Annotated in this window: 55 protein-coding genes, 2 pseudogenes and 1 riboswitch (2 of these 58 running past the window's edge); of the genes and pseudogenes, 20 read left to right on the forward strand and 37 right to left on the reverse strand. The window is 63.6% G+C overall.

The window, feature by feature from the left end:
• Positions 1-225, forward strand: a pseudogene (locus ACEWE8_RS12265) (methyl-accepting chemotaxis protein) (its annotated part extends 735 nt beyond the left edge of the window); the annotation flags it as partial.
• A gap of 141 nt (positions 226-366) precedes the next feature.
• Complete coding sequence (locus ACEWE8_RS12270; RefSeq protein ID WP_371316832.1) at positions 367-1,080, forward strand: methyl-accepting chemotaxis protein; 714 nt, start codon at positions 367-369, stop codon at positions 1,078-1,080.
• A gap of 65 nt (positions 1,081-1,145) precedes the next feature.
• Here ACEWE8_RS12270 and ACEWE8_RS12275 read toward each other — a convergent pair whose 3' ends face one another.
• Entirely contained in the window at positions 1,146-2,447 is a 1,302-nt protein-coding gene (locus tag ACEWE8_RS12275) for an SLC13 family permease (protein WP_046787427.1), read from the reverse strand.
• A 32-nt stretch (positions 2,448-2,479) separates the two neighbouring features.
• Positions 2,480-3,313 carry an amidohydrolase gene (locus ACEWE8_RS12280; protein WP_046787428.1) on the reverse strand — a complete coding sequence of 278 codons (834 nt, stop codon included), beginning with the start codon at positions 3,311-3,313 and terminating at the stop codon, positions 2,480-2,482.
• 166 nt (positions 3,314-3,479) lie between these two features.
• Between ACEWE8_RS12280 and ACEWE8_RS12285 the strand changes: the two genes are divergently transcribed.
• The gene (locus tag ACEWE8_RS12285) at positions 3,480-4,217 is read left to right on the forward strand and encodes a GntR family transcriptional regulator (protein ID WP_046787429.1); all 738 of its coding nucleotides are present in this window, start codon (positions 3,480-3,482) and stop codon (positions 4,215-4,217) included.
• 154 nt (positions 4,218-4,371) lie between these two features.
• On the forward strand, positions 4,372-7,848 hold the full coding sequence (locus tag ACEWE8_RS12290; protein WP_177010277.1) for a hybrid sensor histidine kinase/response regulator: 3,477 nt from the start codon (positions 4,372-4,374) through the stop codon (positions 7,846-7,848).
• On the opposite strand, the gene rmuC is transcribed toward ACEWE8_RS12290, so the two are convergent.
• Both rmuC and ACEWE8_RS12300 read right to left on the reverse strand, forming a co-directional pair.
• Complete coding sequence (rmuC, locus tag ACEWE8_RS12295) at positions 7,820-9,193, reverse strand: DNA recombination protein RmuC (protein WP_177010290.1); 1,374 nt, start codon at positions 9,191-9,193, stop codon at positions 7,820-7,822. The two genes, ACEWE8_RS12290 and rmuC, sit on opposite strands and share 29 nt — an antisense overlap.
• Positions 9,194-9,363: 170 nt before the next feature.
• Positions 9,364-9,708 (reverse strand): annotated as a pseudogene (locus tag ACEWE8_RS12300) (sel1 repeat family protein); the annotation flags it as partial.
• Positions 9,709-10,661: 953 nt separating this feature from the next.
• Here ACEWE8_RS12300 and ACEWE8_RS12305 point away from each other — a divergent pair.
• The 3 genes from ACEWE8_RS12305 (at position 10,662) to ACEWE8_RS12315 (ending at position 13,029) form a co-directional block, all read left to right on the forward strand.
• On the forward strand, positions 10,662-10,886 hold the full coding sequence (locus tag ACEWE8_RS12305; protein ID WP_012313162.1) for a hypothetical protein: 225 nt from the start codon (positions 10,662-10,664) through the stop codon (positions 10,884-10,886).
• Positions 10,887-11,134: 248 nt separating this feature from the next.
• A complete protein-coding gene (locus ACEWE8_RS12310) occupies positions 11,135-11,617 on the forward strand; it encodes a hypothetical protein (RefSeq protein ID WP_012313161.1) in 483 nt (160 codons plus the stop codon).
• A gap of 146 nt (positions 11,618-11,763) precedes the next feature.
• Positions 11,764-13,029, forward strand: a complete 1,266-nt coding sequence (locus ACEWE8_RS12315) for an OmpP1/FadL family transporter (RefSeq protein ID WP_046787433.1) — start codon at positions 11,764-11,766, stop codon at positions 13,027-13,029.
• Between the two features lie 197 nt (positions 13,030-13,226).
• Here the strand turns inward: ACEWE8_RS12315 and ACEWE8_RS12320 are convergent, their stop codons facing one another.
• The 19 genes from ACEWE8_RS12320 to ACEWE8_RS12410 form a co-directional block, all read right to left on the reverse strand.
• Positions 13,227-13,778 (reverse strand): glutathione peroxidase, encoded by a 552-nt coding sequence (locus ACEWE8_RS12320; RefSeq protein ID WP_046787434.1) that lies wholly within the window; start codon positions 13,776-13,778, stop codon positions 13,227-13,229.
• A 46-nt stretch (positions 13,779-13,824) separates the two neighbouring features.
• A complete protein-coding gene (locus ACEWE8_RS12325; RefSeq protein WP_256345742.1) occupies positions 13,825-13,947 on the reverse strand; it encodes a hypothetical protein in 123 nt (40 codons plus the stop codon).
• Complete coding sequence (locus ACEWE8_RS12330; RefSeq protein WP_046787435.1) at positions 13,944-15,146, reverse strand: MFS transporter; 1,203 nt, start codon at positions 15,144-15,146, stop codon at positions 13,944-13,946. Before ACEWE8_RS12330 ends, ACEWE8_RS12325 begins: the two co-directional genes overlap by 4 nt.
• Positions 15,147-15,214: 68 nt before the next feature.
• Positions 15,215-16,336, reverse strand: a complete 1,122-nt coding sequence (locus tag ACEWE8_RS12335; RefSeq protein WP_144415500.1) for a glycoside hydrolase family 5 protein — start codon at positions 16,334-16,336, stop codon at positions 15,215-15,217.
• Positions 16,337-16,499: 163 nt separating this feature from the next.
• A complete protein-coding gene (locus ACEWE8_RS12340) occupies positions 16,500-17,234 on the reverse strand; it encodes an adenosylcobinamide-GDP ribazoletransferase (RefSeq protein WP_046787437.1) in 735 nt (244 codons plus the stop codon).
• Position 17,235: 1 nt separating this feature from the next.
• Complete coding sequence (gene cobC / locus ACEWE8_RS12345) at positions 17,236-17,805, reverse strand: alpha-ribazole phosphatase family protein (protein WP_046787438.1); 570 nt, start codon at positions 17,803-17,805, stop codon at positions 17,236-17,238.
• A complete protein-coding gene (cobT, locus tag ACEWE8_RS12350; protein WP_115272972.1) occupies positions 17,802-18,857 on the reverse strand; it encodes a nicotinate-nucleotide--dimethylbenzimidazole phosphoribosyltransferase in 1,056 nt (351 codons plus the stop codon). Before cobT ends, cobC begins: the two co-directional genes overlap by 4 nt.
• Positions 18,854-19,375, reverse strand: a complete 522-nt coding sequence (gene cobU, locus ACEWE8_RS12355; RefSeq protein ID WP_046787440.1) for a bifunctional adenosylcobinamide kinase/adenosylcobinamide-phosphate guanylyltransferase — start codon at positions 19,373-19,375, stop codon at positions 18,854-18,856. Before cobU ends, cobT begins: the two co-directional genes overlap by 4 nt.
• Before the next feature lies 1 nt (position 19,376).
• Entirely contained in the window at positions 19,377-20,831 is a 1,455-nt protein-coding gene (locus tag ACEWE8_RS12360) for a cobyric acid synthase (RefSeq protein WP_046787441.1), read from the reverse strand.
• Positions 20,828-21,820 (reverse strand): threonine-phosphate decarboxylase CobD, encoded by a 993-nt coding sequence (gene cobD / locus ACEWE8_RS12365; RefSeq protein ID WP_046787442.1) that lies wholly within the window; start codon positions 21,818-21,820, stop codon positions 20,828-20,830. Before cobD ends, ACEWE8_RS12360 begins: the two co-directional genes overlap by 4 nt.
• The gene (gene cbiB / locus ACEWE8_RS12370) at positions 21,813-22,721 is read right to left on the reverse strand and encodes an adenosylcobinamide-phosphate synthase CbiB (protein ID WP_046787443.1); all 909 of its coding nucleotides are present in this window, start codon (positions 22,719-22,721) and stop codon (positions 21,813-21,815) included. The genes cobD and cbiB overlap by 8 nt, the downstream gene beginning before the upstream one ends.
• Positions 22,718-23,368 (reverse strand): 5,6-dimethylbenzimidazole synthase, encoded by a 651-nt coding sequence (gene bluB / locus ACEWE8_RS12375; protein ID WP_046787444.1) that lies wholly within the window; start codon positions 23,366-23,368, stop codon positions 22,718-22,720. Before bluB ends, cbiB begins: the two co-directional genes overlap by 4 nt.
• Complete coding sequence (locus ACEWE8_RS12380; RefSeq protein WP_046787445.1) at positions 23,365-24,660, reverse strand: cobyrinate a,c-diamide synthase; 1,296 nt, start codon at positions 24,658-24,660, stop codon at positions 23,365-23,367. Before ACEWE8_RS12380 ends, bluB begins: the two co-directional genes overlap by 4 nt.
• Positions 24,657-25,268: a cob(I)yrinic acid a,c-diamide adenosyltransferase gene (cobO, locus tag ACEWE8_RS12385; RefSeq protein ID WP_012313146.1), complete on the reverse strand. Its 612-nt coding sequence runs from the start codon at positions 25,266-25,268 to the stop codon at positions 24,657-24,659. The genes ACEWE8_RS12380 and cobO overlap by 4 nt, the downstream gene beginning before the upstream one ends.
• A gap of 118 nt (positions 25,269-25,386) precedes the next feature.
• Positions 25,387-25,607, reverse strand: a riboswitch (cobalamin riboswitch).
• A gap of 125 nt (positions 25,608-25,732) precedes the next feature.
• Positions 25,733-26,266 (reverse strand): C40 family peptidase, encoded by a 534-nt coding sequence (locus tag ACEWE8_RS12390; protein WP_046787446.1) that lies wholly within the window; start codon positions 26,264-26,266, stop codon positions 25,733-25,735.
• 136 nt (positions 26,267-26,402) lie between these two features.
• On the reverse strand, positions 26,403-27,047 hold the full coding sequence (locus ACEWE8_RS12395; protein WP_046787447.1) for a C40 family peptidase: 645 nt from the start codon (positions 27,045-27,047) through the stop codon (positions 26,403-26,405).
• Positions 27,048-27,173: 126 nt separating this feature from the next.
• Entirely contained in the window at positions 27,174-27,881 is a 708-nt protein-coding gene (gene hda, locus ACEWE8_RS12400) for a DnaA regulatory inactivator Hda (RefSeq protein ID WP_039601502.1), read from the reverse strand.
• A gap of 132 nt (positions 27,882-28,013) precedes the next feature.
• The gene (locus ACEWE8_RS12405) at positions 28,014-29,087 is read right to left on the reverse strand and encodes an AI-2E family transporter (RefSeq protein WP_046787448.1); all 1,074 of its coding nucleotides are present in this window, start codon (positions 29,085-29,087) and stop codon (positions 28,014-28,016) included.
• A gap of 12 nt (positions 29,088-29,099) precedes the next feature.
• Complete coding sequence (locus ACEWE8_RS12410) at positions 29,100-30,173, reverse strand: DUF2066 domain-containing protein (RefSeq protein ID WP_046787449.1); 1,074 nt, start codon at positions 30,171-30,173, stop codon at positions 29,100-29,102.
• A gap of 319 nt (positions 30,174-30,492) precedes the next feature.
• Between ACEWE8_RS12410 and purM the strand changes: the two genes are divergently transcribed.
• The 4 genes from purM to ACEWE8_RS12430 all read left to right on the forward strand — a co-directional run bounded on the left by purM (position 30,493) and on the right by ACEWE8_RS12430 (position 33,271).
• Positions 30,493-31,551: a phosphoribosylformylglycinamidine cyclo-ligase gene (gene purM, locus ACEWE8_RS12415; RefSeq protein ID WP_012313138.1), complete on the forward strand. Its 1,059-nt coding sequence runs from the start codon at positions 30,493-30,495 to the stop codon at positions 31,549-31,551.
• Positions 31,551-32,204, forward strand: a complete 654-nt coding sequence (purN, locus tag ACEWE8_RS12420; RefSeq protein ID WP_046787450.1) for a phosphoribosylglycinamide formyltransferase — start codon at positions 31,551-31,553, stop codon at positions 32,202-32,204. The genes purM and purN overlap by 1 nt, the downstream gene beginning before the upstream one ends.
• 8 nt (positions 32,205-32,212) lie before the next feature.
• Positions 32,213-32,923 carry a DUF3108 domain-containing protein gene (locus ACEWE8_RS12425; protein WP_012313136.1) on the forward strand — a complete coding sequence of 237 codons (711 nt, stop codon included), beginning with the start codon at positions 32,213-32,215 and terminating at the stop codon, positions 32,921-32,923.
• Between the two features lie 165 nt (positions 32,924-33,088).
• Positions 33,089-33,271, forward strand: a complete 183-nt coding sequence (locus ACEWE8_RS12430; protein WP_046787451.1) for a hypothetical protein — start codon at positions 33,089-33,091, stop codon at positions 33,269-33,271.
• 160 nt (positions 33,272-33,431) lie between these two features.
• Here ACEWE8_RS12430 and ACEWE8_RS12435 read toward each other — a convergent pair whose 3' ends face one another.
• From ACEWE8_RS12435 to ACEWE8_RS12465, 7 genes are all read right to left on the reverse strand, one after another.
• On the reverse strand, positions 33,432-33,971 hold the full coding sequence (locus tag ACEWE8_RS12435) for a DUF2058 domain-containing protein (RefSeq protein WP_012313134.1): 540 nt from the start codon (positions 33,969-33,971) through the stop codon (positions 33,432-33,434).
• Between the two features lie 26 nt (positions 33,972-33,997).
• A complete protein-coding gene (mazG, locus tag ACEWE8_RS12440) occupies positions 33,998-34,831 on the reverse strand; it encodes a nucleoside triphosphate pyrophosphohydrolase (protein WP_012313133.1) in 834 nt (277 codons plus the stop codon).
• 61 nt (positions 34,832-34,892) lie between these two features.
• The gene (gene relA / locus ACEWE8_RS12445) at positions 34,893-37,133 is read right to left on the reverse strand and encodes a GTP diphosphokinase (protein WP_046787452.1); all 2,241 of its coding nucleotides are present in this window, start codon (positions 37,131-37,133) and stop codon (positions 34,893-34,895) included.
• Positions 37,134-37,228: 95 nt separating this feature from the next.
• Positions 37,229-38,587 (reverse strand): 23S rRNA (uracil(1939)-C(5))-methyltransferase RlmD, encoded by a 1,359-nt coding sequence (rlmD, locus tag ACEWE8_RS12450; protein WP_046787453.1) that lies wholly within the window; start codon positions 38,585-38,587, stop codon positions 37,229-37,231.
• The gene (gene cysM / locus ACEWE8_RS12455) at positions 38,588-39,487 is read right to left on the reverse strand and encodes a cysteine synthase CysM (protein ID WP_039602020.1); all 900 of its coding nucleotides are present in this window, start codon (positions 39,485-39,487) and stop codon (positions 38,588-38,590) included.
• Between the two features lie 117 nt (positions 39,488-39,604).
• Positions 39,605-40,996 (reverse strand): sensor histidine kinase, encoded by a 1,392-nt coding sequence (locus ACEWE8_RS12460; protein ID WP_395589310.1) that lies wholly within the window; start codon positions 40,994-40,996, stop codon positions 39,605-39,607.
• 3 nt (positions 40,997-40,999) lie between these two features.
• Complete coding sequence (locus tag ACEWE8_RS12465) at positions 41,000-41,716, reverse strand: response regulator transcription factor (protein ID WP_046787498.1); 717 nt, start codon at positions 41,714-41,716, stop codon at positions 41,000-41,002.
• Between the two features lie 194 nt (positions 41,717-41,910).
• Here ACEWE8_RS12465 and ACEWE8_RS12470 point away from each other — a divergent pair, with 194 nt between their 5' ends.
• From ACEWE8_RS12470 to ACEWE8_RS12485, 4 genes are all read left to right on the forward strand, one after another.
• Entirely contained in the window at positions 41,911-44,670 is a 2,760-nt protein-coding gene (locus ACEWE8_RS12470) for a response regulator (protein ID WP_046787455.1), read from the forward strand.
• Between the two features lie 154 nt (positions 44,671-44,824).
• A complete protein-coding gene (locus tag ACEWE8_RS12475) occupies positions 44,825-45,814 on the forward strand; it encodes a 2-hydroxyacid dehydrogenase (protein WP_046787456.1) in 990 nt (329 codons plus the stop codon).
• Positions 45,815-45,845: 31 nt separating this feature from the next.
• A complete protein-coding gene (locus ACEWE8_RS12480) occupies positions 45,846-46,283 on the forward strand; it encodes a hypothetical protein (protein WP_039602107.1) in 438 nt (145 codons plus the stop codon).
• Positions 46,280-46,684, forward strand: a complete 405-nt coding sequence (locus tag ACEWE8_RS12485; protein ID WP_046787457.1) for an META domain-containing protein — start codon at positions 46,280-46,282, stop codon at positions 46,682-46,684. Before ACEWE8_RS12480 ends, ACEWE8_RS12485 begins: the two co-directional genes overlap by 4 nt.
• 76 nt (positions 46,685-46,760) lie before the next feature.
• On the opposite strand, the gene ACEWE8_RS12490 is transcribed toward ACEWE8_RS12485, so the two are convergent.
• The gene (locus tag ACEWE8_RS12490) at positions 46,761-47,225 is read right to left on the reverse strand and encodes a TlpA disulfide reductase family protein (RefSeq protein ID WP_046787458.1); all 465 of its coding nucleotides are present in this window, start codon (positions 47,223-47,225) and stop codon (positions 46,761-46,763) included.
• 85 nt (positions 47,226-47,310) lie between these two features.
• On the opposite strand from ACEWE8_RS12490, the gene arsC reads away from it, so the two are divergent.
• Genes arsC through ACEWE8_RS12505 form a run of 3 tightly spaced genes read left to right on the forward strand, consistent with a single transcriptional unit; the run spans position 47,311 to position 48,672 of the window.
• The gene (gene arsC / locus ACEWE8_RS12495) at positions 47,311-47,664 is read left to right on the forward strand and encodes an arsenate reductase (glutaredoxin) (RefSeq protein ID WP_046787459.1); all 354 of its coding nucleotides are present in this window, start codon (positions 47,311-47,313) and stop codon (positions 47,662-47,664) included.
• Positions 47,661-48,266 carry an NAD(P)H:quinone oxidoreductase gene (gene wrbA, locus ACEWE8_RS12500; protein WP_046787460.1) on the forward strand — a complete coding sequence of 202 codons (606 nt, stop codon included), beginning with the start codon at positions 47,661-47,663 and terminating at the stop codon, positions 48,264-48,266. Before arsC ends, wrbA begins: the two co-directional genes overlap by 4 nt.
• Entirely contained in the window at positions 48,259-48,672 is a 414-nt protein-coding gene (locus tag ACEWE8_RS12505; RefSeq protein ID WP_046787461.1) for a DUF2069 domain-containing protein, read from the forward strand. Before wrbA ends, ACEWE8_RS12505 begins: the two co-directional genes overlap by 8 nt.
• 32 nt (positions 48,673-48,704) lie before the next feature.
• Here ACEWE8_RS12505 and ACEWE8_RS12510 read toward each other — a convergent pair whose 3' ends face one another.
• Together ACEWE8_RS12510 and ttcA are read right to left on the reverse strand one after the other, a co-directional pair.
• Entirely contained in the window at positions 48,705-49,376 is a 672-nt protein-coding gene (locus ACEWE8_RS12510) for a DNA-3-methyladenine glycosylase I (protein ID WP_046787462.1), read from the reverse strand.
• Positions 49,377-49,380: 4 nt separating this feature from the next.
• On the reverse strand, positions 49,381-50,205 hold the full coding sequence (ttcA, locus tag ACEWE8_RS12515) for a tRNA 2-thiocytidine(32) synthetase TtcA (RefSeq protein WP_046787463.1): 825 nt from the start codon (positions 50,203-50,205) through the stop codon (positions 49,381-49,383).
• A gap of 262 nt (positions 50,206-50,467) precedes the next feature.
• Between ttcA and ACEWE8_RS12520 the strand changes: the two genes are divergently transcribed.
• Positions 50,468-51,067: a Yip1 family protein gene (locus tag ACEWE8_RS12520; protein ID WP_012313117.1), complete on the forward strand. Its 600-nt coding sequence runs from the start codon at positions 50,468-50,470 to the stop codon at positions 51,065-51,067.
• A gap of 140 nt (positions 51,068-51,207) precedes the next feature.
• Positions 51,208-51,702, forward strand: a complete 495-nt coding sequence (locus tag ACEWE8_RS12525) for a SprT family zinc-dependent metalloprotease (RefSeq protein ID WP_046787464.1) — start codon at positions 51,208-51,210, stop codon at positions 51,700-51,702.
• Positions 51,703-51,774: 72 nt separating this feature from the next.
• On the opposite strand, the gene ACEWE8_RS12530 is transcribed toward ACEWE8_RS12525, so the two are convergent.
• The 4 genes from ACEWE8_RS12530 to ACEWE8_RS12545 form a co-directional block, all read right to left on the reverse strand.
• Complete coding sequence (locus ACEWE8_RS12530; protein ID WP_046787465.1) at positions 51,775-53,097, reverse strand: dicarboxylate/amino acid:cation symporter; 1,323 nt, start codon at positions 53,095-53,097, stop codon at positions 51,775-51,777.
• Positions 53,098-53,420: 323 nt separating this feature from the next.
• Positions 53,421-54,767, reverse strand: coding sequence for an ATP-binding protein (locus ACEWE8_RS12535; RefSeq protein ID WP_046787466.1), 1,347 nt, complete (start codon positions 54,765-54,767; stop codon positions 53,421-53,423).
• Complete coding sequence (locus tag ACEWE8_RS12540) at positions 54,764-55,441, reverse strand: response regulator (protein WP_046787467.1); 678 nt, start codon at positions 55,439-55,441, stop codon at positions 54,764-54,766. The genes ACEWE8_RS12535 and ACEWE8_RS12540 overlap by 4 nt, the downstream gene beginning before the upstream one ends.
• A 149-nt stretch (positions 55,442-55,590) precedes the next feature.
• On the reverse strand, positions 55,591-55,921 hold the 3' portion of the coding sequence (locus tag ACEWE8_RS12545) for an outer membrane beta-barrel protein (RefSeq protein ID WP_046787468.1). 275 nt of this gene lie beyond the right edge of the window; only the last 331 of its 606 coding nucleotides appear in the window; its start codon lies off the right edge, out of view; its stop codon occupies positions 55,591-55,593.

Here is a 55,921-nt window from a genome sequence, read left to right on the forward strand (position 1 = left end):
AGCGACAGCCAGTTCGCCAAGAACCTGCAGATCTTCACCACGCTGCTGGCGCTGCTCATGGGCATCTTTGCCGCGCTCATCATCGCCCGCCAGATCAGCGCGCCGCTGCAGCAGGCCTTGCGTGCCATGCAGCAGGTAGCCGCCGGAGACCTCAGCGAGCAACCGGCCAGCCGCCGCCGCGACGAAGTCGGCCAGTTGCAGAATGCCTTGCAGGGCATGACCGGCAACCTGCGCGAGTTGATCGCGCAGGTGCGCGACGGTATTTCGCAGATTGCCAGTGCCACTGAAGAACTGTCGGCCATCACCGAGCAGACCAGCGCCGGCGCCAGCAGCCAGAAAGTGGAAACCGATCAGGTTGCCACGGCCATGCAGGAAATGGCCGCCACCGTGCATGAAGTGGCGCGCAACGCCGGTGAGGCCTCGCAGGCCGCCAGTGCCACGGACGAGGAAGCACGCGAAGGGGAAAGTGTGGCCAACCGCGCCGTCGCGCAGATCGGCCGGCTGGCCAACCAGGTGGACGCCACTGGCCAAGCCATGGGTGCGCTACGCAACGAGAGCCAGCGTATCGGCAAGGTCATGGACGTTATCAAGGCAGTGGCGGAGCAGACCAACCTGCTGGCGCTCAATGCCGCGATCGAAGCAGCACGCGCTGGTGAGGCTGGCCGTGGCTTTGCCGTGGTGGCCGATGAAGTGCGCAGCCTGGCGCAGCGTACCCAGGCGTCGACCCTGGAAATCGAGTCGGCCATCGGTAGCCTGGAAGAAGGCACCCGTTCAGTGAGCGAACTGATGGACGAAAGCCAGAGCCTGACCCAGAGCAGCGTGGCGCTGGTGCGTGAAGCCGGGGTGGCGCTGGAAGGCATAACCCAACGCGTTTCGGGGATTCAATCGATGAACCAGCAGATTGCTGCGGCTTCCGAGCAGCAGAGCGCGGTGGCCGAAGAGATCAGCCGTAGCGTGGTGACAGTGAGGGATATTTCCGAGCAGACGGCGCAGGCCAGCCAGCAGACGTCCGCCTCCAGTGTCGAACTGGCGCGCCTGGGTGGGCAGTTGCAGCAGATGATCAGCCGGTTCCGGTTCTAGTCACTGCAACGACAGGCATGAAAAAACCGCAGCCAGGCTGCGGTTTTTTTTCATGCTTTTGAACGTCAGAGCACGAAGGTCAGCAGCACATTGAACGCCAGCGCCGCCACGAAGCCGATGGGCGCCGCCTTGAACAGCAACTGCGGGAACAACGAAGCGCGGCTCTTCTCGTTGCTGCAGGAGCCCAGAATCAGGCTGCCGCCGGAGGAAAACGGCGAGATCGAGGTGGCTTGGGCACCCGCAACGATGGCAATGAACAGGATCATGGGCTCGATACCCATGTTCTGCGCAATCGGCAGCACCATGGGGAACAACGCCGGCGTCACGACGCCCAAGGTGCTGGAGAAGATGGACATGAATGCCGCCACCGCACCGAATACCACCGGCACCATGATTGGCGGGATGCTGGTGCCGATCCAGGAGGCGAGAATGTCGATGGTGCCGGCCTTGATCGCCACGGAAATCAGCATGCCCACACCACAGATCATGATCAGCGTGCCCCAGGGCACGGTCGCCATGGCCTTGCGTTCGTCACCGAGCTTGAGCAACAGGGCGATCACCGAGAACAGGCTGGCGATCAGGCCGATATCCACCTTGGCGTTGATGAAGGCTACCGTGGCATTGCCCGGCAGGGCGATGCTGGCCACCGGCGCAGCCAGCACCATCAGCATCATCGCCAGGGTCAACCACAACGTGGTTCGCTGCTGGCTGTTGAGCGCCGCTGGCGCCTCGACAGCAACGGCCGAAGCCTTCAACGCGCGGCCATGGCCGGTGAGGAAGACAAATACCCCGATCACCAGCAATGGGATGACCAAGGTGCTGACGAAGATACCGGCCGCGTTGATGAAAGCCTGGTTGTCGCTCACGCCGGCATTGGTCATCAGCCCGCGGAAGATGATGCCGCTCTGGCTGGACATGAAGTTGGCCCCGCTGAGCGCGCCATAGTTCACGGCCATGCCGCCGACGATCAGGCTCATGCGGGTACGCTCGCACAGCAGCAGGGTAATCGGCGCCATGAACGCCAGCACGGTGTAGTACCCCGCCCCCATCGCGGCGATCACGGTGGCGGCGAAGAACACGGCGAACGGCAGCAACTGCGGCACTGCCCGGCAGCGGTAGATAAGGTGCTCGGCCAGCTTCTCCAAGGTGCCATTGACCGTGGCGAAGCTGTAGAACAGGCAGACCGAGAAGATCACGAAGAAGATCTTGAGCGGCCACAGGCCGATGACCTCCGAAGGGCTCAGGCCCATGCCGAAACAGCCGATCAGATAGGCAAAGGCGATGGCGAAAAGGCCGATGTTGATCTTGGTCTTGTAACCGAGGGCCACGGCGACAACGATGGCCGCGACGACGAGCATGCTCATCATGTTGAAAGTGTCCTGTTGTTATTGTGTAAGTATCAGCGCGAACGGTCGAAGCCGAACAGCTTCGCCGGGTTGAGTCTCAGCACCTGGGCACGCTCGCCCGCATCGGGGAGCAGCGCTTCGAAGAAGGCATACTGATCGGCGTAGCTGGTCTGGCGTTCGAACTGGGTATTGGGCCAGTCGCTACCCCACAGCAAGCGCTCCAGGCCACCCGCCGCTTGCCGTATCTGCGCCAGAAGTACCTGCGCTTTGGCCAGATCGGTCTGGCTGCGATACCCGGCAGACAGCTTCAGCCACAGCTTCGGTTCGCTGAGCAGGTGAAGGAAAGTGCGGTGGCTGTCCTTTCGCGGGTCGATCCCTTCGCCAGGCAGACCAAAATGATCGACCACCACATCCACGCCACAGGCGAGGATCGCCGGCACGATCAATGCCAGGTCATCGAAACCACGCTGGATTTCCACCTGCCAGCTGCGCGCAGCCAGGCGTTTGAACAATGCGGTCCACTCGGGCCCGGCATAGTCTGCCAGGTGCTTGCCGATCAGGTTCAGGCGGATACCGACCACGCCAACGTCAGCCAGCGCATCCAGCTGCTGATCGCTGACCGTCGCATCGACGACCGCCACAGCGCGCAGGCGCTCTGGAAAGCGGCGCAGGGCCTGGACCATGAAGCTGTTGTCGGTGCCCAGGAAACTGGGCTGGATCAGTACGCCATGGGACAGGCCATGCTGATCCAGGTGAGCAAGGTACTGCTCGATCAGCGCATCGTAGTCCGGGCTGTAGCGACGGTTGGCCACCATCGGCAGGTCTTGGCGAAAGATATGGGCATGGGTATCGACGCCGGTGATGGCGGGCAGATAGGGGTTGGTCATGAAGCGAACCCTGGTCGATTGTTATGGCAGCTGAAGCGCTGTGTTTTTATACAAACATGCAGTCATATATATGAATATATGACCATATCTTCAGTCGACCGACTCTGTCAATCGAGCCCCGGGTGGTAAAGTAGCGCCAACTCGTCAGCCATGGACCCTTCGCACAATGAGTAACGGGATACTCGGACAAGACCCGCGCCTACCGCTTTATCAGCAAGTTCGGGAAGAAATCCTCGCCAGGATCGCCGCCGGGCAGTGGCTACCCGGGGCACCGATCCCTACTGAAACGGAGCTGACCCGCCTCTACGGTGTCGCCATCGGCACTGTGCGCAAGGCGGTCGACACCTTGGTCAATGAAGGCCTGCTGTTGCGCAGCCAGGGCCGCGGCACCTTCGTGCGGCGCCCTGACTTCGAGGGTTCACTGTTTCGGTTTTTCCGACAGGTGGATTCGACCGGCCAGCGCCTGGTGCCGATCAGCCGCATACTGGACAAGCAGTTGCGCGAGCCGCCGGCTGAAGTCAGCAAAGCCCTTGGGCTGGGCGACGCAGAACAGGTCATCTGGCTCGAGCGCCTGCGCCTGGTAGATGGCCGCCCGCTGTTTCATGAGCAGATCTGGCTACCAGCTGCGCGTTTCATGGCCCTGCTGGATATCGATGCAGAGGCCTTCGGCGACCTGCTCTACCCTTTCTACGAGTCCCACTGTGGCCAGTGCGTAGCCTCGGCCAAGGAAACACTGACAGTCGGTACGGCCGATGCCGCCAGTGCCCGCCACCTGGCAATCGAGGAAGGTGCGCCGGTGGTGATAATCCAGCGCACGGCCCTGGGTTACGACCGCAACCCGCTGGAGTACCGCGTGTCCCAGGCAGCAGCAGAAGGCTTCCGCTACCAGATCGACATTTCCTGAAGCGATGGCGGGCATTGCCGGGCACCGACACAGGCTGATGTGCCCGGCCCTGCGACGACACGCCACTGCGACCATCGTCGGCGCTGACGAACCTGTGCCTGCGTGCCAGACTGACTGATCGGGACCGCGTTACTTTTTTTGCTCCGGAGTCTTCATGTCGTTGTCCAGCGGGCTGATCGCCCTGGTCGCCCTGGCCTACATGGCCGTCATGTTCGCCATCGCCTTCTACGGCGACCGCCGCAGCACACCATTGCCGCCGCGGCTGCGCGCCTGGGTGTACAGCCTGTCCCTGGCGGTGTACTGCACCAGCTGGACTTTCTTCGGTGCGGTCGGCCAGGCGGCCGAGCAGCTTTGGGCGTTCCTGCCGATCTACCTGGGCCCGATCCTGCTGCTGATCTTCGCACCCTGGGTGCTGCAGAAGATGGTGCTGATCAGCAAGCAGCAGAACATCACCTCGATCGCCGACTTCATCGCTGCGCGCTACGGCAAGTCGCAGACCCTGGCCGTGGTGGTGGCGTTGATCTGCCTGGTCGGGGTGCTGCCCTACATCGCCTTGCAGCTCAAAGGCATCGTGCTCGGTGTCAACCTGCTGATCGGCGCGAATGCCGACGCCACCGGCACCCGTGTGCAGGACACCGCGCTGGTGGTGTCGCTGGTACTGGCGCTGTTCGCCATCGTTTTTGGCACGCGCAGCCTCGACGTGACCGAACACCACCGCGGCATGGTCCTGGCCATCGCGTTCGAGTCGCTGATCAAGCTGCTGGCTTTTCTCGCCGTTGGCGTGTTCGTGGTGTTCAACCTGTACGACGGGTTTGACGACCTGTTCACCCAGGCACGCCAGTCGGTGCTGCTGGACAGCTACTGGCAGGAGACGATCAACTGGCCATCGATGGTCGTGCAGACCGCCGTGGCGATGATGGCGATCATCTGCCTGCCCCGGCAGTTCCACGTGACCGTGGTGGAAAACATCGAGCCGCAGGACATGCGCCTGGCGCGCTGGGTGTTCCCGATGTACCTGGCCCTGGCCGCGCTGTTCGTGGTGCCCATTGCCTTGGCCGGGCAAATGCTGCTGCCAGGCACGGTGATTTCCGATTCCTTCGTGATCAGCCTGCCGCTGGCCGAAGCGCACCCGAGCCTGGCCTTGCTGGCCTTCATCGGCGGTGCCTCGGCCGCCACCGGCATGGTCATCGTCGAGGCCGTGGCGTTGTCGACCATGGTCTCCAACGACATGCTGCTGCCGTGGCTGTTGCGCCGCAATAACGCAGAGCGGCCTTTCGAGGTGTTCCGCCACTGGATGCTGTCGGTGCGCCGGGTGACCATCGTGGTCATCCTGCTGCTGGCCTATGTCAGCTATCGCCTGCTTGGCTCTACCGCAAGCCTTGCAACCATCGGCCAGATTGCTTTCGCCGCGGTGACCCAACTCACCCCGGCCATGCTCGGTGCGCTGTACTGGAAGCAAGCCAACCGCCGTGGCGTGTTCGCCGGCCTCGCTGCGGGTATCTTCCTGTGGTTCTACACCCTGGTGCTGCCGATCGCCGCCCACAGCGTGGGCTGGTCGCTGCAGCTGTTCCCGGGCCTGGCGTGGCTGCACGGCAACCCGCTGGGCCTGCCGATCACGCCGCTCACCCAGGGCGTGGTGCTGTCACTGGCGGGCAACTTCACCTTGTTCGCCTGGGTCTCGATGCTGTCACGCACGCGCGTCTCGGAGCACTGGCAGGCCGGGCGCTTCATCGGCCAGCAGACCAGTGCCCGCCCCAATGGCAAACCGCTGCTGGCGGTGCAGATCGATGACCTGCTGACGCTGGCCTCACGCTTTGTCGGTGAGGAACGTGCGCGGCAAAGCTTCATCCGCTTTGCCTATCGCCAGGGCAAAGGCTTCAACCCCAACCAGAACGCTGACGGCGACTGGATCGAACACACCGAGCGCCTGCTCGCCGGGGTGCTCGGCAGCTCCTCGACCCGCGCCGTGGTCAAGGCGGCCATCGAAGGCCGCGACATGCAGCTTGAAGACGTGGTGCGGATCGCCGACGAAGCCAGCGAAGTGCTGCAGTTCAACCGCGCGCTGCTGCAAGGCGCCATCGAGAACATCAACCAGGGCATCAGTGTGGTCGACCAGAACCTGCACCTGGTGGCCTGGAACCGCCGCTACCTGGAGCTGTTCAACTACCCCGACGGCTTGATCAGCGTCGGCCGGCCGATCGCCGACATCATCCGTTACAACGCCGAACGCGGCCTGTGCGGCCCGGGCGAGGCACAGGTGCATGTGGCGCGGCGCCTGCACTGGATGCGCCAAGGCCGTGCGCATTCGTCCGAGCGGCTGTTCCCCAATGGCCGGGTGATCGAACTGATCGGCAACCCGATGCCCGGAGGCGGCTTTGTGATGAGCTTCACCGACATCACCCCGTTCCGCGAGGCCGAACAGGCGTTGCGCGATGCCAACGAGCGCCTTGAACAGCGGGTTGCCGAACGCACCCACGAGCTGTCGCAACTCAACCAGGCCCTGTCGGAGGCCAAAAGCCAGGCCGAAGCGGTCAGCAAGTCCAAGACCCGCTTCCTGGCGGCGGTCAGCCATGACCTGATGCAACCGCTCAACGCCGCGCGGCTGTTCTCCGCCGCCTTGTCGCAGCAGGCCGGGGGCATGAACGACGAGGCCCAACAGTTGGTGCAGCACATGGACAGCTCGCTGCGTTCGGCCGAAGAGCTGATCAGCGACCTGCTGGATATCTCGCGCCTGGAAAACGGCAAGATCACACCCGACATCAAGCCGTTTGCCCTGAATGAGCTATTCGATACGCTGGGTGCGGAGTTCAAGGTCCTGGCCGCCGAGAAGGGGCTGGAGTTCCGCTTGCGCGGTAGCCGCCTGCGGATCGACAGCGACATGAGGCTGCTACGCCGGGTGCTGCAGAACTTCCTTACCAACGCCCTGCGCTACGGCAAGAGCCCGATCCTGCTGGGCGCCCGGCGCCAGGGCGAACGGCTGTGGCTGGAGGTGTGGGACCGCGGCCCGGGCATCGCCGACGACAAGCTGCAGGTCATCTTCCAGGAATTCAAGCGCCTGGACAGCCACCAGACCCGCGCCGAAAAGGGCCTGGGGCTGGGCCTGGCGATTGCCGATGGTCTGTGCCGGGTGCTCGGCCACACGCTGCAGGTGCGCTCATGGCCGGGCAAAGGCACCGTGTTCCGCGTCAACGTACCGATCGCCCGCCAGGCCGTAGCCGCGCCGAGCGCACCGGTGGAGCAAGCCAGCCAGCCGCTGGCCGGGCTGCAGGTGCTGTGCATCGACAACGAAGACAGCATCCTGATCGGCATGAACAGCCTGCTCAGCCGCTGGGGCTGCCAGGTGTGGACAGCGCGCAACCGCGCCGACTGCGAGGCGTTGCTGGCGCAGGGCATGCGCCCGCACCTGGCGCTGGTGGACTATCACCTGGATGACGGCGAAACCGGAACCGGGCTGATGGGCTGGCTACGCGCCCGCTTGGGCGAGCCGGTGCCTGGGGTGGTGATCAGCGCCGACGGCAGCAAGGAAACCTTGGCCACGGTGCATGCCGCAGGCCTCGATTACCTGGCCAAGCCGGTCAAGCCGGCGGCCTTGCGCGCACTGCTCAATCGCCATCTGAGCCTGGTTCAGTAACCGCCTCGTCCGGCACCGTTTCATCCGTCAGTGCCCGCTCCAGCAAGTCGGCCGGCAGGCTCTTGCTGGCACGGGCGCCGAGCAGCTTGAGCTGCTCACTGCGGCTGACCAGGTTGCCACGCCCTTCACAGAGTTTGTTGCGCGCTGCGGCATAGGCCTTGTCGACCTGCTGCAGGCGATTGCCCAGCTCGTCCAGGTCCTGGATGAACAGCACGAACTTGTCATACAGCCAACCGGCCCGTTCGGCGATCTCGCGCGCGTTCTGCCCTTGGCGTTCTTGCTTCCACAGGCTGTCGATGACCCTCAGGGTGGCGAGCAAAGTGGTCGGGCTGACGATCACGATCTGCCGGTCGAAGGCCTCCTGGAACAGGTTCGGCTCGGCCTGCAGGGCAGCCGAGAACGCGGCCTCGATGGGCACGAACAACAGCACGAAATCCAGGCTGTGCAAGCCTTCCAGGCGGTTGTAGTCCTTGCTCGACAGGCCTTTGACGTGGCTGCGCAGCGACTGTACGTGCTGTTTGAGCGCGCTTTCATCATTGTTGCTGACAAACTGCTGGTAGGCAGTGAGGCTGACCTTGGCATCGACCACCACCTGCCTGTCACCCGGCAGCATGATCAGTACGTCTGGCTGGAAGCGCTCCCCATCGGCGCTCTTGAGGCTGACCTGGGTCTGGTACTCGCGGCCCTTTTCCAGCCCGGCATGCTCGAGCACACGCTCGAGAATCAACTCACCCCAGTTGCCCTGGGTTTTCTGGCCCTTGAGCGCCTGGGTAAGGTTGGTGGCTTCGTCGGACAGGCGCAGGTTGAGTTGCTGCAGGCGTTCCAGTTCCTTGCCCAGGGAAAAACGCTCACGGGCTTCCTGCTGGTAGCTCTCCTCGACACGCTTTTCGAAGGCCTGGATGCGCTCCTTGAGCGGGTCGAGCAACTGGCCCAAGTGCTGCTGGCTGGTCTGTGCGAAACGCTGCTCGCGTTCGTCGAAGATTTTCGTGGCCAGGTCGGCGAACTGCGCACGCAGGGTATCGCGGGCTTCCTGCAGGTCTTCAAGGCGCTGCTGATGGCTGTCCTGCTGCTCACGCAGCTCAGCTTCCAGGCGTGCTGCCTGGGCCTCCAGGCGACGCTGTTCGGCTTCCCGGTTGACGCGTTCGAGGTGCCAGGCGTGAGCAGCGTCTCGGGCATTGTCGCGGTCAATCTGCAGCAGCTCGAGTTCGCGGCCCTGGGCGGCCAGTTGGGCCTGCTTGAGCGTGTTGGCTTCGCTGAGGTCACTGACCTCGTCCCGGCTGGCATCCAGTTGCGCCTGCAGGCCGGCCTGGGCCAGCAGGGCGCCATTGAGGCGTTCTTCGAGCAAGGCCCGCTCGCTTTGGCGGGCAGCCTGACGGCGCTGCACCTGCATGACCCAAACCAGGCAAGGCAAGGCGCCTGCCACCAAGCCCAGCACAATGCTGGTCAGATCCACTGCCATGCTTACCCCGAACAAGTCTGTCGCAAATGAGATGCAGCTTAACAGTCCGTTTGTTCCTGCGCCTGCCCCGGCTCACTGGCCTGGCAGAGCCGCGCGTACTCCAGTTGCGCAAGGCGGTCGCCGGCCCGCGCCGCCTGGCGCAGCAGTTCATGACCGATGCGCCTGTCACGGGAATTGCCGCAGTCGCGGCAGAGCATCTGCCCCAACCGGCTCTGGGCCACTACCACGCCCTCGCGAGCCGGCTGTTTGAGCAGGCGTCCGGCCAAGTGCTTGACCTGCGGCTTTTCGCCCAGGCGCGGGTTGTCCAGCAGCCATAGGGCCACTTTCAGTGAAAAGCGTTTGGACGAAGGGGCTGATGAAGTGACAGCGGGTTCGGTGGGGGATTTACCGCGAAATTTCATGACAAACAGAGAAGGCAATTCGAAAGGCGCGCCACTCTACCCTTTTTTTCATATCGTGACCTGAGGATTTTCTGCGCCCGGAAAAAAATATCGATGATCTTTTCTTGACGTTTCCAAGTGGATGGCCGGCGGATCTGCAGCTGCCTGATGATTGTCGGACAGTTCCGTAATTTGCTGGCACTCCCGTCCTAGAGCAAGCGCTCGGGACAATCCACAGTTCCTGTGGATAACTCGGTGGACAACCCCCCAAACCACCCCGCAAACCCGCGTGAAACGGGGCTTCCAGTCAAACTGACGATTTTTTCACCAGCTAAAAATAGTGTTTTTTTTCATTGACTTAAGGTACCAGTCAAGGCATTGGCAGGCTTGGCGGGGGGTGTTGTCGAGCTGTTACAAGTCACGCCTCGAATGTGAACAAGTGCACCGAAAACCTGCATTTGAATGCACGAACTTGGTACATCCAGCCGGTTGTGCGCCATTTGCCCCCTCTTCACACAACGCAAAAGAAACGCCATACTGCTCGGCTCACCTTAAGACATGTGACAAAGCTTGCAAAGCACCTCAGCTTCCGGTAAGGTGCCCCTCGTTAGTACCAAGCTGAAAGTCAATTCTGGCCAGAAACGTCCTTGCAGGCCTGCTCCCCCCAAGAGCAACACTGCTGAAACCAGGACCGGCCCTTTCGATGATTCACTCACCAGCCTTGCGCTGTTCAGCACGAATCACGTGACAGATTGATCAGGATTCCATACCGATGGCCTAGAACCTTGGCCCCGGCATGCTGCCTGCCCTCTGAAGTACCTACCAGTCAGCCCAAGCGCCCACCTTATGATTGCGCCCCCTCTGGCTGCCCTGTTCCAGTCAGGTTCGTTCGTCCCTTAATAAAGGCGTCACTGGAACGTTTCTATCATGCACGGATCATAATCCCCGTGTTTAAAGCAGGAACATCCAACAATATGCAAACTCATCATCAAATTCAGGCTGCCATTGGCACCCTTTCCCAGGCCTTCTCGCCGTTGAAGTGCCTTATCACTGCCCCACGCAAGGGCAACTTCAGCTTCACCCTGGTGGACGAGCACGGCGTTGCCTGCCACACCGAACGCCTGTACCCAGAACAGTACAGCCGCTCGGAACCGCTGCAGGCCGTCATTGCCCGGACGCGCCAGTCGCTCACTGCGTGAGCGGCGAATACCGTAGCATTCAGCTGTTGAATGCAGTAAACGGTAAGCTACCTGATCGTTCTTGGCCTAATTGCCGCAGGGCATATAGCGCCGAACGTCAGGCAGCAATCGATTTAAAAACAGCCCTTTACACCACGATTATCACACTACACTTCAACTCGAGCGGTCCTTGCCGCTTCCGGCGGGCCTGATCACTCACCAGCTGCCAAGCTCCCACGCCCGTCGGCCCTTTACTGCTCGAGGGCATCATGGGTATTGCGGCGAATGAATTGTGTCAGTATGTGATTCGACCAACCTTGGTCTACCTCAATCGTCATTGCGCCAGTGCCGAAGCCCTTTTGCTGGGCATCGCGGCCAGCCAGTCGGCACTCGGTTCGGCGTTGCATGACCGCCGCGGCCACGGCCTGTACCGTATTGGCGAGCATCGCCATCGGGCGGTCTGGGACGATTTTCTCGCCCGTGACCCTGAGCTGGCCAGCCTGGTTCGCGGCCTGGCGAGCCAGCATGCCTTCCTGGGCGGCCCGCACCTGGAACTGGCAGTCAACCTGCGCTACTCCACCGCCATTGCCTGGATGCTCATCGAAGCACAAGCAACGCCCCTGCCTGCCGTTGACGACCTGCTAGGCCAGGCGCGAATCTGGCGCCAGATTTTTCACCCCCAAGGTCGTCTGCGCGACTTCACCCAGGCCTGGCATCTGTGTATTGCTCAGAAATTGCCACAGGCATCTTAAGAAACGTCCTACAGCATTGCCGGAAAAAATGGAATTTTGGTCGGATTGTCCTACAAAACCGCTCTATCTCCTGCGATACAGGCTATGGCGCGGCGCGTGAATTGTTGGTAGCTTTTCGCCCCGGAGATCCCAAGGAGTTTCTAATAATGAAAAAAGTAATGCTCAAAACCTCCCTCGGCTTGGCCGTGGCTTTCGCTTCCAGCCATCTGTTCGCTGCCGGCTTCGCCCTCAACGAACAGAGCATCAGCAGCATGGGGACAGGTTTCGCGGGACGTTCTTCTTCTGCCGAAGATGCCAGTACCGTGTTTGGCAACCCGGCAGGCATGTCACGCCTCAAGCGCGAACAATTCACCGTGGGCGGCGCAGCCGTCATCGCCAAAACCGATATCTCGGGCCCTGGAAGCAACCTCGGGGGGGAAACCGATGGTGACATGGTGCCTGTGGTCGGCGTGCCGATGGGTTACTACGTCAAACCTATCGATGATCACTGGAGCGTCGGTTTCGGCGTTTATGTACCGTTTGGCCTGGTAACCGACTACGGTAGCGACGATGCCGCGCGCTATTGGGGTAAAAAGAGCCACGTCGAAGTCATCACCTTCCAGCCCACCGTCAGCTACGCCTTCAACGATAAAGTCTCGATCGGTTTCGGCCCGACCATCAACCGCATCAAGGGCGAACTGGGCTCGAGCCTGATCAACCCGTTCACCCCGGGCAGCAATGACGGTGAAGTGAAGATCAAGGGCGACGATACCGCCGTCGGTTACAACATCGGTATCCTGGTGCAGGCCACCGACCGCACCCGCGTAGGCCTGACCTACCACTCCATGGTCGACTACAAGCTCGAAGGCAAGACCCGTGTCAGCACACCACTGATCGGCCCCTTCAACGGCGACAAGTTCGACGCCAGCCTGAAGATCAAGACACCGGAATCGGTCGACCTTTCGGTCACCCATGAGCTCGACGACCAATGGACCCTCTACGCGGGCAGCACCTGGACCCGCTGGAGCCGCCTGGAAGACATCACCGTACAGAACGATGTTCCGGCACCGCTGGCAGGTTCGGCGTTCGAGACCATCAGCGAAGAGCAGAACTGGCATGACACCTGGGCCCACGCCATTGGCGCGTCCTACAAGGTGAACAAGGAGTGGGTGCTGCGCACCGGCTTTACCGTCGACCAGTCGCCAACTAACAACCACGACCGTTCACCGCGCATCCCGACCGGCGACCGCAAGGTGTTCAGCCTGGGTGCGGGCTGGAGCCCGAACGACGACATGACCATCGATGTTGCCTACTCCTACCTGTGGGAGGAAGACACCAAGGTCAACCAGGTCAGCGCCAGCAAAGGCAGCTACCAGGCCAAGTACGAGAACAGCGCTCACGGTGTGGGTGCCTCCCTCACCTACCGCTTCTGATACGTACGGCTGTGTGAACGCCGCCCTTGTGGCTGATGCCAGTCAGTTAGCTTTATCAGGGCTGCTACGCAGCCCATCGCCGGCAAGCCAGCTCCCACCGGGGCCGCGCAGTTCTTGAAGCCTGCGCGGTACCTGTGCGAGCTGGCTTGCCGGCCATGGCTGCAAATCACAAGGACAGCAAAAACAAGAGCGCGGGGTTATGGCTGCGATGCAATCGCCTTCTCGATCGCCGCCTTGAACTCAGGATCATCCGGCTTGGTCAGGCTGGAGAAGTTGGCAATCACCTTGCCCTTGCGATCAACCACGTACTTGTAGAAATTCCACTTCGGAGCACTGCTTTGCTCCGCCAGCCCCACGAACAGCGGGATCGCATCTTTGCCCCGTACCGACTGGGTCTTGGTCATGGTGAACGTCACGCCATAATTGGCATAACAGACCTTGGCCGTCTTCTCGCTGTCAGCATCTTCCTGCTTGAAATCGTTGGACGGCACGCCGAGCATTTCCAACCCCTGCTCGTTGTACTCCTTGTAGGTACTCTCGAGCCCCTCAAACTGCGGCGCAAACCCGCAATAACTGGCCGTGTTGATCACCACCAACGGCTTGCCGCCAAAACGCTGGCAAAGGTCGACCTGACCCTTGCCACGCAACTCCGGCAGGCTGCCCTGCAGCAATGCCGGGCAATCCGCCGCCCAGGCAGACCCGGCAGCGAACATAGCCAGCAACGGCATCATCAACCCATATGCACGCATCAAAAGACTCCCCTGCAAAACGATCCTCGAACTTGCAGAGTAGCGCTTAACAAACGCCCATGCCCAGTTGCATGAGGGCCATGCCGCCCCGATGCCAGCCCCACCACGCCAGCACCAGCAGCAGTGCGGCCCCCAGGGCCAGCAACCCGCAAGCAAGGTAGCGGTTCATGCCGCCTGAGCCTGCAGACGGGCGACCGGGCGTTCACTCACCGGCCAGTTGAGCGCCGCTGCCAGCAGACTGAGCAGAATCGAGATCTGCCAGACCAGGTCGTAGTTGCCGGTACGGTCATACACCACACCACCCAGCCAGCCGCCGAGGAAGGCACCCAACTGATGGAACAGGAAGACGATGCCACCCAGCATCGACAGGTTACGCACACCGAACACAGTGGCCACGGTGCCGTTGGTCAACGGTACGGTCGATAGCCACAGCAAGCCCATGGCAATGCCGAACAGATAGGCGCTGAACTGGGTCACCGGTGCCCAGAGGAACAGCACGATCACCACCGCGCGCAACAGGTACAGCGCCGTGAGCAGGCGCGGCTTGGACATGCGCCCACCCAGCCAGCCCGCCGTGTAGGTACCTACGATGTTGAACAGCCCGACCAGCGCCAGCACGGTGGTACCGGTGGTTGCCGCCAGGTGCTGGTCGACCAGATAGGCCGGCAAGTGCACGCCGATGAACACCACCTGGAAGCCGCAGACGAAAAAGCCCAGCGCCAGCAGCCAGAAACCCGAGTGCGAGCAGGCTTCATGCAACGCCTGGCCAAGCGTCTGTTCGCCACCGTAGGCAGGCAACGGGCGGTCACGCAGCAGCCCGACAAAGGGCACGATCAATGCCACCAGCAGGCCGAGCACCAGCAGCGCTGCCGACCAGCCCAGCCATTCGATGAGGCCCAGCGTGCCGGGCAGCATCGCAAACTGACCGAACGAACCTGCTGCGCTGGCAATGCCCATGGCCATGCTGCGTTTTTCAGCCGGTACCGCCCGGCCAACCACGCCCAGAATGACCGAGAACGAGGTGCCGGACAGGCCGATACCAATCAGCAGGCCGGCACTGAGTGACAGCGACCAGGCCGAGTCGGCCGTACTCATCAGCAGCAAACCGGCGGCATACAAAATGCCGCCGATGATGACCACCCGCGCCGCGCCCAAGCGGTCGGCCAACGCGCCGGCAAACGGCTGCGCCAAGCCCCAGATCAGGTTCTGCAGGGCGATGGCGAACGCGAAAACCTCACGGCCCCAACCAAAATCGGCGCTCATCGGCGCCAGGAACAACCCGAAGCCGTGCCGGACACCAAGGGACAACGCCAAGATCAACGCCGCCCCCGCCAGTACCCACCCGCTGGTTCGCCAAACCGAAGTCATTGTCGTTATCTCCAGCACATCGCAAAGTCATGCGGGTATATACCCGCACCCAGGATGTTGCAAGAAGCTCAGTGGCTTTCTGCAGTCAAACGCCGCCGGATCGGCTCGAATTCGTCAGTAGCGCTACGGGCCAGCGGGTCCGGTGCCCCCTTATCTATGGCTTGCCAATAGCGCCAAGGCACCTTGGCCGAACCCAGCTCATAGTCCATGCCATCCCAGCTGTCCTCACGGAAGCTGTAGAAGGCCCAGTGCAACTGGTTGCGATCAAGCACCCTGAGCATGTCCTCAAGATATTGCCTACAGCCCGGCAAGCGGCGCATGCAACCGAACTCGCCTACGACCAGGCGCTCACGCGGCACTTTGTTGGCCACCATCCACGCCAGTGGCTGCTCAAGGTATTGCTCTACCCGCTTGCCATCCCAGTGCCAGGCTTGCCCGGCAAAAGGTACCAGCCCTGGATAGCCATACGGCTTTTTGCGCGTCATGTTCGGCGCACTGGTAGCGGCAAAGGGCTCGTACATGTGAATGCTGTAAAGCAAACGCTGATCCTCGAGCGGCTCGGGCCAGTAGCTGAAGGCGTCAGCACCGGCGTACCAGCCAGCATCGAGCATGACCGGCGTGAGCGTATCCACCTCACGGATCGCCAGCAGCAGTTGCCGATAGAACGCCGGCAGATCACGTGCGCCGCCCTTTTCGCGCGCATACCACTGCTGCATGTGCGGCGCGGGCGCATGCTCGGCAAGGCCGCCCTCACGCTCCGGTGCCGGTTCGTTGATCAGGTTGTAGGCGGCTATGGCCGGGTGGCCCTTGAGCTCGCGCGCCAGGTCACGCCAGAAATCGGCCGCCTGGGCCCAGTACTGCTTGTCTTGCCACAGGCGGTCATCGAACTGGCCCTGGTTGTTTTGCGACCAGCGCATGCCCGGCAGGGACAGAGGGGCAATCACTACCTTGAGGCCAGCCTGATGCGCACGATCAAGTGTAGCGCGCAGTGTCTGGAGGTCGGTTTCGGGCAAGCCCCGATAGTGGTCGGCGCTACCCAGCAGAAAATCGCGCTGCGCAGGTTGCCATTTGTCATAGGAAAGCCGCACCCAGGTGGCGCCATAACCGCGCAAAGCGTCGAAGTAGGCCTGGTCGGGTGGCAGGCGGTTGAAGCTGTTACCACCGTGGCGCGGGGTGTTCCAGAAGTCCATGAGGTCGGCGGCACAGGCCGGCGACAGGACAAAGGTGAGCAAGCTGGCAAGGATCCAGTGCCACATGGGGCCTCCTTGGCCTGTTGAAAAAACCGAGGATACCCGTTCCAACCCGCGAAGCATTTGCCGATGTATTGCCGGGAATTGCACGCGGCAGGCGCAGCTACATCCCCAAGGCAAGCCCCAACACCACGGCCAGCTCCAGCAACTCCAGCATTGCCCCCGCCGTATCGCCGGTGGTCCCGCCCAAGCGCTGGCACATCAGCCGTCGTAACCAGCAGAACACCGCAAACGCCAGCAGGACCGCCCAGAGCGCGCTCCAGCCCCCGAGCAGCAGGCAGAACAGCAAGCTGCCCAACAGCACCCAGCGCGCCATGCGCCGCGGCAGGTGCTCGGCCAGCGCCTGCCCAAGCCCGCCTGGGCGCACGTACGGCGTGCGCAGGAACAGCCCCAGCATCGCTGCCCGCCCGATCACAGGTGCCAGCACCAGCAGCGCACCGGCGCCGCGCTCGACAAGTACCCAAAGCGCACAGAACTTCAGCAACAACACCAGCACCAGGGTGACCACGGCAATCGGCCCGCTGCGCGGATCCTTCATGATCTTGAGCGTGCGCTCGCGATCGCCGAACCCACCCAGCCACGCGTCAGCACTGTCTGCCAGGCCGTCCAGGTGCAGCGCACCGCTGAGCAATACCCACAGCGTCAACAGCAACGCCGCGTGCAAAGGCGCCGGCGCGCCTTGCAACAGATGGCTGGCAAGCCACAGCAGCAGACCGAACAGCAAACCGACCAGCGGATAGCACAGCAGCGAGCGCCCCACCTCACGTGGTTCGGGCATACCGGGCAAGCTTACCGGCAGGCTGCTGAGAAACTGCAGGGCAATCCATAAAGGCAGCATCTCAGTGCACCTCGGCCAGTTGGCCGTCTTCGCCCAGGCTCAGACGTACAAGCGCGCCGTGGCCCACCTCCACCTGCAGCAACTGCTCCTTGGGCAAACCGCGCGCGCGCGCCAGCAGCAGGCGCATGACGCCACCGTGGGTGACCAGCAACACCCGCTTGCCGGCATGCTGCTGGTGCAGGCGGGCGACAGCACCCAGCACCCGCTCAGCGAAGGCACTGACGGCCTCACCGGCGGGCGGCGTGTAACTGTAAGGATCGGCCCAGAAACGCCCGAGCTCATCCGCTTGCGTCTGCATGATCTGCAAGGCGCTGCGCCCTTCCCACTCACCAAAATGCAACTCTTGCAGATCGGCCTCGCGCTGCACCGTCAAACCCAGCCGTTCACCCAGCTCATCGGCAAACCGCGCACAGCGCTGCAAGGGTGAGCTGACCAATACGTCCCAAGGGGCGCACTCACCCACGGCACTGCGCATCTGCGCCCAGCCCAGCTCGGTGAGGGCATCGTCCAGGCTGCCGCGCAAGCCGCCACCCTGCTCGGTTTCACCGTGGCGCAGCAGGTCGAGGATCATGCCGGGCGGTCCGCCACGGCTGCTTCGGCAAAGGTCGCCATCTGCCCGTGCAGCACGCAGGCCAGGCGCAACAGTGGCACCGCCAGCGCCGCACCGCTGCCCTCGCCCAGGCGCAGGCCCAGGGCCAGCAGCGGCTCGGCCTGCAAGGCATCGAGCAACGCCTTGTGCCCTGGTTCGGCACCTTGGTGGGCAAACAGCAACCAAGCCCGGCATTGCGGGTTGAGGCGCACGGCTACCAGCGCGGCGACGCTGCAGATGAAACCGTCCACCAGCACCGCAATGCCCTGCTGTGCACAGGCCAGGTACGCGCCGGCCAGGGCGGCGATCTCAAAACCACCCACACAGGCCAGCGCCTGCAGCGGGTCGTCGGCACGCAGACCGTGCAGCACCAGGGCCCGCTCGATCACTTCAGCCTTGTGGCGTACGCCTGCGGTGTCCAGGCCAGTGCCCGGGCCACTCAGTTCGCGCGCCGGGCAGCCCAGCAGGGTGCTGGCCAGCGCCGCAGCAGCGGTGGTATTGCCGATGCCCATCTCGCCACCGATGAACAACTGCGCGCCGCTCTGGGCAGCGCGCAGGACGCTGTCACGGCCGGCTTGCAGGGCTGAGCGCAGCTGCACCTCGGTCATCGCCGGCTGGCGGGCGAAGTTGGCGGTACCGCCCCCCAGGCGCAGGTGGCGGACACCCGGCAATTCCAGATGCGGGTCGATGGTGCCGAGGTCGACCACTTCCAGGCTTGCCTGCAGTTGGCGCGCCAGCACGCTGATCGCCGCGCCGCCGCCGACGAAGTTGCGCAACATCTGCCCGGTCACCGCCTGCGGATAGGCCGAAATGCCCTCCTCGACCACGCCATGGTCACCGGCAAAAATAGTGATGGCGACCTGATCCAGGTTCGGCCGCTCAACCCCCTGCAGCCCGGCCAGGTGCACTGCCAGGGCTTCCAGCTGGCCGAGCGACCCGGCAGGTTTGGTCAGCTGCTGCTGACGGGCGCGGGCCTGATCCATGGCGGCGGTGTCGAGAGGTTGGCAGGCGTCACGCCACCAGGTCGGGTTCATAGAGCAGGTCCTTTGAGCATCAGGGGTAGGCCGGCGACGGTGAGTACCACGCGCTGGCAACGTTCGGCGACGGCCTGGTGCAGCCAGCCGGCCAGGTCGACATAGCGCCGGGTCAGCTCGCCCATGGGCACTACGCCCAGGCCGGTTTCATTGCTGACCAGAATGATCACGCCGGGCAATTGCACCAGGCAGTCGAGCAGTGCATCGCGCTCTTGAGCCAGGCGCTGATCGTCATCGAGCATCAGCAGGTTGGTCAGCCACAGGGTCAGGCAGTCCACCAGCAGGCAGCGCCCTTCGGCAGCTTCGGCGCGCAGCACGGCTGCCAGGGCGAGCGGCTCTTCGATCAGCGCCCAATCGCTTGGCCGGCGCTGGCGGTGCAGGCGTACCCGTTCGTTCATTTCGCCATCCAGGGGTTCGCTGGTGGCGATATAGGTCACCGGCAGGCCGCTGTCGGCTGCCAACTGCTCGGCCAGGCGGCTCTTGCCCGAACGGGCACCGCCAAGGATCAGGTTGCGCATGTCAGGCGACCCCACAAAGTTTTCGCAGCTGCGCGGTGTCCAGGTGCTTTTCCACCAGGTCGGCCAGGCGCTCGATATCCCGCTCGCGCAGGGCCTCATAATCGATCTGCTGCACGTGCGCCAGGCCCGCCCAGCGCAGCAGCGCTGCGCACGACTGGCGGCCTTCGAACAGGCCATGCAGGTACGTGGCGAGGATCTGCCCGTCGGCACTGATGGCGCCGTCGCTGCGGCCATCGGCCAGTTGCACGGCGGGGCGCTGCAGCGCAGGGCCTTGGGTGACGCCGGCATGGATCTCGTAACCGGTCACGGGCGACTGTTCGAGGCTCAAAGCCCCCGCCACGTTGCGCAGTTGCTTCTGGGCCTCAAGCACCGTGGCGTAATCGAGCAGGCCCAGCCCCGGGCTGGACCCGGCAGGCCCCTCGAGGCCGAGCGGATCATGCACCTCCCGGCCCAGCATCTGCAGGCCGCCACAGATACCGATGAGCTTGCCGCCGTAGCGCAAGTGCCGGGCGATGGCGGTGTCCCAACCGCGCTCGCGCAGTTGCGCCAGGTCGCCACGCACGCTTTTGGAGCCAGGCAGGATGATCAGGTCGGCAGGCGGAATCGGCTGGCCAGGGCCGATGAACTGCAGGTCCACCTGGGGGTGCAGGCGCAACGGGTCGAAGTCGGTGTGGTTGCTGATGCGCGGCAGCACCGGCACGATCACCTTGAGCACGCGCTCATCCTTGGCCGCCTGGCGTACATCGATGCCGTCTTCGGCCTCAAGGTGCAGGTCGCTGACATAAGGCAGCACACCCAACACCGGCTTGCCCGTGCGCTGCTCCAGCCAGTCCAGGCCTGGCTGCAGCAGGGCGATGTCGCCACGGAAACGGTTGATGACGAAGCCCTTGACCCGGGCCTGCTCGGTCGGCGACAGCAGTTCCAGGGTACCGACCAGGTGGGCGAAGACGCCGCCGCGATTGATGTCGGCAACCAGAATCACCGGGCAGTCGACCGCTTCGGCAAAACCCATGTTGGCGATGTCACCGGCACGCAGGTTGATCTCGGCAGGCGAACCCGCACCTTCGACCATCACCACCGGATACACGCCACTGAGGCGCTGATGGGAGGCCAGCACCGCCTGCATGGCGATAGCCTTGTAGTCGTGATAGGCCACCGCGTTCATGCTGGTGACCGCGCGGCCATGGATGATGACCTGGGCACCGGTGTCACTGTTGGGCTTGAGCAGCACCGGGTTCATGTCGGTGTGCGGCGCCAGCCGGCAAGCCTGGGCCTGCACCGCCTGGGCGCGACCGATCTCACCGCCATCGGCAGTCACCGCGCTGTTGAGGGCCATGTTCTGCGGTTTGAACGGCACCACGGCCACCCCCTGGCGCAGCAGCCAACGGCACAGGGCGGTAACCAGCGTGCTCTTGCCGGCGTCGGAGGTGGTGCCTTGCACCATGAGGGTGGTCATGCCGTTTCCTTCTGATAATCGGCCAGGGCCTGGGCCAGGCGCTGCTCTTCAGCGGCGCTGGCGGGCAGGCCCAGGCGCACGGCAGGCGGCTGATCGAACAGGCGCACCAGGATGCCGCGGCGGGCGAGAAAGTCATGCAGGTGCGCTGCGCGCTCGCAGCGTACGTACTGGAACAGGTCGCAACCACCCGCGGGCGCAAGGCCGGTGCTTTTCAGCAGCGTTGCAAGCCGTTGGCTGGCGTGGGCACAGCGCTCGATCTGCAGCGGGTGGGCTGCCAGGTCGGCGAAACACGCCTGGGCCAGCACCCGGGTCGGGCCGCTGACGGTCCATGGGCCAAGCAGGTCGGCCAAGCGCTGCAACAACGGCAGTTCGGCCGCCACGCAGCCCAGCCGCACACCGGCCAGGCCGAAGAACTTGCCGAACGAGCGCAGCACAATCAGCCCGGGGCGGTCGGCACAACCGACCACGCTGTGCTCGGGCGTGTTGTCCATGAAGGCTTCATCGACCACCAACCAGCCGCCACGCTCGGCCAAGCGGGCATGCCATGCAAGCAGGCGGTTGGGGGGCACGCGATGACCGGTCGGGTTGTTCGGGTTGACCAGCACCAGCACATCGAGGCTGTCCAGATACGCCTCGACCTGGCTTTCATCCAGCTCGACCAGCTGATGCCCGGCCCGTTGCCAGGCCTGCGGATGCTCGGCATAACACGGCGACAGCACCCCCACGCGACCGCTCGGGCGCAGATGCGGCAGGGCCTGGATCGCTGCTTGCGAGCCCGCTACCGGCAGCAACTGGCCAACACCGTAATACTGGCGGGCCGCCTCTTCGAGGCCGTCTTCGGTCTCGGGCAGTCGCGCCCAGGCGTGCGCCGGGATCGGCGGCACAGGATAAGCCCACGGCGCAATACCGCTGGACAGGTCGAGCCAGGCCTCCCGTGCAATCCCGTATTGCCGTACTGCCTTGAGCAGTCGGCCGCCATGTTCAAGCATTGCAGTAGGCTCCCACGCAGATCACCAGCAACCACAACCACACGCCACGCTGTACCAGGGCCCAGCCGCGCTCGATGGCACCGGCATCGGCCATCGGCCCTTCGCCCAGGCGCGGGCGCTCGTGCAGCTCGCCGTGATACACCGCCGGGCCACCGAGTTCGACACCCAGCGCACCGGCACCGGCCGCCATCACCGGCCCGGCGTTGGGGCTGTCCCACAACGGGCCCTGCTTGCGCCAGCAGGCCAGGGCCAGGCGGGTCTTGCCGAGCAAGGCGTAGGTCAATGCCACCAGCCTTGCGGGAATATAGTTGAGTAGATCGTCGATGCGCGCCGCGCACCACCCGAAGCGTTCAAAACGTTCATTGCGGTAGCCCCACATGGCATCCAGCGTATTGCTCAGGCGGTACAGGACCACGCCCGGCGCACCGGCCACGATGAACCAGAACAGCGCGGCGAACACTGCATCGCTGCCGTTCTCCAGCACCGATTCGGTTGCGGCCCTGGCCACGGCCGGCTCATCGAGTTCGCGGGTCTCGCGGCTGACCAGGTAACCGACGCGGCGCCTGGCCTCCTCCAGATCACCCTGGCGCAAGGCACTGGCCACCGGCAGCACATGCTCGCCAAGGCTGCGCAGGCCCAGCGCGCAATACAGCGCCAGCACGTCAACCAGCCAGCCAATGCCGGGCAGCCAGGAGAGGATCAGCGCCACCAGGGTCAAGGGCACCACTGCCAGGAACCAGGCACTCACGCCGTGGCTGCGCCAACCGCGCCCGCCGGCATTCAGGCGCTGCTCCAGGCTCGACGCCAGGTTACCGAAGGCCACCAGCGGATGGCGCCGCTGCGGCTCGCCGAACAACGCATCCAGGGCCACGCCGGCCACGGTCAGCAAGGCGACGCTCATGGGCGCTCCCCCCATTGGTTTTCATACAGCATGTCGCTCAAGGGCCGTTCTTCGGCCCAGTTTTCCATCACCAGCATGGGTGCCGGATAGAATTCGGTGACAGGCCCAAGGCACAGCACCGCCACCGGTTTGGCGCCGGCTGGCATCCCCAGCAGCGCGGCCAGTGCCTGTGGGTCGAACAGCGAGACCCAGCCCAGCCCCAGCCCTTCGGCGCGGGCCGCCAGCCACAGGTTCTGAATGGCGCAGGCGAGCGAGGCGAGGTCCATTTCCGGCAAAGTCCGCCGGCCGAAAATGTGTGGCTCGCGGTTGTCCATCAACGCCGCCACCAACACTTCGGCGCAGTCGCTGATGCCTTCTACCTTGAGCTTCATGAATGCGTCGGTGCGCTCGCCCAAGGCGTGGGCCGTGCGCACCCGCTCCTGCTCCACCAGCGCCTGGATACGCCCGCGCAGCTCACCCTGGCTGATGCGAATGAAACGCCAAGGCTGCATCAGGCCAACGCTGGGGGCCTGGTGCGCGGCAGCGAGCAGGCGGCCGAGCACTTCAGGCGCGACGCTGCCGCCGGCGAAGTGGCGCATGTCGCGGCGCTCGCCGATTGCCCGGTAGACGGCCGCGCGTTCGGCATCACTGAAGGCGTGCTCGCTCATGGCCGCAACAGCGCCGCCGCCGCCTCAGGGTTGGAGGGGAAATAGAAGTGCACATAGGATGCCGTGAGCCGCCCAAGGCGATAGACCGCCTCGTTGCCGCGCCCGCCGTTGGGGCTCTGGCCGCGGGCGATGGGCTGCAGTTCGGTGCTGGTCAGCGAGTGGTGGTAGGTGTGGCCGCGCAGGGTGCCTTCGGGCAGTTCCACAGCCTGCAGGGCCAGCGCCGCCAGGCGTTTCTGCATGGTCGCCTCGCCGGGCAGCAGGCCAAGCAGTGCGGCACGCTCGCCGGCCACATCGGTCAGGGCATCGAGCAGGTAAAGCATGCCACCGCACTCGGCCAGCAACGGCTTGCCTGCGCCGTGGTGCGCACGGATCGCGGCGCACATCGGTGCGTTGGCGGCCAGCGCATGGTGATGCAGCTCAGGGTAGCCGCCCGGCAGGTACAGGCTGTCCACGGCGGGCAGCTCGCGGTCGTGCAGCGGCGAGAAGAACGCCAGCTGTGCGCCCAGGTTGCGCAGCAGGTCGAGGTTGGCGCCGTAGGTGAAGGCAAACGCTTCGTCCCGGGCAATGCCAATGCGCACACCCGCCAGCGAGGCGCTGCACGTCGGTACGTCCGGCGCGGCGAATGCCACCGGCGGCGGCAATGCGGCATCGCAGCTGCTGCCCAGTGCTTGGGCGGCGGCGTCCAGGCGCGCGTCCAGGTCATTCAGCTCGCTGGCCTGAACCAGTCCCAGGTGGCGGCTGGGCAGCTCGATACCGCGCTCGCGCGACAGCCCGCCGTACCAGCGCAGGCCCTCGGTCAGGCTACCTTCGAGCAACTGCGCGTGGCGCAGGCTGCCGACACGGTTGGCGAGCACGCCAGCGAACGGCAGGTCGGCCTGGTAGCGCGCCAGCCCCAGGGCCAGTGCGCCAAAGGTCTGGGCCATGGCCGTACCATCGATCACTGCCAGCACCGGCACGCCGAAGTGGCGCGCCAGGTCGGCACTGGATGGGGTGCCGTCGAACAGGCCCATGACGCCCTCAATCAGGATGAGGTCGGCCTCACCCGCCGCTTCCCACAGCAGGCGCCGGCTTTCCTGCGCACCGATCATCCACAGATCGAGCTGGTACACCGGCGCCCCACTGGCACGCTCAAGGATCATCGGGTCGAGAAAATCAGGCCCGCATTTGAACACACGGACCTTGCGCCCCAGGTTGCGGTGCAGGCGGGCCAGGGCCGCAGTCACGGTGGTCTTGCCCTGGCCAGATGCCGGTGCTGCGATCAGAACGGCTGGGCAGTGGCGCGTCTGACTCACAGTTCGACGCCCTTCTGCGCGCGGATACCGGCCTGGAAGGCATGCTTGAGCATACCCATCTCGGTGACGGTGTCGGCCAGCTCGACCATTTCGGGCTTGGCCGCGCGGCCGGTGACGATCACATGCTGCATGGGGGGGCGCGCCTGGATATCGCCCAGCACCTGATCGAGGTCAAGGTAGCCGTGCTTCAGGGCAATGTTCAGCTCGTCGAGCACCACGAACTGGACGCTCGGGTCCTGCAGCAGCTGGCGCGAAACCGCCCAGGCTGCCTCAGCGGCGGCAATGTCGCGCTGGCGGTCCTGGGTTTCCCAGGTAAAGCCTTCGCCCATCACGTGGTAGCGCACCTGCTCGGGGAAGCGCCGGAAGAACAGCTCCTCGCCGGTGCTGTTGCGGCCCTTGATGAACTGCACCACACCACACTGCATGCCGTGGCCCAGGGCGCGTGCGAGCATGCCGAACGCCGAGCTGCTCTTGCCCTTGCCATTGCCGGTCAGCACCAGCAGCAGGCCGCACTCATTAGGGGAATTGGCGATGCGCTCGTCGATGATCGCCTTCTTGCGCTGCATACGCGCCAGGTGACGTTCGTCGCGTTCGGTGGTTTCGCTCATGGGGGTCTCCGCAGGCTGTCGCCCCGCAAAATACGGCGACAGGTCGATAGGCGGGCAGACGGAGAACGCGCAGGAGCCGTGGCCAGATGCCACGGTGCACCGCGCATCACCCTCCGTGATGCCGTTGGCAGTGACAGGCCGGTCTCCGGGCTCGTGAGCGGGCGTTGGCCCGGGCCTGCGCGCCTTCCCGGATACTGGTATCCAGTGGCCGTGCGCGGCTTTTGACTCACCTACCGTTGCGGGGGCAGCGCCGGACTCGCACCTTGCAGGCGCACACCGGCTTCCCAGTTTCACCCTGCCCAGACGGGCTGGCAGGGCACCTGAAACACGCGCGAAGGTTAGAGTGTTGCACCGGGAGCGTCAATCGAAGGGCGGGGATTTCGCTTGAGGGTTCAGGCGCTCTCGATAGGGAGCGCGGCCCGCGCGGCGCGCATCGGCCACCTTGCGAGTGGCCGGTTTCGCCATCAGGGGTTCTGTGCCAGGTGCCCCTGGGTAATCACCCGTTTTGCCTGCAGGTAGGCTTTGGACCAGTAGCTGTTGGACAGGTAGTCCAGGCGCACGGTGCCACCGGTGGACGGAGCATGCACGAACCGCCCTTCGCCCACATAGATACCGGCGTGGCTCACCTGCGAGCCACCGCTGGTAGCGAAGAACACCAGGTCGCCCGATTGCAGTGAGTGAACGTCTACGGTCGGCGCACGCATGACGATCATTTCTCGCGTGGAGCGAGGCAGGCTGATGCCCGCCGCGTCCCGGTAGACGTAGTTGATCAAGCCACTGCAATCGAAACCGGAGTCGGGAGTGTTGCCGCCCCAACGATACGGCGTACCCACCAGGCCGATTGCACGGATCAGCACGTCGTTGGCAACCGGGGACGCTATGGGTTGGCTGTACGGGACCTGTGGCTGTACCACAGGCGCCGGTGCCGGGGCACGGCCGGAGCAGGCGGCAAGCAATGCCACCAGGGAAAGGAGTGCGAAGCGCGCCATCATCACCATGGCCAGAACATCCTGTCTGAGATCGCTGGGCTGCAACCGAAAAGTGTTGAGAATTTAGATTAGACGCATTCTGTAAATGCGCACGGCGACGAGCTTTTCAAGCATCGTCGCCGCGGCAGAGTACATCATTTTGATATCAGTTGCGTGCGATATTGCTCGCTGGCGCCATGGCCAAGGCGCGCTTGGCTTCGATGAAGGTCTTGCTCCAGTAGCGATCACCGAGGTTGTCGATGCGCACACCACCGCTGCGGCGGCTGCTGGAATGGATGAACTGGTTGTCGCCAAGATAGATGCCAGCATGGCTGACACGGCCACGGCCATTGGTGCTGAAGAACAGCAGATCACCTGGCTTGAGCTTGTTGCGGGCAACTTTGGGCGCATCGACCTTGATCATTTCGCGGGTCGAGCGCGGCAGGTTCATGCCGGCCTCTTCGCGGAACAGATAGCCGATGAAACCGCTGCAATCGAAACCGGACGCCTGCGAGGTACCACCGAAGCGGTAACGGGTACCGATCAGGGACATGCCGCGCTCCAGGATGCTGTCGGCCAATACTGGCAACTGATAAGGCTTGCTGTTGCTGGAGAACGCCTGAAGGTCATCTTCAGTGGCCAGCTCTTGCTGCTCGCCGAATACGGACGATACCGAAGCCTTGGCCTCGGGCGCCGACTGGGAGGCGACCGGGGTGTGATCCTGGGGCTGGGAAACAGGGCCTTGGGCCGCGCAGCCAATCAGCAGGGTCACGAGTGCGAGGGGCACGAGGGGTGCGAAGCGCTTGAGCATGGGCACGACCGTGTCTGTAGTCCTTTAGAAGGGGGAAACTATGCCTTCTATCAGGGCCATTTGCAAATTTTATCGAAAAAGATGTGACTTTTTCGTTTTTCCGCTCAAAGCCCCGTATTTAAGGGCTTACCAGCCGAGCGTTTCTTTCAGGAACGGGATGGTCAGCTTGCGCTGCGCCTGCAAAGAAGCCTGATCGAGCCGCTCGAGCAGGTCGAACAGCGCACTCATGCTGCGCGTACCACGGGTAAGGATGAAATGGCCGACTTCGTCGGTCAGGTGCAGGCCACGGCGCGAGGCGCGCAATTGCAGGGCGCGCAGCTTGTCTTCATCAGACAGGCCGCGCATCTGGAATACCAGCGCCAGGGTCAGGCGGGACTTGAGGTCGGGCAGCTTGATCGGCAGTTCGCGCGGCGAGGCCGAGGCCGCCAGCAGCAGGCGCCGGCCGCTGTCGCGCAGGCGGTTGAACAGATGGAACATCGCCTCTTCCCACTCCGCCTTGCCGGCAATCACATGCAAGTCATCGATGCACACCAGCTCGTACTGCGCCAGGTAATCGAGCAACCCGATGCCCCGGTCGAGCAACTGCGCCAGCGGCAGGTACACAGCGGCTTCGCCACGCTGCTGGAAGCGGTGTGTGGCAGCCTGCAACAGATGGCTACGGCCGACACCCTGCTTGCCCCACAGGTAGATGAGGCTCTCGGTCCAGCCGGCGTCGGCTTCGCACAGCCGCTCGACGTAGCCCAATGCCGCTGCATTGGCGCCCGGATAGTAGTTGATGAAGGTGGCGTCATCGCGCAGGCGCACACCCAGGGGCAACTGGATCGGTGGTTTCATGCTCGCGGGCGGTCGGGGGACCACAGGGGGCCTAGGGTGATCGGTGTGCAAAGTCTATACCCGCAATGCGGGGGGCACAATCGCGAAGGCACGTAGCACAAGCAAAATCAACGAGTTGCAAGGCAGTCTGGCTTATAGATCGGGGTCGACCTCCCCCGCGTACATGTCCGATTCCTTGTACAGGTCATGCACATGGCGCAGCAGCACCATGACCACTGCCGCCACCGGCAAGGCCAGCAGCACGCCGGTAAAGCCGAACAGTTCGCCCCCGGCCAGGATGGCGAAGATCACCGCCACCGGATGCAGGCCGATACGGTCACCCACCAGCAACGGTGTCAGCACCATGCCTTCCAGCGCCTGGCCGACCATGAACACTGCAACGATACCCAGCATCGGGTACAGATCGCCGCCAAACTGGAACAGCCCGGCCACCAGCGCCGCACCGATGCCAATGATGAAGCCCATGTAGGGCACGATGGCCGCCAGGCCGGCCAGCATGCCGATCAGCAGCCCCAGCTCCAGCCCCACCAGCATCAGCCCGGCGGAATAGATCACGCCGAGCGCCAGCATGACCATCAACTGGCCACGCACGAACGCCCCCAGCACCTCATGGCATTCTGCGGCCAGCCCGACCACCTGCGCCTCGCGCTGGCGCGGCAGCAGGCTGCGCAACTTGGCCATCATCAGGTCCCAGTCGCGCAACAGATAGAAGCCCACCACCGGGATCAGCACGAAGTTGGCCAGCCAGGCCAGCAGCGCCAGGCTCGACGCAGTGGCCTGGGACAGCAGCATGCCGACGATGTCAGTGGTCTGGCCCATGTGTTCACTGACGGCGGCCTTGATCTTGTCGAACTTCCAGAACCCGTCGGCCAGGCCCAGGCGGCTCTGTACCCAGGGCAGCGCCACATGTTGCAACCAGTCGAGCATCTGCGGCGTCAGTTCGTACAGGCGCACCAGCTGTTTGGCCAGCATCGGGATCAGGATGAGCAGCAGAACCAGCAGGATCAAGGTAAACAGGCTGAATACCACCACCACGCCCCAGGTCCGCGACAGCCCCATGCGCTCCAGGCGGTCGACCAGCGGGTCGGCCAGATAAGCCAGCAGGATACCCACCAAAAAGGGTGAGAGGATGTTGTGCAGGCCATAAAGAAGCAGGGCAATCAGCAGGGCTGCGCCCAGCCAGATCCAACGGCGCATATCAGTCATGGTCGCTCTTCCTTACCAGCGAAAACGCAGGCCGTCGAACGGTTTGGGGGCTACGGCAGCCGTCGCAGGTTGCCCTGCCGCAGCCTCGGTTGCGGGTGCAGGCGTTGCCGGGGACGGGACGGGAGGCGCCTGCTCAGCCGGGACTTCCTGCAACTTGGCCAGGCCCAGCTGCGCGCGCAACTGCTCAGCGTTGGCAGTGACGCCGTAGGTCAACGTCTTGCCGTCGGCCATTTGCAGGCGCGGGCCGTAAGGTTCGAGAACGCGGTTCAGCTCAGCGTAACGCTGCAGGTTCGCGCCTTGCACCTGCACTTGCAACTGGCTGCTGGCACCTGGCCGGGTTACGTAACGTGGCGCCAGGCGGTTGCTGACGGCGAGCATCACGGCATCGGCCAATGCGGCCTGGTCAGCGCCTTCGGCACTACCTTCCTCGCGCTTGTCGCCCAGCCACAACTGCCATTTGCCCTGCCACTTGCCATCGGTTTCAAGCGCGTGCACTGCCAACAGGGCGTCGGCGCCATAACGCTCGGAAGCTTCGCGCAGTGGCGCCGGGTCGTTGCCTTCGAGCTGCTTGGCGTTGGCCACCAGTTGTTCCTGCAGGTCGGCCAGCGGCAGGCGCAATGGCAGGCCGCGGTGCTGGGCGGCACGGCGCAGCGACTGGGCGCTGGCCTGGCCATCGCCAACCAGGCTGCTGCCCTCGACACTGTCGTTGAGCCACCAGCCGAGGATCGACGGCCGGTTGCTGCCCCACAGCGCCAGCCCGGCCTTGCGCAAGGCCCGCTCGGTGCTGCCCGGGTCGAACTCGACCATCACCGACTCAGGCGGGCCGGCCTCGGTACCGACCTGGTTGATGATCTGTTGCGGGTCCTTGCGCAGTTCGGCCAGCGCCGGTTTTTGCGGCGCCTTGGGGTCGCCGGTCAGGCGCAGCACCAATGTATCGAGTGCCTTGGTGGTGGCTGCGGCGCGGGCTTCAGCGCCCTGCCCTTCGAGCGGTTCGCGCACCTGATAGAGCCCGGCAACGTTTTCGGCCTGGGCGGCAATACTGACCAAGGCAAGGCAGCCGGCTGACAGATAATTGAGAAGACGCATTGAGGATTCCTGTCCAGTCGAGCTTCAAGCTGCAAGCTTCAAGCTGTAAGAAAAAGCAGTCAGAACCCCAACGCTTTCGCTTGCGGCTTGGGGCTCACTGCTTGCAGCTTATACAGAAGGAACTGCATCAACCACCCGCGAGCCTTTTTCAGCAATTTACTGCCCTGCCCGTCGGCCTGAGGATGGCCGCTGCACGGCAACCCTGATAAAATCGCGCGCCTTCACAGACCTCTGACGTTTCAGGCAGCCGCCGCTCCCCAGCCGGCCTTGGCCGTCACGGTCGTTTTTACGAATCCCTCCCTCTTAAAGGCCTGGATCAATGAGCAAGCAACCCTCCCTGAGCTACAAGGACGCCGGTGTAGACATCGACGCCGGCGAAGCACTGGTCGAACGCATCAAGGGCGTGGCAAAACGCACCGCACGCCCTGAAGTCATGGGTGGCCTGGGTGGCTTCGGCGCCCTCTGCGAGATCCCGGCCGGCTACAAGCAGCCGGTGCTGGTCTCCGGCACCGACGGCGTCGGCACCAAGCTGCGCCTGGCGCTGAACCTGAACAAGCACGACAGCATCGGCCAGGACCTGGTCGCCATGTGCGTCAACGACCTGGTGGTCTGCGGCGCCGAGCCGCTGTTCTTCCTCGACTATTACGCCACCGGCAAGCTCAACGTCGACGTCGCTGCGACCGTGGTTACCGGCATCGGCGCCGGCTGTGAACTGGCCGGCTGCTCCCTGGTTGGCGGCGAAACCGCCGAAATGCCGGGCATGTACGAAGGCGAAGACTACGACCTGGCCGGTTTCTGCGTCGGCGTGGTGGAAAAGGCCGAGATCATCGACGGCTCCAAGGTCGCTACCGGCGACGCGCTGATCGCCCTGCCGTCTTCGGGCCCGCACTCCAACGGCTACTCGCTGATCCGCAAGATCCTCGAAGTGTCGGCAACCGACATCGAGAACACCCAGCTCGACGGCAAGCCGCTGACCGACCTGCTGATGGCGCCGACCCGCATCTACGTCAAGCCACTGCTGCAACTGATCAAGCAGACCGGCGCCGTCAAGGCCATGGCCCACATCACCGGTGGCGGCCTGCTGGACAACATCCCGCGCGTTCTGCCGAAAAACGCCCAGGCCGTGGTTGACGTGGCCAGCTGGCAGCGCCCTGCGGTATTCGACTTCCTGCAGGAAAAAGGCAACGTCGATGAGCACGAGATGCACCGCGTACTGAACTGCGGCGTGGGCATGGTCATCTGCGTGGCGCAGGACCAGGTCGAAGCAGCACTGAATGTTCTGCGCGCAGAAGGCGAGCAGCCTTGGGTCATCGGCCGCATCGAACAAGCCGCTGAAGGCGCTGCCCAGGTCGAGCTGCAGAACCTCAAGGCACACTGATGCCGAGCAAGCCCTGTAATGTTGTGGTACTGCTGTCGGGTTCGGGCAGCAACCTGCAAGCCTTGATCGACAGCAGCCGTGGTGAACACAGCCCGGTACGCATCGCTGCGGTGATTTCCAACCGCGCCGACGCCTACGGCCTGCAACGCGCGGCGGCGGCGGGTATCGCCACCGCCGTACTGGACCACACCGGCTTCGACGGCCGTGAAGCCTTCGATGCGGCACTGATGGCGCGCATCGACGGCTTCGCGCCCGACCTGGTGGTGCTGGCCGGCTTCATGCGTATCCTCAGTGGCGGCTTCGTGCGCCACTACCAGGGCCGCCTGCTCAACATCCACCCGTCGCTGCTGCCCAAATACAAGGGCCTGCATACTCACCGACGGGCCCTGGAGGCAGGCGACGCCGAGCACGGCTGCAGCGTACACTTCGTCACCGAGGAACTCGATGGCGGCCCTCTGGTCGTACAGGCTGTGGTACCGGTAGTGTCAGGCGATAGCGCCGAAAGCCTGGCCCAGCGGGTACACCAACAGGAACACCAGATCTACCCGCTGGCAGTGCACTGGTTTGCCGAGGGGCGCTTGCGCCTGGGCGAACAGGGTGCATTACTGGACGGCCAGCCACTGCCGGCCAGTGGCCATTTGATCCGACCCTAGGAGAATTTATGCGTCGCGCCCTGCTCTTGGCTCTCGCCGTGCTCGCCCTGCCCCTCCAGGCAGCCGACTTGAAACCCTTCTCGGCCAGCTACACCGCCGACTGGAAGCAACTCCCCATGAGCGGCACTGCCGAGCGCAGCCTGGTCAAAAATGCCAACGGTACCTGGGACCTTAATTTCAAGGCTTCCATGATGATCGCCAGCCTGACCGAGCAAAGCACCCTGCGCATGGACAACGACACCCTGCTGCCGCAGAAGTATCACTTCGAGCGTGGCGGCCTGGGCAAAGCCAAGAAAGTCGACCTCACCTTCGACTGGAACGGCAAGAAAGTCACCGGCAGCGATCGGGGCGATGCCGTCAGCCTGCCGCTCAACCGCGGCGTGCTGGACAAGTCCTCCTATCAGCTGGCGCTGCAGCATGATGTGGCCGCCGGCAAGAAAAGCATGACCTACCAGGTGGTCGATGGTGACGAGATCGACACCTACGATTTCCGCGTGCTGGGTACCGAAAAGGTCACCACAAAGACTGGCCAGGTCGAGGCGGTCAAGGTCGAACGCGTGCGCGACCCGAGCCAGAGCAAGCGCATCACCGAGCTGTGGTTCGCCAAGGACTGGGACTACCTGCTGGTACAACTGCGCCAGGTCGAGACCGATGGCAAGGAGTATGTGATCGTGCTGCAGGATGGTACGGTCGACGGCAAGTCGGTCAAAGGCAACTAAGCCGCAGCCCGCAAGATCCGTAGCCCCGCCCTGTGCGGGGCTTCTTTTTGCCTGGGCAACATGAAACTTGTTTCATGGTCATTTTATTTACTTAGGCTGCTAACAAACTCTATAAAAGAAGTGCGCGACATTATGTCGCAACCAACTGAGCAGTGGAGTTTAACGATGACAGTCCAAGTAACCGAACGCGACGAATCGAAAATGTCCCACGAAGGCCTGGCCGCAGGCGTGCGGATCTGGGATGTGCACCAGCAAGGTGAATTGGTCGGGATGTTCCACAATGAACACGAAGCCCACCAATACCGGGTAGAGCTTGAAGTGCTGGAAAACCAGCGCGCTACGCAATGACCCACACAGTCTTTTGATTTGGGGCCGCTTTGCGGCCCATCGCCGGCATGCCGGCTCCTACAGGTACCGCGCAGTACTTGAGGTTTGTGCTGTACCTGTCGGCGATGGGGCTGCGAAGCAGCCCCAATAGGCGTTACCGCTTAGGCGGGGTTTTTCATGCTTACCACATCAAGTCGTCAGGGATCTTGTACGCAGCGTACGGATCGTCCTCATCCGCTTCCTCGACATGGGTGTTGAGCAGCAGGATGCGATGGGGGTCGCGCTCCTGGATCTTCACCGCTGCCTCGCGAGGGATGACTTCGTACCCCCCACCAAACGACACGATCGCCAGCGCGCCATTGCTCAGCTTGCTGCGCATCAGGGCGTTCACCGCAATGCGTTTGACCTTCTTGTCGTCGACGAAGTTGTAGTAGTCCTCGGTGGTGAGCTTGGGCAGGCGAGTCGCCTCGATCAACTGCTTGATCTGCGCGGCACGGGCCTTCTGTTCGGCCTTTTCCTGCTGCTGACGGTTCAGTTCCTGGTCACGCTTGGCCTTCTCGGCCATGGCTTCCTTGGCCAGGCGCTGCTGGGTATCGTCGACTTCGACCTGGCCCTTGTGCTCCAGGCGTTTCTGTTTCTTTTGGGCCTTGTTGGCCTGAGAGACCTGCTTCTGGTTGACCAGACCGGCCTTGAGCAATTGATCGCGAAGGGAAAGACTCATGGATGTTCACTCACTTATTCAGCCACTCAGCCGCAGCTGGGCAGGTTCTTTTCCTGACGTTTGGCTTCCCCCCAAAGGGCGTCCAGTTCGTCAAGGTTACACGATTCGATGGGGCGACCGCTGTCGCGCAATGCCTGTTCGATAAAGCGAAAACGCCGTTCGAACTTGCGGTTGGCGCGACGCAGTGCGTTTTCCGGGTCTTGCTTGAGATGGCGGGCCAGGTTGACGGCGGCGAACAGCAGGTCGCCGACTTCATCCTCGAGGGCCTCGGCATCACCGTCGGCCATGGCCTGCAGCACTTCGTCGAGCTCCTCGCGGACCTTGTCCAGCACCGGCAAGGCGTCTGGCCAGTCGAAACCGACGGTGGCGGCACGCTTTTGCAGTTTGGCCGCCCGCGACAGGGCAGGCAGTGCAGCCGGCACATCATCGAGCAGCGACAGCTGTTCGGGCTCGCTTTTCTCGGCGCGCTCCTGGGCCTTGATTTCTTCCCAGCGTGACTTGACCTGGGCCTCGCTCAGGCTGGGCGTGTCCAGCGGTGCGTACAACTCACCGGTGGGAAATACATGGGGGTGACGGCGGATCAGCTTGCGGGTAATGGCATCGACCACACCGTCGAACTCGAAACGCCCCTCCTCCCGGGCCAGCTGGCTGTAGTAGACCACCTGGAACAGCAGATCACCGAGTTCGCCCTGCAGGTGCTCGAAATCCCCGCGCTCGATGGTGTCGGCAACCTCATAGGCCTCTTCGATGGTGTGCGCCACGATGCTGGCGTAGTTCTGCTTGAGGTCCCACGGGCAACCGTACTGCGGGTCGCGCAGCCGGGCCATGAGGTGCAGCAGGTCTTCGAGGGAATAGGTCATGTAAGCAGGTCCTTCGGCGGTGACTTCGTCGCGGGCAAGCCCACGAGAAGCCACCGCAGTTTCAAGGGGTACGATTACGCCGCGTCTCGATGATGTTCGGCAACTGCGAAATCCTGCCCAGCAGACGCCCCAGCGCATCCAGGCCCGGGATCTCGATGGTCAGCGACATCAGCGCGGTGTTGTCTTCCTTGTTCGAGCGGGTGTTGACCGCCAGCACGTTGATCTTCTCGTTGAGCAGCACCTGCGACACGTCACGCAGCAAACCTGGGCGGTCGTAGGCACGGATAACGATATCGACCGGGTAGGTCTGCACCGGTATCGGCCCCCAACTGACCTGGATCATGCGCTCCGGCTCACGCCCTGCCAACTGCAGCACCGAGGCACAGTCCTGGCGGTGAATGCTCACGCCGCGGCCCTGGGTGATGTAGCCGACGATGGCATCGCCCGGCAGCGGCTGGCAGCAACCGGCCATCTGCGTGAGCAGGTTGCCGACGCCCTGGATCTGAATGTCGCCACGCTTGCCAGTGCGCGGGCCGGTAGGCTTGCGCGGTACCAGCTCGATCTGCTCGATACGCTCGGGTTCGAGCAACTGCTGGGCAGCGTTGACCAAATGCGCCAGGCGCAGGTCACCGGCACCGAGCGAGGCGAACATGTCCTCGGCGGTCTTGACGTTGGTCTTCTCGGCCAGGCGTTCGAAGTCTACCTGCGGCAGGCCCAGGCGGCTGAGCTCGCGCTCGAGCAACGTCTTGCCGGCGGCGACGTTCTGATCGCGGGCCTGCAGCTTGAACCAGTGGACGATCTTGGCCCGGGCCCGCGAAGTGGTGACGTACCCCAGGTTGGAGTTCAGCCAGTCCCGGCTCGGGTTGCCGTGCTTGCTGGTGATGATCTCCACCTGCTCGCCGGTCTGCAGGCTGTAGTTGAGCGGCACGATGCGCCCGTTGATCTTGGCGCCACGGCAGTTGTGGCCGATCTCGGTGTGCACGCGGTAGGCGAAGTCCAGCGGCGTGGCGCCCTTGGGCAGGTCGATGGCATGGCCGTCGGGGGTGAATACATAGACCCGATCCGGCTCGATATCGACCCGCAACTGCTCGGCCAGGCCACCGATGTCGCCCAGTTCCTCATGCCATTCGAGCACCTGACGCAGCCAGGAGATCTTTTCTTCGTAGTGGTTGGAGCTGGGCTTGACGTCGGTGCCCTTGTAGCGCCAGTGGGCGCAGACGCCAAGTTCGGCCTCTTCGTGCATGCCGTGGGTACGGATCTGCACTTCCAGTACCTTGCCCTCGGGGCCGATCACCGCGGTGTGAAGCGAGCGGTAGCCGTTCTCCTTGGGGTTGGCGATGTAGTCGTCGAACTCTTTGGGAATGTGCCGCCACAAGGTGTGGACGATACCCAGCGCGGTATAGCAGTCGCGCACTTCCGGTACCAGCACGCGCACCGCACGTACGTCGTAGATCTGGCTGAACTCCAGGCCTTTGCGCTGCATCTTGCGCCAGATCGAATAGATGTGTTTCGCCCGCCCACTGATGTCGGCGTTGACCCCGGTGGCCAGCAGTTCGTTTTGCAACTGGTTCATCACATCACTGATGAAGCGCTCACGGTCCAGACGGCGCTCGTGCAAAAGCTTGGCGATCTGCTTGTACTGATCGGGTTCCAGGTAGCGGAAGGACAGGTCTTCCAGCTCCCACTTGATGTGGCCGATGCCCAGACGATGGGCCAGCGGCGCATAGATGTCGAACACCTCACGCGCCACACGCAGACGCTTCTCGTCATCGGCGGACTTCACCGCACGGATCGCGCAGGTACGCTCGGCGAGCTTGATCAGCGCCACGCGCACATCGTCGACCATCGCCACCAGCATCTTGCGCAGGTTCTCGACCTGCGCCTGCGAGCCCAGCACCAACGACTGGCGCGGGCTGAGGCTGGCACTGATGGCAGCCATGCGCAGCACGCCGTCGATCAGCTTGGACACTACCGGGCCAAAACGCTGCCCGACCTCGGCCAGGGTCACCTTGCCCTCGCGCACGGAGCGGTAGATCACCGCCGCCACCAGCGAATCCTGGTCGAGCTTGAGGTCGGCGAGGATTTCGGCGATTTCCAGGCCGGCCTGGAAACTGGAGGTACCATCGGCCCAGGAATGCTTGGCCGGGTTGCCCTTTTTCTCGATTTCCTGGGTGAACTCGCAGGCCTCTTCGAGTGCCGCGCGATCCAGTGCCGAATCGACGCTCACCACATGATCCAGCCATGCTTCGAGATTGATACTGCCGTCCGTATTGACCGGCTGGTGCACTCTCACCTGTACCATCTTTGTTTTACCTTTCCATACAGCGCACCACTCGGAGCGCTGGCTATCACCGTACGGCTCCCAGTCCATGGGAACCGCACCAAGGGGCCAGCCTGCTAGCCCGCTTCGAATAACGCCATGGCCTCGACATGCGCCGTCTGAGGAAACATGTCGAGAATCCCGGCCCTTTTTAACCGGTACCCTTGGCCGACCAGCACCTGGGCGTCTCGCGCCAGCGTGGCCGGGTTGCATGATACATAAACCAGCCGCTTGGCCTTGAGGCGTGCGATGCCTTGCACCACCTCGAAAGCACCGTCGCGCGGTGGATCCAAGAGTACCGCAGAAAAGCCCTCGGCGGCCCATCCGGCGCCTGCCAAAGGCTGGGATAAATCGGCCTGAAAAAACCGTGCGTTATGCACATTGTTGTCTCGGGCATTGGCCGCAGCCCGATCGACCATGGCCTGCACACCTTCGACCGCCACCACTTCCCGCGCCTGGCGGGCCAGCGGCAGGGCGAAATTGCCCAGGCCACAGAACAGGTCGAGCACTCGCTCGTCGGCCTGCGGAGCGAGCCAGGCCAGAGCCTGCTCGATCATTGCGGTATTGACCTGGGCGTTGACCTGAACGAAATCACCCGGGCGCCAGGCCAGCTCCAACTGCCAAGGCTGCAAGGTGAAGCCCAGCTTCGCGCCAGCATCCACCGGCACCGGTTCACCTTCACCCTGCAGCCACAGCTGCGCCTTGGCCTCGCTGCAGAATGCCTGCAGACGCGCCAGGTCATCGGCCGGCAGCGGCGCCACGTGGCGTACCAGCAGCGCTTCGGCCGTGCCGCTGAACAGCTCGACGTGGCCGATGGCCTGGGGCTTGCCCAACGAACGCAGCACGGTCGGCAGATGCCGCAGAATCGACTGCAAAGGCTGTACCAGCACGGCGCAGTCGTCGATGGCGACGATGTCCTGGCTGGCCTCGGCACGGAACCCTACCTCCAGCTGACGCGCTTTGACATCCCAGCGCACCGCCACGCGCGCCCGCCGCCGATAGCCGAATTCCGGCCCGCTCAATGGCGCCGCCCATTCTTGCGGTTGCACACCGGCAACCCGTTGCAGCTGTTCGGCCAAGGTACGCTGCTTGAGCGCCAGCTGCGCCTCATGCGGCAGGTGCTGCAAGTTGCAGCCGCCACACCGCTCGTAATGGCGGCACGGCGCCTGGCGGCGCTCGGGGCTGGCCTGCAGCACACGCTCCAGGCGCGCCTCGACTACCTTGCCACGGGCATTGAGCACGCGTGCCTCGACCGCTTCACCGGCCAGGGCGCCGCTGACGAACCAGGTACGCCCGTCGTAAAAAGCGATGCCACGGCCGTCACCGGCCAGGCGCTCGATCTCCAGGCGCTGCTTTTTGCCCACGGGGACCTGGGGCGTGCGGTTACCGCCGGCCGGCTGGAAGCGCAGGCCGCTGTTGGTTTTCTTTCTGGACATTTAGCTCGGGTCGAACAGGCCGGTGGACAGGTAACGGTCGCCACGGTCGCAAATGATCGCGACCATTACCGCGTTTTCCACTTCACGGGACAGGCGCAGCATGGCTGCGACCGCACCACCGGAAGACACGCCGCAGAAAATGCCCTCTTCACGGGCAAGGCGGCGCATGGTGTCCTCAGCTTCGTGCTGGGACATGTCCATGACGCGGTCAACGCGGGTGGCATCGAAGATCTTCGGCAGGTACTGCTCGGGCCAGCGGCGGATGCCCGGAATGGCCGAGCCTTCCATCGGTTGCAGGCCAACGATCTGCACCGCCGGGTTCTGCTCCTTGAGGTACTGCGAGCAGCCCATGATGGTGCCGGTGGTGCCCATGGAACTGACGAAATGGGTGATGGTGCCCTGGGTCTGCTGCCAGATTTCCGGGCCGGTGCTGTTGTAGTGGGCAATCGGGTTGTCGCCGTTGGCGAACTGGTCCAGAACCAGGCCGCGGCCTTCGGCCTGCAGCTTCTCGGCCAAGTCGCGGGCGCCTTCCATCCCCTCTTCCTTGGTCACAAGGATCAACTCGGCACCGTAGGCAGTCATCGCTGCCTTGCGCTCTGCGGTGGAGTTGTCGGGCATGATCAGGATCATCTTGTAGCCCTTGATCGCTGCTGCCATGGCCAGGGCAATACCGGTATTGCCGGAGGTGGCTTCGATCAGGGTGTCGCCGGGCTTGATCTGACCGCGCAGTTCGGCGCGGGCGATCATCGACAGGGCCGGGCGGTCCTTCACGGAGCCTGCCGGATTGTTACCTTCGAGCTTGAGCAGGAGGGTATTGCTGGTTTCTCCAGCGATGCGCTGCAGGCGAACCAGGGGCGTATTGCCGACGCAATCGGCGATGGTTGGGTACTGCAAGGTCATGGTGTATTTCACAATCCGGACGGCAGGGGCGCCTATCATACCGGCAAACCGTTCGCGGCCATATCACGCAATCTGTGGTGGGTATAGCTACAAGCTATAAGCGGCAAACTTCAAGCTTCAAGCTGTAGCTAGCGCCTGTGGCTGCGGGGGTTCCCGCGAGGGGGCGGGCAGGTGTAGCGGCAAGCGCATGCAAAGCTTCAAGCCGCGTTTGCCGTTCTCTGCCCACAGGGTTCCGCCCTGGCGCTGGATCGCACTGCGGGCGATGCTCAGGCCCAGGCCGAAACCGCCGTCACCGGGGCGCGAGCCATCGAGCCGGGTGAAGGGGGCAAAGATTCGCTCCAGATCTTCGTTAGCCACGCCACCGCCTTGATCTTCCAGCCACAGGTGCCAATAGCCACCTTCACGCTGCCCGGCCAAGTACACCAGGCCGTTTTCCGGGGAGTGGCGGATGGCGTTGCGCAGCATGTTTTCCAGGGCCTGGGCCAGATAATTCAGATTGCCCTGCACCCAGCAGTCGACTGGCAGCTCGCAGCGCAAACGCTCGGGCGACCAGCCGCTTTCGTAACTGGCATCCTCTGCCAGCAGGTCCCACAGGGCCTGCACCTGGATCGGCTCAAGGTTCATCGGCGCACGCTCGGCATCCTGCCAGGCAAGCTGCAAGGTGTCCTCGACCAACTGCTGCATGCAATCCACCTCGCGCCCCAGCCGCTCGCGCAGGCGCTGCAGGTCGGTTTCACCGTCGCAGGCCACGCGCAAGCGGCTCAAAGGTGTGCGCATTTCATGGGACAAGTCCCGTAGCAACTGCTGTTGCATGGCCACCGTGCCCTGCAGCCGTTCGGCCATCTGGTCGAAGGCACGGGCCAGCTCGCCCAGTTCGTCATGCCGGGCGATGGTGCGCGAATCCAGCCGTGCCGAGAGCTGGTCGGCACGCCAGGCATTGGCCTGCTCGCGCAACTGGTTGAGCGGCACGATCAGCATGCGGTACAGGCCGACGCACAGCAGCAAGGTGAACAACCCTGGAATGACACCGTTGGTCAACACCCGCCACAGCACCCGGTACTGGCCAGGGTTGAAACGCTCGGGCAGCTCCATCACCAGCATGCCCTGCTCCGGCGCCCCCGGGAACGGTATGCGCAGCCAGGGCTGGTCGGTACTGCGCCGGCTCATGGGCCAGTCGACACCGCGCAGGCGCGTGAGCCGGTGCATGACATCGGGGCCGAGCGTGGCACTGGCGAGCGGCTGCAGATTGATGTCGAGCACGCCTATCCAGCCACGTTCACGCTGGTGCATGGCCGCAACCCAGTGGTCCAGCCCGCTGCGGCCACCGCTGCGCCACGCCTGCTCGGCCTCGCCGGCATAGCTGCGCAGCACTTGCCGGGCAGGCTCATCGAGAAAGGCATTCTGGGTTTCCATATGGCGGCCCCAGGTGTAACTCAGGCCGATCATCAGCAGGCAGAAGCCCACCAGCAGGATGGCCAGCTTCCAGAACAGCGAGTGGCGGTCCAGCATGGCCTACTCCGCTTCGCCGGCACTGAGCACGTAGCCCTTGCCCCACACGGTGCGGATCTGCCGGTCCTGGTAGCCGATGCCCTTGAGCTTGCGGCGGATCTGGCTGACATGCATGTCCAGGCTGCGGTCATGCCGCGAATAACCCCGTTGCAGCACCTGCTGGTAGAGAAAAGGCTTGCTCAGCACCTCGTCGACGTTGCGGTTGAGGATTTCGAACAGGCGATACTCGCTAGGGGTAAGGCCTGCCTGGCGGCCGCCGAAGCTGACATCGCAAAGGGTCTCGTCGAACCACAGCTCGCCACAGGCAACACCCGATGGCGGCTGGTGACGACGCTCGAGGGCAACGCGGCGCAGGATGGCCTCGATGCGCACCTGCAGCTCGACCATGCTGAAAGGCTTGGGCAGGTAGTCGTCGGCACCGCGCTGGAAGCCATTGATACGGTCGGCCTCAGCACCCAACGCCGACATCAGGATAACCGGCGTGGCGCTGCGTCGACGCAACTGGGCCAGGGCGTCCAGGCCGTTGAGCCCAGGCAGCAGGATATCCATCAGGACCACGTCGAAGGCTTGGCGACCAGCGGCTTCCAAACCTTCCAGGCCGTTGCGGCACCAGGTCACCTCAAAGCCGCCTCGCTGCAGTTCTTCGTGCAGATAGGCACCCAACACCGGATCATCCTCAATGGCGAGAATGCTGGAAGCATTAATAGTTACGGGATTCATTGGCAACTGCCACATATTCTCAATTGCGCAATTATTGAGCATGCGTACGCCATAGGCAACCGTCCTGCGATCAACGCCCGCCGGCTGGGTGAAAACAGCCATATAAAGGGTGCATTAGGCAGGCAGGCGGAGTAACTTTCCGCTTTGGTCCGTTACCCCGGTAACGGCGTCCAGGCACATCACAGGAGGCGAGTGTGCTCGATCGTTTGGGAATCAGAAGCCGGGTACTGCTGCTGGCCGTGCTGCCTGCCAGCTTGATGGCTCTGGTGCTGGGCAGCTATTTCACGTGGCTGCAGCAAGACCAGTTGCGCACTCAACTGCTGCAACGCGGCAAGATGATTGCCGAACAACTGGCCCCCCTGGCCGCGCCCGCCATGGCCCGGCAGACGCCTGCGCAGCTGGAGCGGATTGCCGCGCAAACCCTTGAGCAAGCCGACGTCCGTGCAGTGGCCTTCCTCGCCCCGGACCGCTCCCGCCTGGCCCACGCCGGCCCCACCATGATCAACCGGCCACCCAGCGGCGGCACGGGCACTCAACTGTTGGAGCGCAGCGGCAACGATGCCACACGCTACCTGATGCCGGTGTTCGGCCACCACCGCGACCTGGCCACCGAGGCCGTCCCGGCCGAAGCCGAGCGCCTGCTGGGTTGGGTCGAGATCGAGCTGTCGCACGACGGCATGCTGCTGCGCGGCTACCGCAACCTGTTCACCAGCATGCTGCTGATACTCGCTTGCCTGGTGCTCAGCGGCCTGTTGGCGATGCGCATGAGCCGCACCATCAATGACCCGATCGCGCGCATCAAGCATGCAGTCAACCAGCTCAAGGACGGCCACCTCGAAGAACGTCTGCCGGCCATGGGCAGCCACGAGCTGGACGAGCTGGCCCGGGGCATCAACCGCATGGCAGAAACCCTGCACAGTGCCCATGAAGAGCTGCAGCACAGTATCGATCAGGCCACCGAGGATGTCCGCCAGAACCTGGAAACCATCGAGATCCAGAACATCGAGCTGGACATGGCGCGCAAGGAGGCCCTGGAGGCGAGCCGCATCAAGTCTGAATTCCTGGCCAACATGAGCCACGAGATCCGCACCCCGCTCAACGGTATCCTCGGCTTCACCCACCTGCTGCAGAAAAGCGAGCTGACCCCGCGCCAGCTGGACTACCTGGGCACCATCGAAAAATCGGCCGACAACCTGTTGGGGATCATCAACGAGATCCTCGACTTTTCCAAGATCGAGGCCGGCAAGCTGGTGCTCGACAGCATTCCGTTCAACCTGCGCGACCTGGTCCAGGACACCCTCACCATCCTGGCGCCCGCCGCCCACGCCAAGCAGCTGGAACTGCTCAGCCTGATCTACCGCGACACCCCGTCATCGCTGGTAGGCGACCCGCTGCGGCTCAAGCAGATCCTCACCAACCTGGTGAGCAATGCCATCAAGTTCACCCGCGAGGGCACCATCGTCGTGCGGGCGATGCTCGAGGACGAGCAGCAAGACAGCGCGCAGCTGCGCATCAGCGTGCAGGACACCGGTATTGGCCTGTCGCCTCAGGATGTGCGCACGTTGTTCCAGGCGTTCAGCCAGGCCGACAATTCGCTGGCCCGCCAGCCGGGCGGCACCGGCCTGGGGCTGGTGATCTCCAAGCGCCTGATCGAGCAGATGGGCGGCGAGATCGGGGTCGACAGCACACCGGGCGAGGGTTCGCAGTTCTGGATCAGCCTGAGCCTGCCCAAGGCCCACGACGACAGCGAGGCGCAGTCGTCGCAGCCGCTGCTGGGGCGGCGCGCGGCGATCGTCGACGGGCATGACCTGGCACGCCAGGCCCTGGAGCACCAGTTGCAGGATTGCGGCCTGAGCGTCAGCCTGTTCGCGTCCTATGAGCAACTGCTGCAGGGTGTACAGGCTGGCTTGCAGGCTGGGATGCCCTTCGATTTCGCGGTGCTGGGTGCCAACCTGGGCAATCTCACGCCCGAACAGCTGGGCCAATACCACCAGCAACTGGAGCGCTACCACTGCCATTGCGTGGTACTTTGCCCGACTACCGAGCAAGCGCTGTACCACCCTCACCTGCCTAACGGCCACGGCCAACTGCTGTCCAAACCGACCTGCACGCGCAAGCTGCGCCGCCTGCTGCTGGAGCTGCTGCAACCGCGCCGCACGCGGGGCGAACCGGCCCCGCCAACGCGCGGCCAGCGCCAGCCGAAAATCCTCTGCGTCGACGACAATGCGGCCAACCTGCTGCTGGTACAGACCCTGCTGGAAGATCTCGGCGCCGATGTGCTGGCGCTCGACAACGGCCATGCTGCGGTGCAGGCGGTGCAGAGCGAACACTTCGACCTGGTGCTGATGGACGTGCAGATGCCAGGCATGGATGGCCGTGCCTGCACCGAGCAGATCCGCTTGTGGGAAAACACCCAGAGCGGCAGCCCGCTGCCGATCGTCGCCCTTACCGCTCACGCCATGGCCAACGAGAAACGTGCACTGCTGCACAGCGGCATGGACGACTACCTGACCAAACCGATCAGCGAGCGCCAGCTGGCCCAGGTGGTGATGAAATGGACCGGCCTGAGCCTGGGTGTCGGGCCACTGGAGCGCCTGGACGAACAGCAGGCCGAGGGCCAGGATCTACCGGTGCTCGACCCTCAGGAAGGCTTGCGCCTGGCGGCAGGCAAGCCGGATCTGGCGGCAGACATGCTGACCATGCTGCTGGCATCGCTGGCATCGGACCGTGAAGCCATTCGTGCTGCACGGGAGGGCGACGATCACGGCGCACTGATCGAGCAGGTGCATCGGCTCAACGGTGCCTCGCGCTATTGCGGCGTGCCACAGCTGCGTGCAGCCTGCCAGCGCAGCGAGACCTTGCTTAAACAGGAGCATCCGCAAGCCCAGCAGGCGCTCGACGAGCTGGATGGCGCAATTGTCCGGCTGGCGGAGCAGGCACGCCAGAACGCCTGACCTTCAGGGCCTCATCGCCGGCAAGCCGGCTCCCACAGGGTTCAGCAGCGCTGCGAATTGGGAGCCGGCAAGCCTCGATGAGGCCGGTGCAGATCAACTTCCCTGCACGCCCGGGTGGCTACAATCCCCCAACCACGATAAAGGAAGCCCGACCATGCGCGCCCTGTTGTTCAGCAGCCAGCACTATGACCAGGAAAGCTTCACGCGGGCCACTTGCGATAGCGCTCTGGAGCTGCATTTCCAGCCCGCCCGCCTGACCCTCGACACCGCAGCCCTGGCTCAGGGTTTCGAGGTGGTCTGCGCGTTCATCAACGATGAGCTCGACGCGCAGGTACTGCAACGCCTGGCCGCTGGCGGGACGCGCCTGATCGCCCTGCGTTCGGCCGGCTACAACCATGTGGACCTGGCCGCCGCCCAAGCCCTGGGCCTGGCAGTGGTGCGCGTGCCCGCGTATTCACCGCATGCCGTGGCCGAACATGCCGTGGCGCTGATCCTGGCGCTCAACCGACGCCTGCACCGGGCCTACAACCGTACCCGCGAAGGTGACTTCACCCTGCATGGCCTGACCGGCTTCGACCTGCACGGCAAGACCGTCGGCGTGGTCGGTACCGGCCAGATCGGCGCCGCCTTCGCCCGGATCATGGCTGGCTTCGGTTGCCAGTTGCTGGCTTACGACCCCTACCCCAACCCTGAGCTGCTGGCGCTGGGGGCACGCTACGTCGAGTTGCCAGAACTGCTGCGCGAGGCGCGGATCATCAGCCTGCATTGCCCGCTCACCGAGCACACCCGGCACTTGATCAACCCGCAAAGCCTGGCCCAGTTGCAGCCCGGCGCCATGCTGATCAACACCGGTCGTGGTGCGCTGGTCGACACTCCGGCACTGATCGACGCCTTGAAAAGCGGCCAGCTCGGGTACCTGGGGCTGGATGTGTATGAAGAAGAAGCCCAGCTGTTCTTCGAGGACCGTTCCGACCTGCCGTTGCAGGATGATGTGCTGGCGCGGCTGCTGACGTTCCCCAACGTGATCGTCACTGCGCACCAGGCGTTCCTGACCCGCGAAGCGCTGGACGCCATTGCCGCGACCACGCTGGACAACATCAACCGCTGGGCGGCGGGTAATGCGCAGAATCTGGTCACAGGTTGATGCTAGGATACGCGGCATTTCTGGAGGACCCATGGTCGAGCACGATTTCCGCTACACCCTTTTCAACCCGCAACACACCTTGATCGAGTGCCGCGCCCTGGTACCGGGCCGCTACCAGGTGACCGGCAACGGTGGCTCGATGCACAAGGGCGACACCCTGCTGGTCACCCTCAAGGGCAGCAAGGACTTGTCCATGCGCCTGACCGTCGAGAGCGTGCGCCACCTGATCAACCCGCGTGGCCAGTGGGTGGCCGTGGCCAGCGGCCCGCTGTTCAACGAGCTGGAAATCCTTAACTGGCAGGCTGAATGCGACAGCTGCGATGCCGTGCTGGACTTCGAGTTCGCCGTGGACGCAAAGCTTGGCAAGAAAGCCCGCCAGCCGGCGGCTACTGCGCGCATCGCCGAGCTGGGCTGGGCCAGCCGTGGCGACAAGCACGTGTGCCCGCGTTGCCAGGAGAGCGCCGAGTGAAGAATCTGCTGACCGGCGCCCTGATTGCCACCGGCCTGCTCGGCTGCGCCGCCGAACCCTCGAAGCTGCAACTGGAACGCAGCTATGTGCTGGAGTGGATCGGCGAGCGGCCGCTGATCGACTACAGCCACCTGACACTGACGCTGGCCAGCGATGGCCGGGCCTATGGCAATGCGGGCTGCAACCATTGGTTTGCACCGTACACGCTGGACGGTGAGCACCTGAGCTTCGGTAAGGTCGGCAAAACCCGCAAGCTGTGCGCGCCGGCGTTGATGGAGCAGGAAAAGCGCTTCCTGCAGGCGCTGGAGACGGTGCAGCGCTGGGATGTATCGCCCATCGAGCAGATGCGCTTCTGGCCGGCCGAGGGCAAGCCGCTGCGGTTCTGGCCTGAGGAGGGCTAGCTTCAAGCCGCAAGCTGCAAGAAAAGGCGGATCGGTGCACGGCCAGCTTTTTCTTGTAGCTTGCAGCTTGCAGCTTTCAAGCCCCCTTGAGCGCCTTGATCTTGGCTTGCAGCCCTTCCAGGGTCTGCTCACCCAGCAGCTGCTCGCGCACCTTGCCCTTGTCATCGATGATGTAGGTCACCGGCAACGCTTCGCTGCGTGGCAGGTCATAGCGCTCGGCCGGATCTTGCGCCAGCACGGTAAAGCCGATGCCCAAGGTATCGGCCGCCTGCTTCAGCTCCTGCCCCTGCAGGCCATCGAAGTTCACCCCCACCACCTTGATGCCATCGGCCGCCCACTGCTTGGCCGCAGTGTTCAGTTCAGGCACCTCGGTACGGCAAGGGCCGCACCATTCAGCCCAATAGTTGAGCACCAGCCAGTGCCCGTCGATCTGCTCGGCCTTCACCGTGTTGCCGTGCTGGTCCACGCCGTAGTCGGCACCGCAGCCACCTAGCAAAAGACCTGCAGTAATGGCCAATGCTGCTGCCAAACGCCTTGCCATGGGTCAATCCTTCTCGAAGTTTCAAGCGAATGGGTCAGTTCCTGCGGTTAGAATAGCCGCCACACCCAGCTGGATGCGACCCGACATGACTGACTTGACGCTCTATCATAACCCGCGCTGCTCGAAATCCCGCGGCGCACTGGAACTGCTCGAACAGCGCGGCCTGGCACCGACCATCGTGCGCTACCTCGACACCCCGCCCGACGCTGCCACCCTCAAGGCTCTGCTCGGCAAGCTGGGCATCGGCCCGCGCCAACTGCTGCGTACAGGTGAAGACGAATACAAGGCACTCGAGCTGGCCAACCCGGCCTTGAGCGATGCGCAACTGATCGACGCCATGGCGCAGCACCCTAAGCTCATCGAGCGCCCGATCCTGGTTGCCGGTGACAAGGCGGTGGTTGGCCGGCCACCTGAGAAAGTGCTGGAGATCCTGCCGTGAGCGCGCCCTATATCCTGGTGCTGTATTACAGCCGCCATGGCTCGACCAGCGAAATGGCCCGGCATATCGCCCGCGGCATCGAGTTGACCGGTATGGAAGCGCGCCTGCGCACGGTGCCGGCGATTTCCACCGAGTGCGAAGCCGTGGCGCCGGACATTCCGGCCAGCGGCGCGCTGTACGCCACCCTGGACGACTTGCGCCACTGCGCAGGCCTGGTGCTGGGCAGCCCGACCCGCTTCGGCAACATGGCGGCACCGCTCAAGTACTTCCTCGATGGCACCAGCAGCCTGTGGCTGGGTGGTGAACTGGTCGGCAAGCCGGCTGGCGTTTTCACCTCCACCGCCAGCCTGCATGGCGGCCAGGAAACCACCCTGCTGTCGATGATGCTGCCACTGATGCACCACGGCATGCTGGTGATGGGCCTGCCCTACAGCGAATCGGCGCTGCTTGAAACCCGCGGCGGCGGCACGCCTTACGGCGCCAGCCACCACGCCGGCGCAGACGGCAAACGTGAGCTGGATCAACATGAGATCACCCTGTGCCGCGCCCTGGGCCAGCGCCTGGCAACCACGGCCAAGGCCCTGGAGGCCTCGCGTGGCTAAGAAGCCGAAGGTGTTGCCACAACTGGAGTGGCTGGCACCGCGCCTGCGCCTCACACGTGCCCTGAGCCTGGCGTTCTTTTTTGGCCTGATCGCATTGCTGGTGGTGAACAACCTGTGGTTCGCCAACCTGCACGGGGCGCGGGTCGAAGTGATCCTGGCGATCGAGCTTGTGCCACTGCTGTTGCTGCTGCCAGGCATGTTGCTGGGCAGCGCCCGGGCGCATGCCTGGACCTGCTTTGTGGTGAATATCTATTTCATCAAAGGGGTGCTGGCAGCGTTCGACCCGGCGCGGGCAGTGTTCGGCTGGGTTGAGGTGCTGCTGAGCCTTGGGCTGTTCGTCAGCGGGCTGCTGTTCGTGCGCTGGAAATTCCAGCATGAACGGCGCATGGCGGGCGAAGGGCTTTGATTCCGGGGGCTGCTATCGCAGCCCCGGGCTTTTCAATGGTTGACGGTATGCGCCAGCATCACCGACAACTGGCACAGCGGCCGCCCGCTTTCGGCATGCCACTGGTTGAACGCCTGCTGTACCAGCGCCAGGTCGCGCTGGCTGGTCGGCTGCTTGTCGATCACCTTCTGGGCAATCAGCGCAGCGGCCATGTCATCGGTGGGGATGAACGTGTCCTTGCCGACCATGCGCAAAAAACGTGGTGCAGATAGCCCGCCCAGCTGGTTGCCATGCTTGGCCAGGTATTTCCACAACCCGACGATATCGGTCACCGGCCAATCGGCGATGAACGCACCAAAGCTGCCCTTCTCCTTCGCCACATCCAGGATCATCTGCGCATTGCGCGGCACGCTCTTGAGCTTGCCCAGGTGGCGGATGATGCGCTCGTCCTGCATCAACCGCTCCAGGTGCTCTGCGCCCATCAGTACGACCTTTTCCGGGTCGAAGCCGAAGAACACCTGCTCGAACGCCGGCCATTTGGCATCTACCAGGCTGTGCTTGAGCCCGGCGCGGAACACGCGCAAGGCCAGGGTCGACAGGTAGCGGTCGTTGCTGATGTCGCGCAGCTGCGCCGGCGTGCGCGGCTGCGGCAGGAAGGCCTCCAGGGCCTGGGCCGAGCCGAAGCGGTTCAGGCAGTACTCATGCAACCACTGGTAATCGCGCATGGGCTCAGATGTTCAGTACATCGAGAAAACGCGGGGTGGCGCTTTCGTCGATCTTGAGGCTGGTGAAGTCGAACAGGTTGCGGTCGGCCAGCTGCGACGGGGCAACGTTCTGCAGGGCGCGGAAGATGCTCTCGGTACGGCCTGGGTGCTTGCGCTCCCACTCCACCAGCATGTCCTTGACCACCTGGCGCTGCAGGTTCTCCTGCGAACCGCACAGGTTGCACGGGATGATCGGGAATTCCTTCATGTCCGAGTAGGCCTGGATGTCCTTCTCGTTGCAGTACGCCAGCGGGCGGATCACCACGTTACGGCCGTCGTCGGCGCGCAGCTTGGGCGGCATGCCCTTGAGCGAGCCGTTGAAGAACATGTTGAGGAAGAAGGTCTCGACGATATCGTCGCGATGGTGCCCAAGGGCCATCTTGGTCGCGCCGATTTCGTCAGCGAAGGTGTACAGGGTGCCACGGCGCAGGCGCGAGCACAGCGAGCAGGTGGTCTTGCCCTCGGGCACCAGCTCCTTGACCACCGAGTAGGTGTCCTTCTCGACGATGTGGTACTCGACGCCCAGCTCTTTCAGGTAGGCCGGCAGCACATGCTCGGGGAAGCCCGGCTGCTTCTGGTCCATGTTCACCGCGACGATCTCGAACTTGATCGGTGCCACCTTCTGCAGGTGCAACAGAACGTCGAGCATGGTGTAGCTGTCCTTGCCGCCGGACAGGCAGACCATGACCTTGTCGCCATCCTCGATCATGTTGTAGTCGGTGATGGCTTCGCCGGCGAGACGACGCAGGCGTTTTTGCAGTTTGTTCTGGTTGACCGAGAGGGTGCCCATAGCGCTTGGATCCGCGAGGTGTGACAAAAGCCGACTATTTTACGCACAAACCACGCGCACCTGTAGGGATTCCGATAAAGACTTCAAGGGAATCAGCAGCCCGCCTTACAGCGCAATTTGCTCTAAAAAGCACAGTTTGTGCAGGTAACGGCTTCCTATACTGCGACATAAGGCCACATTACCGCTTGCATCGGTGCCCTGGCCTCGGGCCGCTTGCGCTCCATCTGGGGGGCGATTGGCAACAACGAGAGGAGTGACCGGCATGATTCATCACGTTGTGGGGCTGTTTACCCACCCTGACCAGGAATGGCGGGAGATACGCGGGGAAGACGAAAGCATCAGCCACATGTACCTGACGCACACGTTGATCCTGGCGGCGATACCCGCCGTTTCGGCGTTCATTGGCACTACCCAGGTCGGCTGGGTGATCGGCGACCGGCCAGCGGTAATGTTGACGATGGAAAGCGCACTATGGATGAGCATCATGTCCTACCTGGCGATGCTCGCCGGGGTCGCGGTAATGGGCGCTTTCATTCACTGGATGGCACGCACCTACGACGCCAACCCGTCCATGGCGCAATGCATCGCCTTTGCCACCTACACCGCCACCCCGCTGTTCCTCGGCGGCCTGGCAGCGCTTTACCCGCACCTGTGGCTGGGCATGCTGGTGGGGACTGCGGCCATTTGCTACACCGTTTACCTGCTGTACGTCGGTTTGCCGACATTCATGAACATACCGACCGATGAAGGCTTCCTGTTCTCCAGCTCGGTGCTGGCAGTGGGCCTGGTGGTACTGGTAGCGATCATGGCTGCGACCGTGATCATCTGGGGACTGGGCGTGGGGCCCGTCTATACCAACTAGCTTGGAAAACACCTAGATCCAACACTGGGGCATCAAACCGGAGGCCGCCGCAAGGCGGCTTTTGGCTGTGTGCTGACCGGTGGGCTCGGCAGCCTGCCGGTGCTTGCGGCATAATGCCCGGTCAGGAGAATTACCCCGCCATGCCCGAGCTGCTCAAACAACGCGTCGAAACCTGTTACCAGCAAGCCGAAACCTTTTTCAAGCGCCCCTTCCTGCGCCCGGAAGTCAGCTTCAAGCTGCGCGGGCAGAAGGCTGGCGTCGCCCACCTGCACGAGAACCTGCTGCGCTTCAACCTGCAGCTGTACCGCGAAAACCAGGAAGACTTCCTGCGCCAGACCGTGGCCCATGAAGTGGCGCACCTGGTGGCTCATCAACTGTTCGGGGACCGCATCCAGGCCCATGGCGAAGAGTGGCAGTTGATCATGCGCGGGGTGTATGAACTGCCGCCCAATCGCTGCCACAACTATGAAGTGCAGCGGCGGGTCGCGACCCGGTACATCTATCGCTGCACATGCCCACAGGGTGAGTTTGCGTTTACCGCGCAGCGGCACAAGCTGGTGAGGCAGGGGCGGCGGTATCTGTGCAAGCGGTGCAGGGAGACGCTGGTGTACAGCGGTGAGACTCGGGTCGAATGACAGCCAGCGCACTGATAGACCAGGCACAAAAAAGGCGACCCGAAGGTCGCCTTTTGCTTTACTGCAGCAGGCTCAACGAGCCACGCCTTCAGCCACGCCCAGGTCGTCGGTCGGGCGGGTGTCAGCCAGCGGCGCACCACCGGAGGCCAGCTCCGACGCCAGCTTGTCGTTGTCCATCTCCTTGACCCACTTGGCCACCACCACGGTAGCAACGGCGTTGCCCACCAGGTTGGTCAGGGCGCGGGCTTCGGACATGAAGCGGTCGATACCCAGGATCAGCGCCAGGCCGGCAACCGGCAGGTGGCCGACAGCCGACAGGGTGGCGGCGAGGACGATGAAGCCCGAACCGGTAACGCCGGCAGCACCTTTGGAAGCCACCAGCAACACCAGCAGCAGGGTGATCTGGTGGGTGATGTCCATGGTGGTGTCGGTGGCCTGGGCGATGAACACCGCGGCCATGGTCAGGTAGATCGAGGTACCGTCCAGGTTGAACGAGTAACCGGTCGGGATCACCAGGCCAACCACCGACTTCTTGGCACCCAGGCGCTCCATCTTGGCCAGCATGCGTGGCAGCGCAGATTCCGAGGACGAGGTACCCAGTACGATCAGCAGCTCTTCACGGATGTAGCGGATCAGCTTGAGCACGCTGAAGCCGTGGGCGCGGCAGATACCGCCCAGCACCACCAGCACGAACAGCAGGCAGGTGATATAGAAGCAGGCCATCAGGTAGCCCAGCTGTACCAGCGAGCCAACGCCGTACTGGCCGATGGTGAAGGCCATGGCACCGAAGGCACCGACGGGGGCCAGCTTCATGATCATGTTGATGATGTTGAACATGACATGGGCAAAGCGATCGATCAGGTCCAGCAATGGCTTGCCGTAGCTGCCCAGGCGATGCAGGGCGAAGCCGAAGACCACCGAGAACATCAGTACCTGCAGGATGTCGCCATTGGCGAAGGCACCTACCACGGTATTGGGGATGATGTTGAGCAGGAAGCCGATGGTGGTCTGCTGCGCACCGGCGGCGGCGTAAGCGGCCACGCTGCTGGCGTTCAGGGTGCTGACGTCGATGTGCATGCCAGCGCCCGGCTTGACCACGTTGACGACGACAAGGCCGATGATCAGGGCGATGGTGGAAACGATTTCGAAGTACAGAAGCGCGTAGCCGCCGGTCTTGCCGACCGACTTCATGCTCTGCATGCCGGCAATGCCGCTGACCACGGTACAGAAGATGATGGGCGCGATGACCATCTTGATCAGTTTGACGAAACCATCACCCAAGGGTTTGAGGGCGACGCCGGTTTCTGGATAGAAGTGGCCGAGCAGGATGCCGATGGTGATGGCAACGATCACCTGGACATACAGGGACTTGTACAGCGGCTGACGTGTCGTCATGGCTAATTTTTCCTCAAGTGTGCCGGCTTCACCCTTCCCAGGATGTCGGGGCACCTGAATCGCTAACCCTCCTGCACCCGGAGGGATTTGTCGTTGTGTTCGAGCTGCCTGGGCAGGCCTCTGCCAAGTCAGATAGCAAGGGCGATGCCAAAACGCCCATGAAGGGTGCAAAGGCCATATTTGCTGGAGGAAAATGCCCAACGACAGGGCGAATTGCCTGAGAAAGGATGGCGGATTTCCGCCCGATGGCGGGATTTGTACAGGCACCTTGGCGGGAATCCGCCCTGCTTGTTGCGAGCGATGAGGCAGGGGCTGCCTGAACATCAATCAAGGTAAAAGGTGATCCGGAATGCCGCCCCGCCCAGCGGCGAATCACCCAGGCTCAGTTCAGCGTCATAGCTGTCGACGATATCTTTGACCACCGCAAGGCCAATCCCCTGCCCCGGATGCTGGCGGTCCAGGCGCTCGCCCCGTTCGAGAATCCGCTCACGCTGATCCGCCGGCACACCCGGCCCGTCATCTTCGATGCACAACGTCTGCCGCCCGGGCGCTTCCTGCAAGCTCACCCGCACCAGCCCCAGGCTAAGCCGGAAGGCGTTTTCCAGGAGGTTGCCCAGCAACTCGAGCAGCGCGCTCTGCTCCATCGGCACTTGTGCCTGCGCCGGCACCTCAAGCAGCACTTCGACGCGCTTGTCGCGGTACACCTTGGCCAGGGTGCTGCACAGGCTGTCCAGCACCGCAAGCAACTGTACGCTGTGGCGCACCAGGCCGCTCTTGCGCAGGCTGGCGCGCTGCAACTGGTAGTCGATCTGCTGGCTCATGCGCTCGATCTGGCTCTGCAGTACCCGCGCCTGCTCGCGCTCGGTGACGCGCTGCTGCATGCTCTCCCCCACGCCTTGCAGCACCGCCAACGGCGTCTTGAGGCTGTGTGCCAGGTCACCCAGCGAGTCACGGTAACGCTGGCGCTGTTCCCGCTCGCTGCGCAGCAGGCGGTTGAGCGAGCCGGTCAGGCGTAACAGCTCACGCGGGTGCTCGGCACTCAACCCATCGCGCGCACCGGCCTCCACCTCGTCCAGCTCGCGGCTCAGCCGGCGCAACGAACGCAGGCCCCAGGTCAGGCCGGCCCAGAGCAATGCCAGCAACGCCAGCAGGGCCGCACCAAAACCTAAGTAGAGCTTTTCACGCAGGCCATCGAGGGTTTGCTGGTACTCGCGCACCGGCTGCAGGGCAACGATGCTATAGGCGGCGCTCTGGCCACCCAACAGCTTGATTTCGACGTCATAGACGAAGAATTCCTCGCCGTCGTCCTGGTGCATGCGGGCGAATTCATTGCCGCGCCCATCGTAGCGCGGCTGGTAGTTGATGTGCTGGTCGGCGGTGGCCCGCGAGCGCCAGACCAGCTTACCTTGGCGGTCGAAGATGTAACCGAGCAAACCGGTATAAGGCAGGTTGTAACGCTCGTCCGGCAGCAGTGCGGGCATCTGCAACTGGCCATGCTCGATGCGCGCCGAAGAAATCAGCGAGGTCACGTCCGAGGCCAGGCGCTGTTCGATCGATTCCTGCAAGGCCAGGCTGAAGGCCTTCTGCAGGGCGGGCAGCAGCGCCAGCATGAACAGCACTGCCAGCACCGCTGCCGCGAGCATCAAGCGCACCCGCAGCGAACGAATCATCGGCAGCGCTCGGTGAACAGGTAGCCGAGACCACGCACAGTGTCGATCGGCTTGAACCCGCGCTCACCTTCGAGCTTGCGACGCAGACGGCCGACCAGCACCTCGATGACGTTGGGGTCACGCTCCTCATCGCCTGGATACAGCTGTTCCATCAGGCGCTCCTTGGCCACCACCTGCTGGTGATGACGCATCAGATACTCAAGGATGCGGTACTCGTAGGCGGTCAGCGCCAGCGGCTGCTCATCGAGGGTCGCCTGCTTGCGGTTGAGGTCCAGCACCAAAGGGCCTGCGGCGATGGTCGACTGGGTGAAGCCGCTGGAGCGGCGCAGCAGGGCATTGAGGCGTGCCTCAAGCTCTTCGAACTGGAAGGGCTTGACCAGGTAATCGTCGGCACCGGCGGCCAGGCCTTCGACCTTGTCCTGCCAGTTGCCGCGGGCGGTGAGAATCAGGATGGGAAAGGTCTTGGCCTGGGTACGCAGGCGGCCGATCAGCTCCAGGCCGCTCATGCCGGGCAGGCCGAGGTCGATCACGGCCAGGTCGAAGTGGAATTGTTCGGCCTGGTACAACGCTTCTTCGGCGTCAGCCACAGCCTGGACCACATGGCCGCTTTCGCCCAGGCGTGTATAGAGGTGGTGCCTTAACAGGGCTTCGTCCTCTACCACCAGCAGTTTCATGTCACGCTCCTTTCAATTATTGCCTGGGCCGGCCTCATCGCCGGCAAGCCGGCTCCTACAGGAAGCTCCACACGCCTGAAAGCAGTGGAGAACCCGGGGGAGCCGGCTTGCCGGCGACGAGGCCAGTAAAGGATAACTCGACTCGCGGATCAGAACTTGTAGTTCGCCGACAGGTAAGTCTGAGCACTGCTGGTCAGGCGCAGGGTACCCTCTTTCGGCCCGCCGCTCGCTCCCACCTCGGTCGCTGCGTTGGTGCGCAGATAACGGTAACCCAGCTCAACCGAAGCCCGGTCGGTGATCTCCTGGATGACGCCGGCCTGCAGGCCGACCGCGTAGCCATAGTCGGTATCACGGCTGGCCCCTGGCGAGTCCTGGGTCAGCTTGGTCATGCCCAGGCTGCCACCACCGAACAGTTTGGTGGTATCGCCTACCGGCAGGAACAGGTCGTAGCTGCCCAGCAGGTTCTCCTGGCGCAGCTTC

The sequence above is a fragment of the Pseudomonas sp. TR47 genome (genome assembly GCF_044143025.1).
Classification (GTDB): domain Bacteria; phylum Pseudomonadota; class Gammaproteobacteria; order Pseudomonadales; family Pseudomonadaceae; genus Aquipseudomonas; species Aquipseudomonas putida_E.

Bases quoted from the DNA above. Each gene is read 5' to 3' on its own strand.
- ACEWE8_RS12270 (WP_371316832.1), top strand. From the start codon at position 367: ATGCAGGAAATGGCCGCCACCGTGCATGAAGTGGCGCGCAACGCCGGT.
- ACEWE8_RS12275 (WP_046787427.1), bottom strand. From the start codon at position 2,447: ATGATGAGCATGCTCGTCGTCGCGGCCATCGTTGTCGCCGTGGCCCTC.
- ACEWE8_RS12280 (WP_046787428.1), bottom strand. From the start codon at position 3,313: ATGACCAACCCCTATCTGCCCGCCATCACCGGCGTCGATACCCATGCC.
- ACEWE8_RS12285 (WP_046787429.1), top strand. From the start codon at position 3,480: ATGAGTAACGGGATACTCGGACAAGACCCGCGCCTACCGCTTTATCAG.
- ACEWE8_RS12290 (WP_177010277.1), top strand. From the start codon at position 4,372: ATGTCGTTGTCCAGCGGGCTGATCGCCCTGGTCGCCCTGGCCTACATG.
- ACEWE8_RS12305 (WP_012313162.1), top strand. From the start codon at position 10,662: ATGCAAACTCATCATCAAATTCAGGCTGCCATTGGCACCCTTTCCCAG.
- ACEWE8_RS12310 (WP_012313161.1), top strand. From the start codon at position 11,135: ATGGGTATTGCGGCGAATGAATTGTGTCAGTATGTGATTCGACCAACC.
- ACEWE8_RS12315 (WP_046787433.1), top strand. From the start codon at position 11,764: ATGAAAAAAGTAATGCTCAAAACCTCCCTCGGCTTGGCCGTGGCTTTC.
- ACEWE8_RS12320 (WP_046787434.1), bottom strand. From the start codon at position 13,778: ATGCGTGCATATGGGTTGATGATGCCGTTGCTGGCTATGTTCGCTGCC.
- ACEWE8_RS12325 (WP_256345742.1), bottom strand. From the start codon at position 13,947: ATGAACCGCTACCTTGCTTGCGGGTTGCTGGCCCTGGGGGCCGCACTG.
- ACEWE8_RS12330 (WP_046787435.1), bottom strand. From the start codon at position 15,146: ATGACTTCGGTTTGGCGAACCAGCGGGTGGGTACTGGCGGGGGCGGCG.
- ACEWE8_RS12335 (WP_144415500.1), bottom strand. From the start codon at position 16,336: ATGGACTTCTGGAACACCCCGCGCCACGGTGGTAACAGCTTCAACCGC.
- ACEWE8_RS12340 (WP_046787437.1), bottom strand. From the start codon at position 17,234: ATGCTGCCTTTATGGATTGCCCTGCAGTTTCTCAGCAGCCTGCCGGTA.
- cobC (WP_046787438.1), bottom strand. From the start codon at position 17,805: ATGATCCTCGACCTGCTGCGCCACGGTGAAACCGAGCAGGGTGGCGGC.
- cobT (WP_115272972.1), bottom strand. From the start codon at position 18,857: ATGAACCCGACCTGGTGGCGTGACGCCTGCCAACCTCTCGACACCGCC.
- cobU (WP_046787440.1), bottom strand. From the start codon at position 19,375: ATGCGCAACCTGATCCTTGGCGGTGCCCGTTCGGGCAAGAGCCGCCTG.
- ACEWE8_RS12360 (WP_046787441.1), bottom strand. From the start codon at position 20,831: ATGACCACCCTCATGGTGCAAGGCACCACCTCCGACGCCGGCAAGAGC.
- cobD (WP_046787442.1), bottom strand. From the start codon at position 21,820: ATGCTTGAACATGGCGGCCGACTGCTCAAGGCAGTACGGCAATACGGG.
- cbiB (WP_046787443.1), bottom strand. From the start codon at position 22,721: ATGAGCGTCGCCTTGCTGACCGTGGCCGGCGTGGCCCTGGATGCGTTG.
- bluB (WP_046787444.1), bottom strand. From the start codon at position 23,368: ATGAGCGAGCACGCCTTCAGTGATGCCGAACGCGCGGCCGTCTACCGG.
- cobO (WP_012313146.1), bottom strand. From the start codon at position 25,268: ATGAGCGAAACCACCGAACGCGACGAACGTCACCTGGCGCGTATGCAG.
- ACEWE8_RS12390 (WP_046787446.1), bottom strand. From the start codon at position 26,266: ATGGTGATGATGGCGCGCTTCGCACTCCTTTCCCTGGTGGCATTGCTT.
- ACEWE8_RS12395 (WP_046787447.1), bottom strand. From the start codon at position 27,047: ATGCTCAAGCGCTTCGCACCCCTCGTGCCCCTCGCACTCGTGACCCTG.
- hda (WP_039601502.1), bottom strand. From the start codon at position 27,881: ATGAAACCACCGATCCAGTTGCCCCTGGGTGTGCGCCTGCGCGATGAC.
- ACEWE8_RS12405 (WP_046787448.1), bottom strand. From the start codon at position 29,087: ATGACTGATATGCGCCGTTGGATCTGGCTGGGCGCAGCCCTGCTGATT.
- ACEWE8_RS12410 (WP_046787449.1), bottom strand. From the start codon at position 30,173: ATGCGTCTTCTCAATTATCTGTCAGCCGGCTGCCTTGCCTTGGTCAGT.
- purM (WP_012313138.1), top strand. From the start codon at position 30,493: ATGAGCAAGCAACCCTCCCTGAGCTACAAGGACGCCGGTGTAGACATC.
- purN (WP_046787450.1), top strand. From the start codon at position 31,551: ATGCCGAGCAAGCCCTGTAATGTTGTGGTACTGCTGTCGGGTTCGGGC.
- ACEWE8_RS12425 (WP_012313136.1), top strand. From the start codon at position 32,213: ATGCGTCGCGCCCTGCTCTTGGCTCTCGCCGTGCTCGCCCTGCCCCTC.
- ACEWE8_RS12430 (WP_046787451.1), top strand. From the start codon at position 33,089: ATGACAGTCCAAGTAACCGAACGCGACGAATCGAAAATGTCCCACGAA.
- ACEWE8_RS12435 (WP_012313134.1), bottom strand. From the start codon at position 33,971: ATGAGTCTTTCCCTTCGCGATCAATTGCTCAAGGCCGGTCTGGTCAAC.
- mazG (WP_012313133.1), bottom strand. From the start codon at position 34,831: ATGACCTATTCCCTCGAAGACCTGCTGCACCTCATGGCCCGGCTGCGC.
- relA (WP_046787452.1), bottom strand. From the start codon at position 37,133: ATGGTACAGGTGAGAGTGCACCAGCCGGTCAATACGGACGGCAGTATC.
- rlmD (WP_046787453.1), bottom strand. From the start codon at position 38,587: ATGTCCAGAAAGAAAACCAACAGCGGCCTGCGCTTCCAGCCGGCCGGC.
- cysM (WP_039602020.1), bottom strand. From the start codon at position 39,487: ATGACCTTGCAGTACCCAACCATCGCCGATTGCGTCGGCAATACGCCC.
- ACEWE8_RS12460 (WP_395589310.1), bottom strand. From the start codon at position 40,996: ATGCTGGACCGCCACTCGCTGTTCTGGAAGCTGGCCATCCTGCTGGTG.
- ACEWE8_RS12465 (WP_046787498.1), bottom strand. From the start codon at position 41,716: ATGAATCCCGTAACTATTAATGCTTCCAGCATTCTCGCCATTGAGGAT.
- ACEWE8_RS12475 (WP_046787456.1), top strand. From the start codon at position 44,825: ATGCGCGCCCTGTTGTTCAGCAGCCAGCACTATGACCAGGAAAGCTTC.
- ACEWE8_RS12480 (WP_039602107.1), top strand. From the start codon at position 45,846: ATGGTCGAGCACGATTTCCGCTACACCCTTTTCAACCCGCAACACACC.
- ACEWE8_RS12490 (WP_046787458.1), bottom strand. From the start codon at position 47,225: ATGGCAAGGCGTTTGGCAGCAGCATTGGCCATTACTGCAGGTCTTTTG.
- arsC (WP_046787459.1), top strand. From the start codon at position 47,311: ATGACTGACTTGACGCTCTATCATAACCCGCGCTGCTCGAAATCCCGC.
- ACEWE8_RS12510 (WP_046787462.1), bottom strand. From the start codon at position 49,376: ATGCGCGATTACCAGTGGTTGCATGAGTACTGCCTGAACCGCTTCGGC.
- ttcA (WP_046787463.1), bottom strand. From the start codon at position 50,205: ATGGGCACCCTCTCGGTCAACCAGAACAAACTGCAAAAACGCCTGCGT.
- ACEWE8_RS12520 (WP_012313117.1), top strand. From the start codon at position 50,468: ATGATTCATCACGTTGTGGGGCTGTTTACCCACCCTGACCAGGAATGG.
- ACEWE8_RS12525 (WP_046787464.1), top strand. From the start codon at position 51,208: ATGCCCGAGCTGCTCAAACAACGCGTCGAAACCTGTTACCAGCAAGCC.
- ACEWE8_RS12530 (WP_046787465.1), bottom strand. From the start codon at position 53,097: ATGACGACACGTCAGCCGCTGTACAAGTCCCTGTATGTCCAGGTGATC.
- ACEWE8_RS12535 (WP_046787466.1), bottom strand. From the start codon at position 54,767: ATGATTCGTTCGCTGCGGGTGCGCTTGATGCTCGCGGCAGCGGTGCTG.
- ACEWE8_RS12540 (WP_046787467.1), bottom strand. From the start codon at position 55,441: ATGAAACTGCTGGTGGTAGAGGACGAAGCCCTGTTAAGGCACCACCTC.